Source organism: Deltaproteobacteria bacterium, assembly GCA_016874755.1.
GTDB lineage: Bacteria > Desulfobacterota > Binatia > UBA9968 > UBA9968 > DP-20.
Window position 1 is genome coordinate 57672 of sequence record VGTH01000013.1, and the last position, 57030, is coordinate 114701.

Genomic DNA, 57030 nt, shown 5'->3' on the forward strand with positions numbered 1-57030 from the left:
GCCGTCCCAACCGCGCTCTCGGCAACGTCGTTCCTTTGGAATTGCTCGACACAGACATTGGCGTGCGTCAGGTCGAAGAAATCCTCGGGCGTATTGAACACGGCCTCATCAGCTAGTGCAAGTCTGGCGCATCACATCGAGAAAGTACCGCCAGTTCGATGGTGAAGGCGCGCGGCTGTTTAGCGCACGCTGGCATGTTCCAGGCACTGCCATCGTGTACACATCAATGTCGCTTTCACTCGCAGCCTTAGAAGTGTTTGTCCATTTCGACACGGATGTGTCTCCGACAGGTCTAGTCGCCATTCCGGCGGAGATTCCCGAGAAGGTGAAAGTCGAGCACATCGATATCTCGCGCTTACCCAAAAACTGGCGCGCTCATCCCCCGCCACAGGCTTTGAAGCCCATAGGTTCCTTATGGGCTGCCAGAGGCTCATCAGTTGCTCTCTCCGTGCCTTCAGCACTCATTCCATCGGAGCGCAACTACTTACTCAACCCGAAACACAGGGATTTCCAACTGATCCAAATCGGCAAACCCTTGCCCTTTCGCTTCGATTCTCGCATGTGGAAAAATTAGGCACCAAAAATGGCCTCGTTAATCGCACCTTACGGCTCCTGGAAATCACCCATCACCTCCGACCTCGTCGCCAGCAGTGAGATCGGCCTGGAGCAAGTGCGCTTCGGCGGTGAGAATATCTATTGGATCGAGCGCCGCGCGCACGAAGGCGGGCGCAAAGTTATTGTCCAACGCTCTCCTGGCGGTACAACGACCGACATCACTCCTCTTGGATTCAACGCGCGCACGCGCGTGCACGAGTACGGCGGCGGTGACTACGCGGTGTCTAATGGCACAGTAGTTTTTTCAAATTTCAGCGATCAACGGCTTTATATTCACAGAAGCGGGGCCACGCCGGAACCGTTGACGCCAGCAGGCAAATGCCGTTACGCAGACGGTCCGATCGACGCAAAAAGAAACTCTCTCATCTGCGTCCGCGAAGACCACAGCGATGACGGCGAAGCTGTCAACACCATCGTTCGGGTTAGTCTGAACGGCGAAGATGCCGGCACCGTGATCGTTTCGGGAAACGATTTTTATTCTTCACCGCGACTGAGTCCCGACGGTTTGCAACTCGCCTGGTTCACTTGGAATCATCCTAACATGCCGTGGGACGGCACCGAGCTTTGGCTCGGAAAACTAGACGACGCCGGCAATGTCGTCGAACGAACACAAATTGCCGGGGGCATTCGTGAATCGATCTTTCAGCCCGAATGGTCGCCTAATGGCACGCTCTATTTCATCTCGGATAAAAGCGGTTGGTGGAATCTTTATCGCTGGCGTGACGGTCGCGTTGAAGCGCTATGCCCGATGGAAGCCGAGTTTGGCCAACCTCACTGGACCTTTGGCACGAGTCTCTACGGCTTCGCTTCTCCAAGCGAGATCATCTGCACCTATGCCAAGAACGGACGCGACTACCTCGCGACGTTGAATAACGATAACGGCAAGCTAACCAACATTGATCTACCCTTCTCGGTAATCTCGCAGGTCCGCGTCAGCGGCAATCGAGTTTTGTTTATCGGCGCGTCCGCAACCAAAGCGAGCGCGATCGTTTCTCTGGATTTATCGACGAAACAGACGACCATCTTGCGCCGCTCGCGAGAAAATTCGGTCGACGCCGGCTACATCTCCGCAGCCCAAGCCATCGAATTTACCACGGAAGGCGGCCTAACGGCACACGCCTACTTCTATCCGCCAAAGAATCGCCACTACACCGCGCCAGCCGACGATAAACCACCCCTCGTCGTCATCAGCCACGGTGGTCCAACTTCCTCCAGCTCAGCGTCTTTGAAGTATTCCATCCAATATTGGACCAGCCGTGGCGTCGCCGTGCTCGACGTGAACTATGGCGGCAGCTCGGGTTACGGCCGCGCCTACCGCGAGCGGTTGAACGGCAAGTGGGGTATCGTCGACGTCGACGACTGCGCCAACGGCGCGCGCTATCTCGCCGAGCGAGGTTTAGTCGATGGCAATCGCATGGCCATCCGCGGCGGCAGCGCCGGCGGCTACACGACGCTCTGTGCATTGACGTTTCGGGACGCATTCAAAGCCGGCGCGAGCCTGTACGGCATCAGCGACCTGGAAGCGCTTGCGAAAGACACGCATAAGTTCGAATCACGCTACTTGGACAATCTCATCGGTCCCTACCCCGCGCGCCGCGATCTCTATATGGAGCGCTCGCCGATCCATTTCACCGACCAATTGAACTGCCCGATGATCATCTTTCAAGGTCTGGAAGACAAAGTCGTCCCGCCCAATCAAGCCGAGAAAATGGTCGAAGCGGTACGCGCTAAGAAATTGCCCGTCGCCTATCTCACCTTCGAAGGCGAACAACACGGCTTTCGCAAAGCCGAGAACATCAAACGTGTGCTAGAAGCAGAGCTCTACTTCTATTCGAAAGTGTTCGGATTCGAGCTGGCGGAACCGGTCGAGGTCGTCGAGATTGAGAATCTGTAAAGTTTGCGATGTACGAGCACGCCAGACACGAACCGCTCGTCGAGCAACAGTGGGACGAGAGTCGAGCGCGTGACGCTATCGAACAAATAGTTCGCGACGCCGACGCACGCTTCCATTCGCATCGTCTTTGGCCCGCCCACCCGCTAGACCGACCACACGCCGATCGCCCGTTCAAAATGCTTTACTTCGGCGCCGCAGGCGTCATCTGGGCGCTGGATTATCTACACCGGGTTGGTGCGACAAATGCGACAAGAGACTACTCAAGCACGCTCGCTCAACTAGCCACGGAGAACCGAGCCGACTTGAATCTTTCCGAGCCAGACGCGTTCTCCTACTTGATGGGCGATGTCGGAATTCAGCTTATGCAGTGGCGTCTAAGATCGAGCGACGACCTCGCGGACGCGATCTTTCGCTCGATCGAATTGAACGTCGCGAATCCAGCCAGAGAGTTCATGTGGGGCACGCCGGGCACCATGTTGGCCGCACTGTTCATGCATGGCTTCACCGGCCAAGATCGCTGGAAAGAACTCTACGTTAAGAACGTCGGACAACTCCTCAGTGAGCTGGTCAAAGTACAGGGCATCGACTGCTACACTTGGACGCAGGACCTTTACGGCCAAACCAGCCTCTACCTTGGCGCCGTTCACGGCTTCGCAGCGAATATTTTCTCGATCATCAAAGGCCGCGAGCTGCTCGATGCGGAAACGGTTTCGCTCGTAGCACAATTGGCCGCCGACACGCTTGCGCGAACCGCAACTGCTGACGACACTTGCGCCAATTGGCCGCCTGACGTACGCGGTGGCGGACTTCTTGTGCAGCACTGCCACGGCGCTCCCGGCATGATCACCTGTCTTGCCGCAGTGCCGGCTGGCACCAATCAGGATTTTGATCGATTGCTTACCAACGGCGGCGAGCTCATTTGGAAAGCGAGCCCGTTATCCAAAGGTTCGAACCTCTGCCACGGCACCGCTGGCAACGGTTACGCGTTTCTCAAACTCCATCAACGCACGGGCGAATCATTTTGGCTCGCACGCGCCCGCGCGTTCGCGATGCACGCGATCGGGCAGTGGGAGCGTCATACCAGACAGTACGGACACATGAGATATTCCTTGTGGACGGGTGATCTGGGTTTGGCTGTTTATTTGTGGGACTGCATTCACGGAAATGCGAGCTTTCCGACAATGGATGTTTTCTAGAATCACATGCCCTCACCCCTACCCTCTCCCATCGGAATGGGCGAGGGGGTCTGAAACTCGGTGAACAAGTCCGAGTCCTCTCGGCTGCGAAAGCGGGAAAGGGCGGAGGGTGAGGGCAAGAATCTATTGTCGGTCCAAGCTGAAGTGCGATTCCCAATGGTACTAACACCACCAGAATCCATCGTCACCACACGGCTCATTCTACGCAAGCCTCGCCTATCCGACGCCGACTACATCTTCGACAACTACGCGGGAAGGGATTTTGCGGCGCTACATCATTCACCCGAATGCTTCGCCTGAGCCTCGTGAGGTTCTTGTCTACGCCAGCCACCAATCTTCCAGAAGAGACCGCACTTTGATCGACTGGCTCGGATATCTTGTCTTGGCCGCGACCGCCTTTTGCGCTTCGTCGATCGGGGCCATTGCCGGCTCGGGCAGCACGGCGATCCTGTTGCCTGTGCTCTCGGTCTTTGTCGGAGTGCGCGAAGCGCTGCCGATCTTGACGATCGCCAACCTCGCCTCAAATCTGGGTCGCGTCTGGTTCAACCGCAAGGAAATTTCGCTCCCGGTGGTTGGCTGGTTTTCCCTTGGCTCAATCCCGCTCGCGCTGGCAGGGAGCTGGCTTTTCGTCGTAACGCCTCCGGTCGTATTGATGCGTATCTTGGGCGGATTTCTGCTCGTGATCGTGATCTGGCACCGTCTCAGGCCGCTCCCGCCAAAATTCGAATCCGCCAAACTGTTTGCTCCGCTAGGCGCCGTGTTCGGCCTCTTGAACGGACTGCTCGAAGGCGTCGGCCCGTTGATGGCGCCGTTTTTTCTCGCCTTTGGATTGATACGAGGCTCTTATATCGGCACCGACGCATTGGCTACAACTGTAATGCAAATCGCCAAGCTCGGCGTCCTCGGCGGCGCCAACGTCATTGGCGAAACGACGCTGCTTATCGGACTAATCCTTGTGCCGTTTATGCTCGCCGGCGCGTTTGCCGGTAAGAAGGTTCTCGACCGCGTGTCAGAGAGACTGTTCGTCACAATCATTGACGTCACCCTGCTCATCGCTGCCGTGAATTTCTTGTTCGTCAGATGATACTTTGCGGACGGAGCCGACAAACTGATAGACTGTAGTCCAAATGACGATTAACGCCGTCATATTTGACCTCTTCGGCACCATCGTCGACGGCTTCGCCGCAGCGTCCGCCGGCTACCAGGAACAATTTGCCGCAGCTCTCGGCATTCCGAACGACGAACTTTCACAACGCTGGCGCCAGCTCACCGACCGGCGCACGTTAGGTGAATTCCAAACCGTTGAGGAAAGCATCGAACAGGTGTGTGGCCTGCTTGGCGCAACGATAACGGCGGAACAGATGATGAAGGCCGTTGAAGTCCGTCTAAGACTGACCCGCGCCGCGTTAACACCAAAGGCGGATGCGATCGGCACGTTCAAGAACTTAAGGGCGAACGGCCTCAAGATCGGCCTGCTCAGCAACTGCTCGATAGAGATCCCCATCGTGTGGCCGGAGACGGTGTTCGCCGCTTGGTTCGACTCGACCGTTTTTTCAGCCCGCGAGCGGATCAAGAAACCCGCCCGGGAGATTTATCATATCGCGTGCAATCGTCTGGACGTCGCCCCTGGAGATTGCCTCTACGTCGCCGACGGCGAAAACTTTGAGCTTGCGGCGGCAAAAGAAGTCGGCATGCAGCCGGTGCTGATCAAGTCATCCGAATCGCACAGCGAAGTGCGCCGCGAGGCGCGGGAGTGGCAGGGGCCGGTCATTTCTACGTTGGCACAGGTGATTGGGTACACGAACTCTCACAAGGTTTAGCCCATGGGTATGACGACAGCGGTCAGGAAAAGAGCGCAGCGCTTAGAAGCGGACGTTAAATCCGTAGACCGCAACATTCGGTTCATCACTCCCGAGTTTTTGAAGACGTTCACTTTGGAGTAACTGGCGCGCCCATTTCAATGATCGAACAGTTGCGCTCGCCATCAAATCTCGACTGGCTCCGTTTGCGCCAGGCACTCTGGCCGCATTGCTCGGGCGCCGAACATGAAACCGAAATGGCTCGCTTTGTCGCGGAACCCGAGAGATACGCCCAGTTCATTTTCTACACAGACAATCGGCAAGCCGTTGGTTTCGTCGAGGCGTCGATTCGATCCGATTATGTAAACGGAACCGAATCCTCACCCGTAGCGTTCTTAGAGGGCCTGTACGTCGTCCCGAAGCACCGGTCTCAAGGCGTGGCTAGACGCCTGGTTGGAACTGTTGCCGAGTGGGCTAAATCGCGCGGATGTTCAGAACTAGCCTCCGATGTACTCTTCGACAACGAAGTGAGCCATGCCGTCCACAAGGCGCTCGGTTTCGAGGAAACCGAGCGGGTAGTCTTCTATCGGAAACACCTCAGTTAAAACGATGTGAATGTAAAACTCTAAACAGCAACTAAGCCTGGCCCAAACTCAACACTGCGGCGATGACTGAGAATACAATTGTTCTCGATGCCATGGGTGTGATCTATGCATCGTCCGACGACGTAGCGGAGCTCCTGGTTCCATTTGTCATCAAGGCCGGCGGCATTAAAGACCTTGAAGAAATTGCACGTCAGTATACCTTGGCGAGTCTTGGTAAACAGGATGCCGAGATGCCGTCCTATGCGTCATGCGAGTGTTCACTCGGCTCAATGAGCAAAGTCGCAAACGCTGGGCCGAACTTATCTCGGACTACGGTTCCACCCGCGATGTCATGGCAGTAACTGCTCGTCCGCGGGGCGGTGACGATTCGGAGCTTATCCTGACTTCTATTGTAAGCGGTGTGCGAACAGAAACCGCTCTCATCCGTATGCAGAACCACGGCAACTGGTCGAGTTTTTGGAACGTCAATGAATTCTAAGGACACCAATCACAACAGATCCATATTTTTCGACCTCGACGGCACGCTGACCGATCCGCGCGAGGGGATCGTGCGTTGCATCGCGCACGCACTGGAGCAGCTCGGTCGGAAGAGTCCAGCAGAACACGTATTGGAGCGCTACATCGGCCCGCCGCTATACGAGAGCTTCGCCGCGCTCCTCGACACCAAAGAACTTGGCCTTGTCAACCGTGCGGTGGAGCTATACCGGGAGCGATTCGCACTGAAAGGAATGTACGAGAACACGTTATATTCTGGCATCATCGATGCCCTGAATGATTTACAGCAGCAAAAGGCGCAGCTGTACGTCGTGACATCCAAACCGACGGTTTTCGCCGTGCCGATCGTCGAGCATTTCGGATTGCAGCAATTCTTCCAGCAAGTCTATGGCAGCGAGCTTGACGGCACACGGGTCAACAAGACGGAATTAATCTCGTGGGTACTCGAGAAAGAGAGGATTCCCCCGAGCAACGCCGTCATGGTCGGCGACCGGGAGCACGACATCAAAGGTGCGCTCGCAAACGGCGTCCGGCCGATTGGCGTGCTGTGGGGTTACGGCTCGCGGGAAGAACTGCTACGGGCCGGAGCGGTGAAACTGGTGACAACTCCAGTTTCACTCGCAATGCACATCGCGTAACTTTTCTTTCGTCAGGCTGCAGTGATCTTGTGGATCAAATCTCCCAATGTTCGCACCGCATGTTCAATCTTCTCCGACCAAGGCTGGCCACAACCTATTATGACAAAATTCTTGTAGCGCTGCTTAGCAGAGAAAATCGGACCGGGGGCGATGCTGATCTTGGCCTGGCGCGCTCTGCGATGAAGATCGAGTGAATCCACCAAGCGCGGCAGCTCGACCCGGAGAACATAACCTCCTTGGGGCCGAGTCACTTTGGTTCCCGCGGGAAAGTAGCGGCCAATCGCATGGCTCATCTGCTGCACTTGCGTCATCAAGGCACGACGAAGTTTTCTCAAATAGCGATCGTAGCCGCCGCTCCGTAAAAATTCAGCAACCGCCATCTGCGGCGCGCAATTCCACGACCAAAGAAAGATTCATTCCCGTAGAACCGTGGACAGGCACCGAATGGAACGGCAACCGAGAGCTAAAGATGCCCAAGGTCGATGAAACCTATCGGCATCGAAACGCCACCTATCACATCAAGGGGCCGATCGAATGGAAGCACTTGGCGACAGGTGAACTCGTCACCGCATATGAACGGATCAATCCCGGTGCGGACGGCGTCAAGCATCAGATCTTCACCATCAACGAAGACAAGAACGGCCTGGGCCGGCTCTTCGACGGCCGGCCGCATCGCGACACCAGGACATCCTCGGGCGGGCTAAAGTTTCCCCTCGGTCTTTGGCGTGAGGGGGAGACGCGAACGTTCCATTACAGAGTCTGGGATTCATCCAAAGAAACCGGACGGACCGAGACTCTCACGATCCAAAAGATCGATTTCGTCTATCAAAACGATCCCCAATGCTTGGAGTTTGGCTGGTCCGTGAGTGAACAAATTCGCAGCAAAACAGTGACCCATGAGCGGCAAACCTATACTTATTGCCCCGGCAAAAGCATGATCAATCAAATTCGCCACTGAGACGGATGATCAGCAACCAGCAGCACATTATTTGGGACTGGAACGGGTAGCGCACCGCTATCACTCGCATCGGCGGCTGGAACAGAGCGGCAGACCGGTTATCGACTCCCTAAGCGAACAGCTTCTCGAAACACAAATCATTTCTGCTTTTTCTACGCTTTAATTCCCGACGCGACTAGCGCCGGCATTGGCAAATGCACGACATCGCCTTTTTGGTATTTCGCCAATTCCGCACGCATGGCGTTGCGGATTTTATCGAGCACTACTGGCTTTTGCGCGCGCAGTAGTCCAGCTGTGCGCACCGTGCAGTCTTTCATGACAGCAAATAAGCCGTCGCCTGCGGGTAAGCGCCAGGTCTGTTTAACCTTCGTCACCGTCGGCGATTAAAACCCAGCCGCTAACAAGCCGGTCTTGCATTCTTCTGGGTCGCTGTAGAAAAAGAAAGGCGGCCCCTCGGGGAGTTCAACGCGCGGCTCGCCGAACTGTTCCACCGCGCGCAGCACGATGCCAAACCCGATAGTTTCCTCAGGCGGGCACCAGACAGAAAACGCGAAACGACCGCCGCCGCGCACCACGCGATGTGCCTCCGCCAACGCTTTCTCGGGTTGGCCCAGGTGAAGTATACCGAAATTCATCACCGCTGCGTCGAACAAACCATTGCCGAAAGGCAAATCTTCAGCGTCGCCCTCGCGACAATCTACGCCCGCATGTAACTTCTGCGCCTGCTCTATCATGGCCGCCGAAAAATCCACGCCCGCTACCAGCGCTTGACGCTTTGCGGCGGCGGCTGCGACGTAACCTGGACCGCTGGCAATGTCGAGCAATTTCATGCCCTTCTTCAATTTCACCGCGTCTAACAATGGTTCGATAGCTTGAGACGTCAAGCTGCCGAAGGCAGCGTGGTAGCCCGCAGGAATTTCCTCCCAACCATGATGTTCAAAAGCCCGAAACTGTTTTTCCGGTTCAAGAATCATAAAGCGCGTTTCTTTACTCACTTTCTAACTTGACGGTTTCAACCAGTTAAGCACAGGTGTTGACCGATTTCGAATCGGCTTGACGCTTGCGTGGGTTTTCTCTAACACTACCCCGAAACGGGGGAGTGAATATTCATTCTCCACGCGCAAGCGTAATCTCATGGATCGTATCACTCTTGATTTTTTCGGCTCGCAGCACACCGGTCGCAGCAAGATCGATTTCAAATTGCCGTCGGCCTTTCTGTTTTACGACGACACCATATTCGCTGCGCGCCGTTTCGAGCGAGACATAGCCGGAGCGCACGTCTGCTAAAACTTTCTTCGGATCGCGCTCCAACGGATTCCAAAATCCGCCGCCGCCGCCGACTTCAACCAAGAAACCCTCACCCGCATCGAGCATGACGATGCCCGGCGTCTTACCGGTCTTCATGGTTTCCGTCGAACCATCATTCCGCACCACCGTGAAGCGATTGGCCAGCGCCGGCTTGCCACCGTGCAAGCCCCACGGCGGACAGAGCGCTCGCTCCATCGCCGACAGCACGCTGCCGCGCGAGATCAAGCGCACCTCTTGAGCCACGCCCAGGCCGCCGCGAAATTTTCCTGGCCCGCCCGAGTCTTGGCGTAGTGTACGATGCACCACGAAGATCGGCGCTTTGCCTTCGCCGGCTTCCACCGGCGTATTGTGTGTGTCGCCGTCGTTGATACAAAACGTCGCGTTCTGGCCATCGCGATCGTGCAGCGCGCCCCAACCACCGCCGGAAAGCAGTGGCGGGAAATGAAACGACCGGCCAGTTTTCGGATCGAGACCAAAGGTACGCATGGCGGCAAGATCAGCATGATGCCCCGCCAGCACGTTGTCGGGGCAAGCCTGTGACAGTGCTTTGAAGATCGTGTCCGCTACCGTCATTGGCACAGTCATCCAAGTGCGCACCGGCGCGGGCTTCATGGCGCTGACAACTCTGCCAGGCGGAAGAATAATCTTCAGAGGTTGAAACGAACCTTCGTTAATCGGTAACAACAACGGCGTCGTTAGAAATTTAAACGCCACTTCCGACGCCGAGCGTCCCGCCGTCGCGCCGGAATTGTACGGCCCCGCGACCTGAGGACTCACACCGCTCAAGTCGACGGTCATTTCCTCGCCCCGCACCTCGACGCGGACTTTGATCGGGATATGCTTGCCGATATTGACGCCGTCGTCGTCCATGAACGACTCGGCTTCGTAGCTGCCATCGGGAATCTTTGCCACCGCCGCGCGCGCGAGCTTCTCGCTTTGATCGAAGATCAGTTTGATGCTCTCTTTGAAGGTCTCGGCGCCGTAGCGCTCGATCAAGTGCGTCACGCGCCGCTCGCCGGTGCGGATCGCCGCGATCTGGGCGCGGAAGTCGCCCATGGCGAGATGGGGCAGCCGGCAGTTGTTGCCAATAATCGCGGTGATCTCTTGGTCCTGCTCACCGCCTTTGAATATTTTCACGAAGGGCATCTGCAACCCTTCGGAGAAAAGATCGCGCGTCACCGCGCCGAGGACGCCGCCGACGTCCTGCCAGTGGCCCATGGACGACGAGAACGCGATGAGCTCGCCGTCGTGAAAGATCGGCAGCGAGAAAATCATATGGTTCAAATGGCTGCCCATCACCTGCGGATCGTTGGTGAGCAGAATATCGCCGGGGTGAATATTCTCTTTGCCCCAGTGCCTGAGCTTAGCCTTGATGGCGTCAGACAAGCCGCGAATGAACATCGGCAGGCCGAGGCCTATCGAAATCGTGTTGCCGTCGGCGTCGAACAGCCCGACGGTGAAATCCTCCGCCTCGTAGATGATCATGTTATAGGCGGTGCGCATGAGATTGGACTTCATCTCATCAGTGATCGCCACCACCGAGCTGCGAATCACCTCCGCGGTGAACGGGTCCACCGCGCTACGCGCGGGATTAGAAATTCCAGATTCCATATTCCAGATTTTCCTTCCCCACTCCGGCTAATTTGGAATCTGTAATTTGGAATTTGCAATGGCGGCGCGTCGCAAACCGTTTGTCGCCGCCATATCCAACTCAAAGCGCCGTCCTACTTGCGTGATTGCCACGCCGTAATCGCGCCGCGCCGCATCGACCGACACGTACCCAGAGCGCACGTCAGCTAAGACCTGTTCCGCCGCACGCTCTCTGGGATTCCAAAATCCACCGCCGCCGCCGGTCTCGATGGTAAAGCTGTCGCCGTTGTCGATCTCCGTCGGGTGAATCTTGCCGGTTTCAAAGGTTTTGACCGAGCCGTCTTTGTGCGTGATAAAAATTTGATTCGCCAGCGCGTCCTTACCATCGTGCAATCCCCATGGCGCGCAAAGTGTGCGCTCGACGTGGGCATGAATCGTCGCGCGCCGGCGCATGCGCACTTCGTTCGACACGCCGAGGCCGCCGCGAAACTTGCCCGGCCCGCCGGAGTCCTGGCGCAGCGAGCGGTGCTCGACGATGATCGGGTTCTTCGCTTCAGTGGCTTCCACCGGCGCGTTGTGGGTGTCGCCGTCGTTTAAGCACACCGTCGCGTTCTTGCCGTCTTCGTCGTGCTTGGCGCCCCAGCCGCCGCCGGGGTGGCCGATGTGCGACCAGAAAAAGCGCCCGGTTTCAGGATCAAAGCCATGCGGGTTCACCGTGCAGAGATCGGCATAGTGCCCAGCCATCGTGCGCTCCGGGCAGGCTGGCGCGAGCGCTCGAAAGAGTGTGTCACACACGGTCATCGGCACGGTCATCCACACCCGCACCGGCGCCGGTTTCACCGCGCTGATCACCCGTCCCAGCGGAAGAATGATCTTCAGAGGGCGAAAGGAGCCATCGTTGATGGGCATCAGCGTCGGCGAGGTGATGCACTTGAAGACTACTTCCGCAGCCGACCGCCCCGCGGTGACACCGGAATTGTAATAGCCCGACACCTGCGGGCTCACGTTGCTGAGATCGATGGTCATCTGGTCGCCTTGGACCTCGACACGGACGCGAATCGGAATATGCTTAAGGTGATTGACGCCGTCGTCGTCCATGAACGACTCGGCTTCATAGACACCGTCGGGAATCTGCCGCACCGCGGCGCGGGCGAGCTTTTCGCTCTGGTCGTAAATCAGTTGAATACTGTCTTTGAACGCCTGATTGCCGTAGCGCTTCAAAATATTCATGACACGCCGCTCACCGGTGCGGATCGACGCGAGCTGCGCGCGCATGTCGCCCATGGCGCGCTCCGGCACGCGCACATTGGCTTTGATGATCGCGGTGATCTCAGGGTTCTCCACGCCCTCGCGGAAATGCTTCACGAACGGCATCTGCAAGCCCTCGGAAAAAATATCCCGCGTCACGCCGCCCAACTGACCGCCGATGTCCTGCCAATGCGCCATCGACGACGAGAACGCCACCAGCTCGCCGTCGTTGAAGATCGGCAGCGTGTAGATCATGTGATTTAAGTGGCTACCCATGATGTAGCTGTCGTTGGTGAGGAGGATATCGCCGGGCTTGATATTGTCCTTGCCCCAATGGGCGACTTTCGATTTGATCGCGTCCGACAACCCACGCACGAACATCGGCAAGCCAAGGCCGATGGAGATCGTATTACCGTCGGCATCGAACAGCCCGACGGTGAAATCCTCCGCCTCGTAGATAATCGTATGATACGCCGTACGCATCAGATTGGTCTTCATCTCTTGGGTGATGGCGACCAGTGCGCTGCGGATGACTTCCGCCGTGAAGGCGTCGACCGCGCTAGCGGCCGGATTCGAGATTCCAGATTTCATATTCCAAATTCCAGATTAGTTACTTCGTATTGCAGAGCTGCACGCCAGGTCAGATGCCAATCCGATATTCCATGACGACAATCTGGAATATGAAATTTGGCATCTGAGATTCGTCATTGGGCGTTGCCAAGCGCAATGATGAGATACCCAAACTCATTCACGGTCACTCTATCTCCCGGCTCCACAACCGTCGTCGAAGCCACCTCTTCAATAATTGCGGGACCTTGAATGACGTTGCCGGCCAGCAACTTCGCGCGATCGAAAACCGGTGCGCTGACTGCGCCGGTGCCTTCGAAAATTACTTTGCGCTCACCGCGCCGCGAATCCTGTGGAGGCGTAGCATCACCATTCGCAATGCGCGGTAACTCCGGCTTGTTCAACCGGCCAATGGCCGAGACGCGCAGGCTGACGATATCGGCCGATTCTTCCGGTGCGCTGTGGCTATAGCGTAAATCATGGGCTTCGTCGAAGCGGCGCTTCACTTCGGCGCGCGCATCCTCACTGCCGACATTCGCTGGCATGCTTACCGCCACGGCGTGCTCTTGGCCGACGTAGCGCATGTCCGCCGCGCGCTCGAAGGCAATGCGGTCGACAGGAATGCCGGAGTCGAGCAGCGCTTTGCGTCCTTCGTCTTCAAGGGATTTGAATTGCGCCTCCAGCTCGCTCATCGCGAGATCGTCCATGCGCTCGAACAGCGTCTGCACATAGTCGCGGCGCAAATCCGCCATGAGCATGCCCAGCGCGGAAAAATGGCCCGGCGCATTGGGAACAATGATTTTGCCGATGGATAATTCTTTTGCCACCGATGCCGAGTGCAGCGGCCCGCCGCCGCCATAGGCGACCAACGTGAAATCGCGCGGATCGAGGCCGCGCTCCAGCGTCACATGGCGCACGGCATTGGCCATTGCCGAAGTGGCCACTTGCAACATGCCGGACGCCGCGCGTTCCAAAGTCACATTCAATGGTTTCGCCAGACGATCGTTCAGCGCTCGTTCCGCAGCACCGCGATCCAAGCGCATCTCCCCGCCGAGAAACATCTCCGGCGAAAGACGCCCAAGTATCACATTGGCATCCGTCACCGTTGGCTCAGTGCCACCGCACCCATAGCTCGCCGGGCCCGGCTCCGCGCCAGCGCTCTTCGGTCCAACATGTAGGCCGCCGCCTTCGTCAAGATACGCAATGCTACCACCACCGGTGCCGACTTCGACGATGTCCAGCACTGGAATACGGATCGCCAAACCTTCGTTGTAGCCGCCGATGAAATAATCCGGTGACAAGCTCGGCTCACCGCGCCGAATCACGCACGCCTTGGCCGTCGTGCCGCCCATGTCGAAGGCGATAGCCGCTTCGAGATCGAGTACCTCGCAGAGCGCCATGGTGCCGACGACGCCGCCCGCCGGCCCCGACTCCATCATTTGAATGCACTGGCGGCGCGCCAGCTCGACCTCGGACAGACCACCGTTGGACTGCATAATCATCAAGTTACCAGCGAATTTCTTATCATGCAGCCGCCGTTCCAAGTCGCCCAAATACTGGCTCACCTTGGGCCCGACGTAAGCGTTAGCCGCTACCGTCGACGTGCGCTCGTACTCACGATATTCACGCGACAATTCATGGGACACGCTAACAAATAATTTGGGATTGGCTTCCAGCAAGATCTCGCGCATGCGCAGCTCATGCTGCGGTGCGCGATAAGAGTGAAGAAACAAAACCGCGACGGCCTCGAACTCTTCTTCTTTGAGAATCCGCGCCACCTCGCGCGCTTCAGCATCATCAAACGGCGTGCGCACCGAGCCATCGGCAAGCATCCGCTCGGCAACTTCGAAGATATCTTCCCGCGGCACCAGCGGCCGGTGCTTGCGGAAGCGCGGATTGAACGACTCCGGTCGATTGATCCGACCGATTTCGTAAACGTCGCGAAACCCTTTGGTCGTCACAAGCGCGGTCTTGGCACCCTTGCGCTCGATCACCGCGTTGATGACCACTGTCGACCCGTGAATCAGTGTCGTTGTCTCGGGGAAACGAACCGATCCTTTGATCAATCCATCCAACACGCCACGCGCCAACTCCGCCGGCGTCGACAAAGTCTTTGCAAGGGACACGCCACCCTGGCGCTCATCGAAGACGACTACGTCTGTGAATGTACCACCGATGTCGACTGCAACTCGCATTTCTTCGCTCCGCTTAGAATTACAAATTCCACATTACAGATTCCAAATTGCTTCGCGTCGAAGAATTTCTCGCTTAAACGGAGGATCTTGAATCTGAAATTTGGAATCGCGCGCCAACGGGCGCGCTACCCGCATCGATGATTCGCCAGAAATTCCCCGAGCCACTTGTTCCACACCAGATCGATCTCGTGCAACGCTGCGGCATAGCCTTCGGCACCGCCTTGCACCAACGCAGCAACCCGGAGATCGACTTCCGCCAAGTGCGGATCGGCGCAGAAATTATCACGCACGACGACCAAACCCTCGTTCGAGAGCGACGTTATGACCTTGTCAAGCTCTTCGTTGCTGATATTCGAGCGACGCAGCAAAGCCATTAACTCGCTCATGAAACAAGCTTTCCCATTGCGGCCACGCAACGCTTTCAAAACAATAACTTTGATATCGACAGCAGTCGAGCTCGAACTCTTGCTCATAGCTTAATCTGGAATTTGAAATCTGGAATTTGAAATCCCAACCGCCGTCACGGCACTTTGTACCCCAACTCCTTTGCCACCTCGCGCGCAATTCGGTCGTCGGCAATCTCTTCGAACGTAACCTTACGATCAGTGAACTGACCCGCGGCTTGCAGCGACTTGATGATCAAATCCATCCCCTCGCGCGTCGGCACGCCGCTGCCACTGACAGTTTGCTTCAAAGCTTCGAACGTGTCTTCGGCGGCTTCTTTATCGACCTGCAAGTATTTCAGGATCAACGCCGTGGTCCTTTCCTTGGAACGTAGGATTTCCTGTTTCGCAAGCTGCATGCCGCGCAGCACACGCTTGACCTCGTCGGGGCGATTACGAATCGTCGAGAGCATGGTGGTCAAGCCGCCGAGCGGCATCTTCACGCGGGAACCGACGTCGAGCACTTCGCGAAACTTCTTTCGTTTAGCGTAAAAATCGAACGGTGGATTGAAGATTGCCGCATCCACGGTTCCGGACTCCAAAGCCGGCAACTGCTGCGGCCCGCCCAAAACCACATAGGCGAAGTTCTTAGGGTTCTCACCAGCCCCTTCAAGGGCGATCTGTAGCGCAACGTGGGAGGTGCCACCCAATCCGGTGATGCCGATCTTCTTGCCGCGCAGGTCGCGCAGGTTCTGAATCTCGGGCCGCGCCATCAGCGAATAAATCAATTGATCCGAAGCGAACCAGACGCCGCGCGACTGCATGCCGCGCAGCGTCGCGCTCACCGACGCGGGACCCACGCCGGAAAAATATTGAATCTCGTTCGCCATCAGCGCCATGTTGCCGACCTGCGAGCGGATCTGCACAATCTCGACGTGCAAGCCCTGCTCTTCGAAGATCTTCCATTGAATGCCGCCGTAAAGTGCTACGCAGCAAATGCCGCCGCTCGGATAGGCAATGCGCACGCGGGTTAGCTTCTCCTGGGCTCCCGCTGGCGCAAGCGCCGCCCCAATCAACCACCCTGCCAGCACAATTGCGAGTTTTAGACTCATCGCCAAATCTCCGCGCCCATTTCGGACTCTGAACATTTTCAATTTTCCATTGTCCATTTTTCAATTTTTGTATCTTTTGCCCATTTCGTCAAAAAATCTCTCGTTCTCTAACTTCTGCAGCAAGCTCAGGTCGACAAATTGCTCGGGTTTGGCCGTCTTGCCCTGCGGCATCTGCGCTGCCGACATGTCGACCAGGTTCTGAATGCCTTTCATGGTCGGATAGGGTTTTCTCGGCGTGCGCTTCAAATAATGCTGGTAGGAATATTCGAGCACTTCCACATCGTTGGTTCGCATGTATTTAGCAAGGCTCTTGATCGTCGCGTCGATGCGCCCGGCGCCCATCGCCACCAACCGTTCGGGCCCTGTCCCTGTCGGCACAAGTGTGACGTCTTTCGGATCGATGTTAACGCGCTTGAATAAAATCAACGCCGCGTTGTGCGTCGCCGAGCCAAAACCGCTGATGCCGAAGCGCTTGCCTTTTACCTGCTCGATGCGGGTCATCGTACCGAGCCGGGCCTGCACCGTCTGGTCGCAGGCGTTCGCCACTGAGGCGACGAGAACAATATCGTGGCCCTGCAAACCAGCAATGATCACGTTGCCAACGGTTACAATCGGCGGATCGCCAGCAGTCAGTGCCTGGATCGACAAAGTTCGCGGTGCGGCGTAATTGACGCACCCTTCCCGCTTTCACGGTTTCCTCACATCGTCTTCAGGTATTCAATCAACGCGTCTTTGTCTTTAGCCGGCAAGTCAGTACCAAACTCGTGGCCTTGGTTGCTGCTGGCGCGCTCGTTGACGTCGAATTTGGTACCGACCCTTTTCGCCTCGTCGCCCTCGACAACAAAGCCGACGTTAACCAAATCGTAGACGTCATGGCCGCGATAAAAAACCTTGGGTCTCTCGTTCACCGGCTTTAGTAGATCGCGCAGGGTTGGCACCGAGCCATTATGCAAATAGGGCGCACGCAGCCAAATGCCGTCAAGGAAGGCAGCGATGTAACCGCTCGGCTCGTTCTCCACCAAACCCTTGCGCTCGATGCCGAAGCTGCGAACAACTTTGTTCGACTCGATGGCTGCCTGCTTACTCCAAGTAGCCAACCGTTCTTTGTCGGTGCCAACTTCAGCGATCGGTATCCGTGTGCCGGTGCGCTCGCTGCGATGGCAGCGCCCACAGTTGTTGTCAAAGACAGCTTTACCAGCGTCTGCGAGCGGCTGATTTATCGGGAAAGGATACTTAGGCGCCTGCAGCCCGCCCAGATATTCGACTAGCCAATCGACCTCCTTTAGAAACGCCGTGCGATCTTTGGGCGCCGCTCCGAGTAGTCCCAATGCGGAATCGATGATAACCGAATAGGCATCGTGGCTGTCACCGGCAAGATTCATCAAATGGCCCTTCTCGGGCACATACTTTTTCAGATTCCACACTGACGGCATGTCCGTCGGGCCAATACTGTTGTCCATCGGCTGGTTGAGCATGAAATATTTTGTCAAGTTCATCGCATCGTCGCGGCCGCGGCCCCAGAGCGGAAATTCTTTGTGATAGACCCACTTGAACTGCGCCTCCCGCTCCAGCAGCCGCTTCTTGGTGATTGGAATCAGAATGAAGCGATAGATCAGCCGGTCGATGAACGGCAATTTGTAGACCAGATCGATCTCGCTCAAAATGTCTTTCGCGTTGAAACGCGGGTCCTTGGCGCAATCGACGATAAAACGAAAGAAGGCCTGCAGATTCAGCGTGTGATTGGGCCCAGCGACGACAAAAGTAGGATTCTCGTTTAGACCCCTACGATAGCTCGCCGTATGGCAGGCCGCACAATTGTTGGCCACGCGGGGAAAGCCGATGACTTTTTTGGTAAAGCCGATGGGCATCTCTTGCCCTTGCTCCCAGTTAACCCCGAGCGCGGCATAGCCGCCCGGGCCCGGGAGTTTTTCCGGGAACATACGCGGCAAAACAAACCAGATCCAATAGGGAATGCCGGCGTCGTTTTCCGCACCAATGGAACCGTACTTAAACCGCATCTCGGGCGACGCGGTCACCCAATCGGGCTGTGGCTCTTCGCGGAAAAACTTGTGCCAACCGAAGAGCGCACCGACGGCCACCAAGATTAACAAAAACGCCAAGTAATATTTCCAACGCGATCGCTTCCCCGCCATCGTTGCTCCCAAGTATGTCCAAGCACCCGCTAGAACGTTTTCAAATACTCCACCAAGGCCTCTTTCTCCGCGGCCAATAGCTCGGTCCCGTAGGCCTTTCCCTCGTGTCCCCGATTCGAATTGCCCGGTTGAGCGGTATCGTAGAGAAAATACTTTCGGTTCGCCTCGGCACTCACGTTAGAAACGAAGCCGAGATTCTTTTGATCGTAAACATCATAGCCGCGGTAAAACGTCTTGGGGCGTTTCGCGCTGGGCTCCAACAGGTCACGGACCGTTGGCACCGAGCCGTTGTGCAGATAGGGGGCGCGCAGCCACAGCCCGTCCAACGGGCTATTGGCGTAGCCGAAGGTTTTACGAAAGTGACTGAAGCGTTCATCGCCGTAACCGGCAAAGATGAGATTTTGATTGACTGCGACTTCGTAGGTGTAGGAGTCCAAACGACGCTCATCGGTGCCAATTTCAGCGATCGGCACTACTTTACCGACATACTCACCGCGGAAGTCTTTGCCATCGGCGCCATGACAACCGGCGCAATATTTTTTGTAAATCGGCGCACCCTGATCGGCCAAAGCTTTGTCGATTTTGAAAGGAAAGGGGTCGGCCGGCAAATTGCGCAGCCAATCGGCAACTCGCTTTAAACTTTGGCGATCCCCGGTGGGCGGGGTGATCCCAGTGCCCATGGCAGCACTCCGATTGCGTTCTTCCAACGAGACGTTGTTGCCGTCCCAGTGGAGATTCATTTTCATGCTTTCCCGCTGACCTTGATTCCAAATAGATGGGAAATCCGTCGTCCCGATGGTTTCTTTGGGCGACAGTTGCTCGGGAGGAAAATTGAAATAAGCCTTGAGGGGATTGAAGGTATCCACCCGTCCCGGGCCCCATTCTGGCTGCTGCTTGATAAAATCTAAGCGATCGCGCAGCGTCAGAATACGCTCCCGCATGTAGTAGATCCCGTAGAAGCGCAGCACCAACCGATCGAGCAGCGGCAACCGGCCAACCCCCTCTCGTTTTCGAATGACGTCGATTTGGCGCAAAATATCCTGCGGCGTGAAACGGCGGTCTTCACCAGTGGCGAAGAGAAAGCGCATGAAGCCGCGAAAATCGAAAGTGTTGGCGGGCATGGCGGCATAGACCCTCGGCTCACTTTGTGCGGTCTCACGCACGGTACCGGCATGGCAGAAAGCGCAGTTGAGCCAAACCACATCGAAACCGAGATAGCGCCGCTGCGACATGCCGACCGGGAGCTCCTTGCCCTTCTCAAAAACAAAGCCCACCGACTGCCAACCCTCTTGACGGTTGGGCAATTTGTCCTTGAACAGCTCCGGTAGCGCGCGCCAGATCCAATAGGGAATACCGAATTCATGCTCGCTGCCCAGAGAGCCGTATTTGAAATGCTCGCGGTCGTCGGCATATTGCACCGGTACATCGGCAGCAAACCGACCGAGCGAGTAGGCAGCGGCGATGGTTGCTAGAATCGCCAGGCCCACCGACAGAAGGCCTAAGCGGTAGAGAAAACGTTGCAGTCGCGACATCAGGTTGTGCCTCCGTCATGGCAGCAAGTTGTCAAGTCGACGGTGAGGAAATGATTTGCCGCCACAACCCTCGTGGCGGGCATGCTAAAATTTCAAGGCGAAATCGATCAACCGTTTCTTGTCCCAATAGACTTTGCCGAGATAAGGCTTCGGCTCGATCTCGCGCATTTCATCGCGAATCCACTGCGCGATCACCGAGGTGTCCGAGTAGTCGAGAACAATGCATTCCTTGTTATCGAGCCAGCTTGGCGCCTTGTAGACTTTGGCGATAATCGCGTTGAGACCAAAAGGCAGGATGCGATTTTTCAGTTGCCCCTTTTGCGCGTCGAAGACCTTCCCCTGCCATGCAAAGTGGCTGACGAATCTTGCAAGGTCGGCAGAATAGTTGGTACCGGGAGCGATGATCGCCGTGCCCTCGCCTTCGCCGCTAGGGATATTGCCCGCGCTACTTTTGCTGAAGAGTTCGTCGAGCTCAGCTTGGGAGAGCGTGAGGAGCTTCGCAACATCATAAGCCATGGTTCATTCCTCCTTGGTTGAGAGAGCAGATCCATCTGAACCGCGACTGCACGACCGATGATGCGTCTGTCATTGCACACCTGCTCGTCGCGCGTCAAGCAACAAGGCGACTAACGGCGTACCACCCTAATACCTGCCTTCGTTAATGCAAACAGCCTTTCCTCGCTCGTTGCACCCCTCACCCCTGCATGTTAAAAACGCTCTTAAATTCGGAGGATTTGAATGGATTTTCAGCAACTGGCGGAGAAAGCGCTCAAGGGAATCTTGCCGGAGCGCAACGAATTGCGCGAGGTTTTAAACGCGCCGGACGAGCAGCTACCCGAGATTCTGAGCGCGGCGTTCAAGGTGCGGCATCATTATTACGGCAAGCGCGTGCAGATTCACGTTTTGCAGAACGCCAAGAGCGGGCTGTGCCCGGAGGATTGTCACTATTGCTCGCAGTCTTCAGTCTCCGCTGCGCCGGTCGAAAAATATACCTTCATGTCCAAAGACAAACTGGTCGAAGCGGCGCGCAACGCCAAGGCGGCCGGTGCGGTGCGTTTTTGCATCGTCAACAGCGGCCGCGGGCCGACTAACAAGGAAATAGACGAGATCACCGACGCGGTACGCGAGATTCGCACTGAGACCGGCATGAACATTTGTTGTTCGCTCGGTTTGATGAACGACGACAAAACCCAGAAGCTTGCCGAGGCCGGCGTCGGCCGGGTCAACCACAATTTGAACACCAGCCGCGAGCATCACGCCGACGTTGTCACCACCCACACCTATGACGACCGGGTATCGACGATTGAAAGCGTCAAGCGCGCCGGCATCGGCACTTGCTCTGGTGGCATTATTGGCATGGGCGAAAGCGACGACGACATCATCAATCTCGCCATGACACTTCGGGCCATGGGCATCGACTCCATACCGGTTAATTTTCTAAACTCGATTCCGAAAACCCCCTTTGCGAAATTGCAGGAACTAACGCCGCAGCGCTGCTTGAAAACACTCTGCCTATTTCGTTTCGTCAATCCGAACAAAGAGATTCGCGTTGCCGGCGGTCGCGAAGTCAATTTGCGTTCGCTGCAGCCGTTGAGCCTCTATCCGGCCAACTCGATCTTCGTCAATGGCTATTTGACTACGCCCGGTCAAGACGCCACCGATGCGCATCAGATGATCCGCGATCTGGGCTTTGAGCTCGATCAGCCGGCGGCGATCTAGTCTGTTGTTCGAGTTTCGCGTTTTGGGTTTCGGGTTTTCAAACCTGCCGCGTGTTTTGCTCGGAAACTATTGAGGCAAGCATGAGCAAACGACTTCTATCTTTTACATTGGTGTTCGCCGCAGCCACTGTTTTCGCCGCTTCAGCCGACATGCCGAAGCGCAAACCCGGGTTGTGGGAAATCAAGGTCGCCACGGGTGCCAAACAAAGCCACACCATGGAGCAATGCATCGACGAAAAAACTGACGATCTGATCAACAGCAGCATGGGCGGTCCCAGCAAACCGGATTGCAGCAAGATCGAAATGCGCCGCGATGGCGACAAATGGGTCAGCGAAGCGGTCTGCAAGATGGGCGGCAGCACGATGACAACCAAGGGCGTGTTTACCGGCAAGTACGATTCCGCCTACCGAGGCGACCTGAAAACAACTTACAATCCGCCGCTGCACGGCATGCGCGAGTCGGCGACGACCATCGACGCCAAATGGCTCGGCGCTTGCAAAGCCGGCCAAAAGCCCGGCGACATTTCCATGCCCGGCATGCCGAACATCAATATCAACGAGATGATGAAGCAGATGCCGAAAGGACGTTAAGCAGGCTCCCCCAAGGTTTGCAAAGTCCGGGTGAATCCCTTAACCTCCGGTCGCAACTCGCTAACGACCCACGTAACCAGGAGGGTTTATGAGGCCGATTCACGCTATTTCGCAGACTGTCATCGCAGCTTTCCTGCTGGCCACGACGCCGGCTTTCGTTGACGCACAAAGCACGCCGCCCCCAGCGCCGCGCGGCGATAAGCCCGCGCCCCACATGATCGAGCAGCCGACCACGGTGCCCGGGCGACCGGACATTCCCAACGCCGAAGTCGCCAAAGCTCTGCGCGGCGTGCCCTCGCCGCCGTTTCCAACCCCCGCCGACAAGCTGCAGCTTAACCAACTGAAGATGCCCAAAGGGTTCAAGATCGACGTTTATCTGAGCGGCATCCCCAACGCGCGCTCGCTGCGGCTGGGCGACAAAGGCACGGTGTTTGTCAGCAATCGCCAGCTCGACAAGGTCTACGCGATCGTCGAGCGCCATGGCAAGCGCGAAGCTAAAATCATCGCCGCTGGGCTCGACCGACCCAACGGCCTCGCCTTTCATCGCGGCACGCTCTACATCGGCGAAGGTACGAAAATTTCCAAGCTGGAAAACATCGAAGACAAAATCGACAACCCGGGCAAGCCCGTGGTGATATACGACGATCTGCCGAATCATCAATCGCACGGCTGGAAATTCATCGCCGTCGGCCCGGACAACAAGCTCTACATCAACATCGGCGCGCCTTGTAACATTTGCCTGCCACCCGAGGAAAATGCGCAAATCCGCCGCATCAATCTCGACGGCAGCGGCGCCGAAGTGTTCGCCCGCGGCGTGCGTAACTCCGTTGGCTTTGACTGGCACCCGGTTACTAAAGACATGTATTTCACCGACAACGGCCGTGATTGGCTATCGGAAGATCTGCCCGAAGATGAGCTGAACCGCGTCACCAAAGTCGGCCAGCACTTTGGCTTTCCCTATTGTCACCAGGGCAACTTCACCGACCGCGAGATGGGCTGGGGCCGCTCCTGTGACGAGTTCACGCCGCCCGTGGCGCTACTCGGCCCGCATAGCGCCGCGCTCGGCATGCGCTTTTACACCGGATCGATGTTTCCCGCCGAATATCGCAATGCCGCGTTCATCGCGCGCCACGGCTCGTGGAACCGCACCAGGAAAGTCGGCGGCGACATCGTGGTCGCCAAGTTGAACGTCGACGGCAGCGTGAAATCAGTGCAGCCGTTCATCACCGGCTTTCTCCAAAACAACGAATACTGGGGCCGGCCGGTGGACGTCCAGTTCATGAAAGATGGATCCATGCTGATCTCGGACGACTATGCCGGCGCGGTGTATCGCGTGACCTACACTGGCATGCGCACGGCAAGCCGGTAATACTTTAACGATCAAGACTGGCAATGCCGTTGCGGGGAACTTACGAAAGCGCCGGAGTTGCCCCCTTTGAAAATGGGGGATTGAGGGGGATTTTCTCTCTGTGCGCTTAAGAAAATCCCCCCCACCCCCCTTTTCCAAAGGGGGGTTACGGCTAATCGCCCTGTCGGCACTTCCTCTAATTTTCCCTCTTGCCGTCGAAAAATTCGCTTCCGCTGCCACCATCGAAGATCAACTCGCGCCGTGCACAGCCTGCCATGGCGCAAACGGCACATCGCTGCTACCGGAAACCCCTTCGCTTGGCGGCCAGCCGGCTTTTTATCTGTCAGTTCAGCTATTGATGTACCGCGAGCGCATGCGCGTGCACGAGCCAATGAACGAGATGTTGAAAGGCACTAGCGACGATCATTTGCAGCGCATGGCCGATGCGCTCTCGAAGCTGCCGGCACCACGGCCGCTAGCAGAGGCACCCGACGTTGGACGAAGCACAAAAGCGCGCGCGCTGATCGCACAGCACCGCTGCAACTTCTGCCACAATCAAGATTTCTCCGGTGAAAAAAACGCGCCGCGCCTCGCTGGCCAGCGCGAAGACTATCTCGTCAAGGCTTTGCGCGAGTACAAGAACAACAGCCGGCGCGCCTACGACACCTCGATGGCCGACGTGATGTCGGAGCTCAGCGACAGCGACATCCAAGATCTCGGGCATTATCTGGCGCGATTGCGCTAAGGGGAAGCGGGCGCGTCCATCGCACCCCTACGCTCACATCCGCGGGCAACCAACCGGCCGCCCGTGCTATTTTGCGTTCTTTGCGTTCTCTGCGGTTAAACTACCCGAACATTATTTCCATAGGCTGATCAGCGCCACGCCGCCGACGATCATCAATGCGCTGATGACGATGCGCGGCGTGACCCGCTCGACGTCGCGCAGAAACAACCAGGTCAGCAGCAAAGAGAATAGCGGCCCGGTGCTGCTGACCGGAATCACCGCCGACACTTTGCCAAGGTCGAGCGCATAGTAGATGCAGGTCATGCCGAGGCTGATCGTGATGCCGGCGGCGACAAACCACCAGAAGCATTGCCGGTTCACTTTCCAGGTCTCCTGGGTTTTCTCGACGTACCCCATGACGATCAACGAGATGACGAGCGATGAAGTCGCGGTGACCGCCGCGGCCAAGAACGGATGGGCCACCGAGGCCAAGCCAAATTTGCGCACCACCTGTGAGGCGCCTGCTAACGCCGAAGCGCCGATCGGATACCAGAGAAACATCGCCGAACCCAGGAGTTTCATCGAGCCAGTGCGCCAGGAGAGCAGTGTAATGCCGGCGATGATCATCAACGTGGCGACGACAATCGGCAGCGTCACCTGCTCGCCGAGAAAAATAATCGCCAAAATCGCGCTGAACAACGGCGTGCTGGCGCGGATCGGGTCGGTAATCGCCACGCCCAACGTATTGATGCCCTTATAGGTGAGTAAACGGGTCAACCCTGGCTGGAATAATCCAACAAGCATGAAGATCCAAGTCGTCGCTAACGCAATCTGTGCGATCGGCACGATGATCAACGCCATTGTCCAGAGGAAAACAATATTGATCAGCAATCCGAAGATCACCCCAGTTGCCGGATTGGAATGGGGCAATGCCTTTTTGGTAAAGACATTGTGCAAGGCGAACAGAAAGGCGTTCGCCAGGGCGAACAGCTCCGGTGGAATAGAACTCATCGCGCCGGATGTTCGGCAAGAATCACATCCGCCGCCTTCTCGCCGATCATGTAGACAGCACTGACGATGAAAAACCCCGGGATGCGCGGAAACACCGATGCGTCTACGACCCGCAGGCCTTGCGTGCCATGGACGCGAAAGTCGCTGGTGAGCACGCCGCCGGTTTCACGCGCGCCGATCGGACAGGTGCAAGAAGCGTGGTGCCCCCAAGCGTTGTTGCGCACGAAGTCACGCAGTTCTTCATCGCTGCGAACTCGTTCACCCGGCAACTCTTCTTGAACAATCGCGCCTTGGTTTTTTAGATCGGCCGTCATACCGCGGACAAACTTGATGCCTTCCACGACCGCATCGAGATCCTCGCCGGCGCGGTCGCTACCTTCATCAAAGTAGCGAAAGTTGATGTCGGGCGGATCCCGTGGATCGGCCGAGCGCAAAGTAACGTTCCCGGCGTTGTTCTTGGTATGCGCTTTCAGAACGATCCAGCTCAAGTAGTTCTTGTGCCGTCGCGGTGTTTTTGATTCAGAGCGTGTTCGCCGCGCTGCTCGGCTGCGCCCTCGGCGCAGCCCTCGGCGTCGGGCTGCAAGTCGTCGTTCCGCTGGCGTTTAAAGACCTCTTGCCGGTGCGCCTGTCGACGGCAGTCTTCAGTCCCTATGTTATCAGTTTCGGCATCGTCATGGGCCTGACCACCGCCGTCGCCTTCGCGCTCTTGCCGCTTTTGAGCCTACGAAAAATATCGCCGGCCCTGGCGCTGCGCGCCGCGGTGGAAAACCACCGCAGTCTGCGCGACCCAATAGTGTGGCTTATTTGCGCCGTGATCATATCGCTGATCTTCGCGTTCGCCTATTTAACCACTCACCGCTGGCTCCACGCGCTGTGGTTCACCGCCGGGGTGCTCGCTTCCTTCGCGGTTCTGACTGCGCTCGCCTGGGGGCTGGCTCGGGTGCTGCGCAAAATCGTGCCGCGCACCTGGCCGTTTGCTTGGCGCCAGGGCCTCGCCAACCTGCACCGGCCGAACAATCAAACCGTCGCCGTCATGCTCGCCATCGGCCTGGGAACATTTTTGTTGGCGACGCTCTACAACGCGCGCGCCATGCTGCTCCATCAGGTGGAAGAACGGGGCGTCAAAGGCGACGCCAATCTCGTGCTGTTCGACGTGCAGAGCGATCAACGCAAGGAGCTTGCCGCGTTATTCCAATCCTTCGGGATTCCCCGTTTTGAAGCGGTACCGATTGTGACCACACGCTTGACGGCCATCAAGGGGCGGAGCGTCGAAGAGATCCGCGCCGACAAGATGCAAGTAATTCCGGCCTGGGTCATGCGCCGCGAATACCGCTCGACCTACCGCGACCGGCTTTGGGAGAGCGAAAAACTTATTTCAGGTAAATGGCATGGGCAGGCCACGATCGAACAGCAGCCGATTCCCGTTTCCATCGAAAAAGGTATCGCCGAGACGTTAAAAGTCGGCTTGGGAGATACTCTGCAATTCGACCTTCAAGGCGTGCCGCTCGACACCCAAATCGCGAGCGTTCGCGAAGTCGATTGGCAGCGCATTCAACCCAATTTCTTCGTCGTCTTCCCCGCCGGCGTGCTCGAACAAGCGCCGCAGTTTCACGCCATGGTCACGCGCGCCAACAGCAAAGAACTCTCGGCGAAAATTCAACGCGCCGTAGTCGAGCGCTTTCCCAACGTCTCGGTGATCGATCTGACTTTGGTCTTGGACACACTGGAGTCGATCTTGGGCCGCGTTACAAGCGCGATCCGCTTTGTCGCCCTGTTCACGGTCATGACGGGCATCGCGGTCCTCACCAGCGCCATTTTGAGCCGCCGCTCGCAGCGGCTGCGCGAGAGCATTCTGCTCAAGACCCTGGGCGCGCCGCGCCGCCAAATCGCCACCGTCATCGTCGCCGAGTACCTGTGCCTGAGTTTGATCGCCTGTTTCGCCGGCGCGCTCTTGGCAACGCTAGCAACCTGGGGGCTGAGCTATTTTTTCTTCGGCACCGTGTCCGTCGTCGCGGCGCTTCCGATGGCGGCCATAACGGCCAGCGCCACGGCGATCACCGTTGCCTTGGGCGTGTTCGGCTGCTGGGGGATTTTCCAACGGCCGGCGCTGGAGGCATTGCGGGCAGAGAGCTAGCGACTTGGCAGTGTCTGGGGTTCCGGGTTGCCATGGAAGTAAATAAACTTGCAACAGCTTTCTTTCCGGCTCGCGAACCCGGAACCCGAAACACCGCCGAAAGGCGGCTCAGCGCCACGCCGGCATCACTTCTTTGGCAAACAGCCGCATCGACTTCTTGATTTCTTCATGCGGGATACCGCCATAGTTGAAGGTAACAGTTAACGTGTCGAAGTAGTAATGCTTGGCGGCGTTGTGAATGCCTTGGATCACCTGATCCGGATTGCCGTAATTATTACGGCCGGTGGCGAGCATCATGTCCCAGTCGTACTGCGCCGGCGGCGCCGTCAGGGAGCGACGGCCGATACGCGATATCTCATCGTAGCGCGTCACCGCTGCCATGCCGATTTCTTTGCCGTGCGCGGCGCTTTCGTTCACATGGGTGCGCACGTGAAATTGACAGTGGCGCGCGCTGACGTTTAACCCTGCCTCCTTCAGTCCGGCTTTCCACGCGTCGACGCCGGGCCCCACTTTCTCAGGCGGGTGGGGATGGCCAACCGTCATAATGTTGTAGCCCTGCCGCCCAGCCCAACCCAAACCCGCCATCGAAGTGCCGGCGACCCAGATGGGCGGATGGGGTTGTTGCACGGGCCGGGGATACAACGTCAGCTCTTCGAACTGCCAAAATTTTCCTTTGTGGCTCGCCTTCTCACTGCCCCAGACTTTGAGAATCACTTCGAGCGCTTCCGCAGCTAACTCACGGTCATTCTCGCGCGTCACACCAAAGACACGATAATCCATCTCGGTGTTGCCCGAGCCGATGCCAAACTCAAGCCGGCCACCCGAGATCGCATCGACCATGGCATAGTCTTCCGCCGTGTGCAGCGGATGGCGCAGCGGCAAGATCGCGATGCACGGTCCCAAGCGAATCTTTTTCGTCCGCGCCGCCGCTGTCGAAAGAAGCACCGCGGGATTTGCCACCAAACCCCCATAGCCGAGGAAGTGATGTTCGTTGAACATGAAGCATTCCCAGCCCAATTCTTCGGCCAGCTCGATCTGCTCAAGAATTTGTTGATAGTAGACATCGTAGGGTGGATCGATGTCAGGGAAGTAGGTCGTTAAGATATTTATGTAGAAGCGCACGCGCTCTGTCCTCGGAGTTTTGGGTTTCGAGTTACGAGTTTCGAGTTAAACCCAAAACCCAGAACCCAAAACAGGTTCGACTATTTAACTTTCGTCAACACGTCTTTCGCCATCCACTCCATGCGCTCCAACGTAGCTTTGGAATCGGGTTGGCGCACGTCGAAGATCATCGTGTCGACGCCGGCGTCACGATAGGCGACGATGTCGCCGGCAATGTCGTCGGCGCTGCCCATGAAGCGGCGGCGTCGGTCGGCAATTTTCAATTCCTTGTCGAACAACGAACCTTTGAGGGCGACGCGAAGCGTCTTCGGATCGCGACCGGCCTGGTGCGCGGCTTCGGCCATCACCTGCCAGTCCTTTTTGACATCTTCCGGTTCAAGCGGAATCGTCGGCACGCCGCCGATCGGATGCCAGCCGTCGCCAAGTCTTCCCGCGCGTTTCAACGCCGCCTTGCTATGGCCGCCAATCCAGATCGGAATCCCTGGCTTCTGCACCGGCTTAGGGAGAAAAATCAGATTCGAGAAATTAACGAACTTACCTTTAAATGTCGGCCGCTCAGCACTCCACAATTCGCGAAAGGCTCGAATGTACTCGTCCGTCACTTTGCCGCGCTCGCTGTACTCGGGCGCTTGCAAGTTTTCGAATTCTTCCTTCATCCAGCCGACGCCGGCGCCGACGATGACGCGCCCATTAGAAAGCACATCGAGGCTGGCGAGCATCTTCGCGGTGACGATCGGGCTACGATACGGCAAGATCATGACGCTGGTGATGAAGCGAATTTTCTGCGTCGCGCCGGCGAGAAAGCCCATCGTCATCAGGGTCTCAAGGTGGTAGCCCGTGCCGGGATACTTGCCGTCGACAGTGTAGGGATAGGGCACAGAAATGTTGGTCGGCACGATCACATGATCGGCGACCGTCAAACAATAGAAACCCAAAGCTTCGGCTTGCTGTGCAAAGCGCACTAGCTCGTCGGCCTTGACCGTGGCGCTCGACGCCGGAAGATGAAGTCCAAATTGCATATCGTGCGACCCTACTAGCCGCGTAAATACTCGTTCACCACGAGAGAAGAAAAGAGTCTACTTTCTTTCCGAACTTCGTGCTCTTTGCGTCTTCGTGGTGCAGTCAAAATTGCTCTTGGCTTAAAACGTCGCTTGAATCAACGATGCGCGCAGCCCCTGCTCTAGCATGATCGCCGCGCCGGTGCGAATGGTGCCGTCGCTCAAGACCTCGGCTTTGAGGCCGCTGCGGTGTTCCAATGCTTTGAAAATGCCGGGCAGCTTGGTGACCGCGACAAGATGGCCGCAGGGTTCGAACAACCGGATGCCGCGCATGCGCACGTCACCGACAGTGAACTCGCGGTCCAGCAGCTCGATCAGCGGCACGCCCCGGGTGACGATATTGCGCCGCGTCAGAATGCCGATCTTTGCCACGCCAAGCTCGTTAGCCGCCAGCTCCAAGACCTCGTCTTCGATTAGACTCACCGATTTGTCCGGCCGGTTGACGGCGTTCCACGAGTCGCGAAAAAAGCGGTCCCCTTCCAGCCCGCGATCTTTAAAGGCACGCACGCTCGGCAAGGAAACCATCGGTGCAGCCGACTCCGGCGCGACAAAAATTTCACTAACCCTGCCTTGCCAAGGCTTGCTGGTCGGCACATAGCCGCGCCATAGTTCGCGCGGCATTTCTTCCGGCATCGGTCGTACTTCTTGCGCCATAACGCCTCCTCAAAACGACGCCGGCCACTGATTGCTCAGTGGCCGGTGATTGCGCACATACGGTTTGGGCCCGACTCGCTGTCTATCCAGCCGAGTCCGCGAAGAAACGGTTATCTTCGATCGGCGGCACGGTCTTGTTTTCCGCCGAGTCCGCCAATAACGGCTTGCCATCCGGGCGGATACGCATTTCGACGCCGCCCTGCGGTTGGCCTTTGATGCCAGCGCCAACCCGGATCACGACGAGGTTTTCCTTGCCGGTGTTGTGATAGCGATAATAAGCGCCTTTGGGAATCATCACGCCCTGATATTTCTCCAGCTTCATCTCGTTGCCGTTTTCATCGAAGACGCTCATCTGGCCTTCGAGAACGATGAAGGAATGATCTTCGTCAAGGTGGCTGTGGATCTCGTTTTCACCGCCTTCATAATTAATCTTGGTGTGAATCCACATATTCTCAGTCTCGGCGACAAGCTGAGTGATGCGGCCCTGTTTCATATAAGGCGTTCTCAGCGAGAACTTTTGCGACTTCGGTTTTTCCGTCGGCGCGAGTTTTTTGGCTGCTTGCATGAGTATCTCCTCTCTAGAATTTAATTTCTTTAGGCGTTAACCCCGTCAACCTTTAGATGATAAAGATCGAGCACGTTTTGCCGCACCACTTTGTCGATGATCGGTTTCGGCAAATGACCGAGCTCGTCCGCGATCACCTGGCGCGAATGCGGCCAGGTCGAGGCGGCATGCGGGTAGTCGCTCGACCACATGAAATTGTCTTCGCCGAACCAGTCCATCATGCGGCCGCCCGCCGGGTCGCTAAAAAAGGTCGCGTAGACTTGGTCTTTGATATATTCGCTCGGCAGCTTCTTCATGTACGGCAGCGGCGCCTTGTGGCTGTGGCGGACGTAGTACTTGTCCCACTCGTGGGCATGGAAAGGAATCCACGCCACTTCATTTTCAACGTAAACGATCTTGAGCTTCGGAAATTTGGCCAACGGCCCACCGAAGACGAAATCGAATAGCGTGTTCGCCGCGTCGGTGAGTTTCTGGTTGACGGTCATCCGGTAAGTGTCCAAGCCGTGACGATCGAAACGGCTGTAGTTGAAACCGGTCAAGATGTGCACGTTGACCGGCATGTCGAGCTCCGAGGCCGCTTCCCAGAATGGATTGTAATAGTCACTGGTAAACGGCAAATTTTCCGGCGGCACTTGCCAGATCATGCAGCCAATCATGCCGTTCTTTTTGCAGCGCTCCAGCTCTTTGATGGCGTTGGGGATGTTGTACATCGAGATGTTCGGGATGCCGAATAAACGGCCCGGCGCCCCTTTGCAGTAATCCATCATCCAATCGTTGGCGATCTGAAAGCAGGCCTCTTGCAGCTCGGCGTCTTCCAGACAGAACAAGCGCAACCCAAAGGTTGCATAAAGCACTTCCGCGCTGACGCCGTCAACCGCCATTTCATCCAAACGCGCCTTCGGGTCGTAGCCGCCGGGCTTCTCACCGACTGCGTTGCGCGGGGGAAATTTCGGATACTTGGCGCGCAGGCTCGGGGTCAAGTTTTTGGTCCAAAGGTCTTCCGGCTCCATGATGTGGGAGTCGGAGGAGACGATCTTATCATTACCTAATACCTGTTCCGCGGTACGTTTCACCGCAGCCGGCGTGGTCATAGGGAGGTCCTCCTGTGGATCATTGTTTAATACCCGATTCTTATGCCTTTTTTGCCGGTTTGTCTAGGGAAATACCGGCACCGCGGCGGCGGCGCGGAGCCAACCAGGATGGACATTGATAGTCGCATGGGTTAAACATTTTCGAGACCATGAAAGCAACCAAGAGCATTTTCTGGAGCGTTTTTTTTCCGGCCATGGCATGGTGCGCGCTGCTGTTCGCCGCCGAAGCGCAAAACGCTTTCAACGAGGGCGTCAAGCATCACAAAGCTGGCAAACTCAAAGAAGCCATCGCCGCCTATGACCGAGCGATCAAAGCCGACGCCAAAGCGGCGGCAGCCTATCTCGCCCGCGGCACCGCCTACGCCAAGCTCGGCGAGACGTTTCAGGCGACCAAAGACTACGACGAAGCCTTGCGGCTCAACCCCGATTTGACCGACGCCTACTATTACCGCGCCACTGCCTACGCCTCCGCCAAGCAGTATCAAACCGCCCTCAAAGACTATGATGAAGCGATCAAGCGCAACAACAAATTCATCGAAGCCTACAACAGCCGCGGTTCGGTTTACGCCAAGCTGGCGCAATTTGAAAAAGCGATTGCCGACTTCAACATGGGCATCAAACTGAATCCGAAAGACGCAGACACGTACGATGCCCGTGGTCTGGCGCACCGCCGTTTGGGCAAACAGGAGCTGGCGGTCCAAGACTACAGTGAAGCGATCAAGCTCAACCCAAAGAACCCTGAGACTTATAACAATCGGGCTAACAGCCAGACGCTCCTGGGGAAATTCGATCTCGCGCTGAAGGACTACGATGAAGCGCTCAAGCTCGACGGCAAGAATGCCAAGATCTACGCCAACCGCGGCATGGTCAAGCTGCGCCAGGAAAATCGCGATGGCGCGCAGCAAGATTTCAAGAAAGCCGCCGAGCTCGACCCATCCCTGAAAGACAAGCTCGACTCCATGCTGACAATCGCGGCGACGGTAAAGAAATAATGGCCAAAACCAACGTACGGTTTCTGCCGACCCTTCGCGGTTGGCTCCGCGCTCCCGGCTCACGACTTTGCAGTGCCCTGAGCGCCGTGCTCTTTGCGCTTTCTCCGGCAACCGCCGCGCAAGTCGAAGAGCCGCTCAAAGTAGCCCTCGAATTGCACGATGCCGGCAAGATCAAAGAAGCGATCGTTCTCTATGACAATGTCATCAAGACCTACCCAAAAATGGCGGAAGCCTATTTCAATCGCGGCAACGCTTACTACGATCTTGGCCAAAACGAAGCCGCGGCCAAAGACTACAGCGAAGCGATTCGGTTAAACCCTAAAGATGCCGAGGCTTTTTACAATCGCGGCAACGCTCATCGCCGCCTCAAGCGCGATGCGCTGGCAATCAAAGATTACGACGCGGCGATCAAGCTCGCGCCCGACGACGGGCGCAGCTACGTCAACCGCGCCAGCTTGCACTTCGACGCGCGCCGCTACGAAGACGCGTTCAAGGATTACAGTGAAGCGCTGCGCGTCAACCCCAAAGACGCCGATGCCCGCTACAACCGGGCGAATTGTTTGCTCGCCCTGAATAAAAAAGACGACGCGATCAAAGACTATGACGAAGCGATCCGGCTCGACGGCAAACTGGTCGATGCCTACTACAACCGCGGCATCGCCCACGCCGATTCAAACAAATATGACAATGCCATTCGCGACTTCGATGACACCCTGCGCCTAAACCCAAAGCATGCCGAAGCCTACTACAATCGCGGGCTAGTCAAATCGCGAACCGGCAAGCGCGAAGCCGCCATCGAAGACTATAGCGAAGCGATCCGGCTCAACCCCAAGGACCCCGAAGCGCCGTTTAATCGTGCCCTCGCCTATCTGCAGTTGGAAAAGTTCGACTACGCCGCCCGCGATTTCAGTGAGGTCCTTCGCCTGCAGCCGAACAACGCCGAAGCCTATATCTACCGTGGCGTCATGCGCATCCACCAAGGCAAGGACAAAGACGCCGAAGGCGATTTTCAAAAGGCATTTCAGCTGAACCCTGGGCTCAGAAAAAAAGTGCAACCGGCGATCGACGAAGCGAAGGCTAAAGCTAAAGGAAAATCTTAAAGAGGGTCTCTCCCCTACCAAGCCCATGGCCGACGTCAATATCACCGCCGCGCTGATTGGCGGAGCGATGATTGGTTTCGCTTCCGTCATCTTGCTCGCATTCCACGGCCGTATCGCCGGTGTCTCCGGCATACTCGACGGCATCTTTAGCCACCGCTCGAAACGCGAAAAGCTTTGGCGATTTACATTCGTACTCGGCATCGTCGTCGGTGCCCACCTTTACACCTTTTTGCGTGGCACCCCACCCATGCAGCTGCAGGCCGAACGGATTCCGCTGCTGCTCGCGGGCCTCTTGGTTGGCTTTGGCACCAAGTTGGGCTCGGGTTGCACGTCGGGGCACGGCGTTTGCGGATTGGCGCGCCGCTCGAAGCGTTCTTTAGTCGAGACCCTGACGTTCATGATTGTCGCGATGATTACAGTCTATCTGCGGCGCCATATTTCTTATTAAGCAGGTTATCGTGAGTATTTTTATTGCGGGCGTCTTATTCGGCTTTGGACTGTCACTCGGCAAGATGACCGATCCAACTCGGGTGGTGGCCTTTCTCGACGTGACCGGCCGCTGGGATGCGACTTTACTATTCGTCATGGGCGGCGCCCTCGGGGTCACCCTGCCGCTTTTTCCATTGGTCACGCGTCTGGGACAACCTTTCATTGCCGACCGTTTCTATTTCCCCAGCAATATTCGAGTCGATGGGCGCGTGGTTGCCGGCGCGATCATTTTCGGCGTCGGTTGGGGCGTCGCCGGCTTTTGCCCTGGGCCCGCGCTAGCGTCCCTGAGCACGGGCTCTCCGGCCGTGATCATGTTCGTGGTGATGATGGTTGTCGGCCAGTGGCTGGCCGGCGTTTTAGACCGGCTTTTTTTCCCTTCGAACCGCTGATAACGATTCGCATATTTCCTGCAAGTTCCACTGCCTTGAAATGGCGCGCCCGATAAGCCATTCATGGCCCATGGCCATGAATGTTTCCGTCATCGAGTATCGCCATGGGTGAGACCCGCGTCGATCTCCGCCACTTGCTTGAGGACCTGCGCGACGCCTATCCCGGCTCCATCGAGGAGACCATCCTTACCGAAATTGTCGCCAACTCGCTCGACTCAGGGGCGACGCAGATTCGTTTCGATTGCGATACCGCGCAGCGCACGATGACCGCCATCGACAACGGCTCGGGCATGCAGCGGCGCGACCTGGCGCGCTACCATGACATCGCCTCGAGCACCAAGACCCGCGGCGAAGGCATCGGCTTTGCCGGCGTGGGCATCAAGCTGGGCTTGCTCGTCTGCGAGGAGGTGCTCACGGAAACCCGGCGGGGTGCAAACCATGTGGCCACCACCTGGCACATGGCTTCACGCCACCGCGCGCCATGGAAGTGGACGCCGGCGCCCGGCATGGTCGCCGAGCGCGGCACCGCCGTGCGTTTGACCGTTGATAACGCGCTGTCGCCGCTGCTCGATCCCGGTTTCTTGGAAGGAACGCTGCGCCGCCACTTTCAACCGTTGCTCGATCCAGCTTTCGATCAATCCCTCGCGCCCCACTATCCGAAAGGCATCGCGATCGCGATCAACGGCCGAACACTGGAAAAACAACCCTGGCAAGCGCCGCTACAAGCGCCGTTGGAAATTCGTCTGATGCGCAAGCGCAAGCCTTCGGCTTTTGGCTATTTGCTGCGTGACGATGCGGCTCTGCCGGAGGAGCGGCGCGGTTTGGCGATCAGCACCTACGGCAAAGTGATTCGCCGCGGCTGGGATTGGCTCGGCATGACACCATCGACACCCGAGCGCGTCGGCGGCCTGATCGAAGTGCCCGACCTGGCGGCCTGCTTGACACTGAACAAAGGCGATTTCATCCGCGTCGGCCCGCGTGGCGCGACTTACCTGGGTTTTCGCAAAGCGATTCAAGAAGCGGTGGCGCGCCAGCTCGGCGCCTGGGGCGACGAGCGCGGCAGTGTCGAAGAAGCGCCGCCGAAAGAAGTGCGGCCGCTGCAGCGCGATCTTGCCCAAGTGCTCGAAGATTTGGCGCTGGACTTCCCGTTGCTCGCCTCCCTGGTTGAACAGCGCGCCGGGGGGGCAAAAACGTTTACCGCTCGGCACCGGGGCGAAAATTCTTGACGGCGCGAGTCTAGTTGCCGCGTCTGTTATGGAACAGGCAGAAAGCTACGGCAGCACACCACCACCAAGTGGTGGCAGCACCACCGGTAATTCGGCCCCTCTCCCGCCGGCAAAACAAACGACGTCTTCACTGCAACCCGATGCCAATGGCAATTCGATCATGCTCACCGGCCAGTCCGGACCCCGCCGGCCGGCCCATTACGGGCTCGACATTCAATTTGACGATCGCCCCGACGATCCGGAAATGGGCCGCCTGGTCGAATCGACTGTGTGGATCAACCGCGCCCATCCCGCCTATCGGCGCGCCCTGGCGTCGCGGTCGATCGGGTATCATATTGCGCTCGCCGTGGCGCTGGCACTCGCGCCACTGGCGGTGGAATCGGCCCATGAGCACGGCTTCGTTACGACTTTTTTATCGCGTTGGGGCGAAGCGCTGGACAAACCGAGCGGACGAAAAAAATCGGCCCACTGAAAGAATCACCACGAAGGACACGCAGTCCGGAAAAAATATTTTGCTTGTTTCTTTTCTTACCTTCGTGATCTTCGCGCCTTCGTGGTGAAAATCGAATTTTGCAATTTACCCTTGAAAAAGAGTCCTCCCTATCCGACGCGCGCGCCGGCACTTTGCACACCGCACATGGTGTCATTGAAACGCCGGTTTTCATGCCCGTGGCGACGCAAGCCACCGTCAAAGGCCAGACCGTCGACACGCTGAAGCAAACCGGCAGTCAGATACTGCTCGCCAACACCTATCACTTGTTGCTTCGCCCTGGCCGTGAGGTTTTCGAAAAATTCGGCGGCATTCACCGTTTCATGAACTGGGATGGGCCGGTGCTCACCGACTCGGGAGGCTATCAAATTTTTTCTCTGCCCCACGCGCGCCAGATGGACGAAAGCGGCGCGCGCTTTCGAAGCTACGTGGACGGCAAGACTCACATGCTATCGCCCGAGTCGAGCATCGCCATACAGCAAGCCATGGGCAGCGATATCATGATGGTCCTCGACCAGTGCATCCCCTCCACCGCGTCCCACGCGCACGCGAAAGCGGCAATGGAGCTTACCCGTCGCTGGGCGGAACGTAGTTTGCGCGCGCGCAGCAATCCTGACCAAGCGCTGTTCGGCATAATTCAAGGCGCTTGCCATGCCGATCTGCGCCGACAGAGTGTCGCCGCTTTGCGCCAACTGCCGTTCGATGGCTTGGCCATTGGCGGTCTCGCGGTCGGCGAAACCGCCAGCCAGTGCTATGAGATGACCGAGTTGGTCACTAGCGAATTGCCGAAACAGCTGCCGCGCTATCTCATGGGCGTCGGCACGCCCAGCGATCTGCTCGAATGCGTCCACAGAGGCATCGACATGTTCGACTGCATCATACCATCGCAACTGGCGCAGCGTGGCGTGGCCTTCACTTCGCGCGGCAAGTTGCAGCTGCGCCGCACCGTCTATCGGCTGAGCGACCAATCGCTCGATCACGATTGCCGCTGTCTGACTTGCCGCCACTACTCGCGCGCCTACCTGCATCACCTGATCAAGACTGATGAAGTTCTCGGCTGGCATCTGCTGGGGCAGCACAACCTGACTTTCTATCACCGGCTCATGAGCGACATGCGCGCGAGCATTCTGCGCGGCGACTTCGCCGCATTCTATCGCAGCAAAACCAGCGAGTTACTGCTAACCGATGGCGACCATCCAACGCGCACGCCGCGCAAACCCAAGACCGCAAAAACACCGAGCTTAGGCGATTACGAAATCTACAAATCGCCGCAGGGATTCTTCAGCATCAAGCAAAAAAGCTCCGGCGAAGTCATGCATTCGGTCACCCCGCCAAGCGAAGAAGCAAACACGCTATACATCGAGCAATCGGCGCTGGCGCAGCGCTTAACTGACCCAGGGCTGGTGGATCGGGAGCTGATCATCTGGGACGTCGGACTTGGCGCGGCCACCAATGCGATGGCGGTCGTGCACTGCTTCGAAAATCAGGGCGCGGTTGACGCGCTGCGCGCCGTCAGATTGTTTAGCTTCGAGCAGGATTGCGATCCGCTAAAGCTGGCACTCAAACATTCCGGCAACTTTCCGCACCTTTGGCACAGCGCCCCGGCGGCGCTCCTGGGGCACGGCAGATGGACACACGACAACGGGCAATTACTTTGGGAATTGATCGCCGGCGATTTCTCCGACTCCATAGCGTCAGCAGAACCACCCGATTTGATCTTCTACGATCCGTTTTCTTACAAGAGCGACAACCAGCTGTGGACGGGCACAATCTTCGCCAAAATTTTTCGCCAATGCGCCGGAAAAAATACCGAGCTTTACACCTACTCCGCCTCGACACTTGTACGCGCCGCGCTATTGAGCGCTGGCTTCTTCGTTGCGCAGGGCATCGGCACCGGTCCTAAAACGGAAACCACCGTCGCTTTCAATCGAGCCGACGGCGCTGGGCTCCATCCGCTTAGACCAAGACTATTGGGCCCCGAATGGCTCCAGCGTTGGCACCGCAGCAGCGCCCAAGTTCCTACTGAGTTGGCGGCCGACGCCCGGCGTGAGATTATCGCGCGGATCGAAGGCCATCGACAATTTTCGGCGGGGTGATTGCTTCCTCTTCCTGACATCGTGTAAATGCTACAGGAATCGCTCCCAACTTCGAGGTTCTGATAGGGCGACGGACCCTCGCCCCGAGAGGTTAGTTTCGAAGGAGAAAACGCATTGAAGTATAAGCGCTATCTTGGCCTCGTTCTCGTTGCAATGTTACCGCTCGCCGGTTGCGCAACAACCTACATCAAGCCGTCCACGGTCCACAACCCCGCTCCGGCCGAAAGGCTCTCAGCGTTCGGAAGCTTTGAGCTGCAGCGTGTCGCCCTGAGCGACAGCTATTCCGATCATGAGGCAAACCTGAAAGCGGCGGCGAAGATCCAAGAATACTTCGATACCGACATCACCCCGATCGTCGCGGGCTGGAATCGCAAAGCCCCGCAAAGCCCTTCGGTGCGGACGATAGTTATCGAGCCAAGAATCGAGCACATCAAATTCATCGGCGGCGCGGCGAGATTTTGGGCCGGGCCGCTGGCCGGCAGTTCTGCCGTGCTCATGAAGATCAAATACACCGACAAGGCATCGGGCAAGCTCATCGCCGAGCCGGAGTTTCTTCAGCGCGCCGCCAGCTGGAGCGGCGCCGTCACCGTGGGCGGACAGGACAACGCAATGCTCAGCCGCATCGTCACACTGGTCGCGGATTACACCAAGCGCAACTACGATGCCGCGGTCGGCGGCCCGAGCGGAGCACCGCAAGAGTTGGTCAACGCGACTCGCTGAAGGTGCGCCTGTGCCCGTGAAAATCGTCTAGGCTGCACGCACGACACTACCTGCCGTGGTCGCTACCCGTGCGGCCGCCGCGGCATCGCGCAGAATACCTTTCGGATCCTCGCCGCGCTGCACAGATTGAACCGCCTTGCGCAGCATCGACCGAAACATCACCACGCCTCTGTCCGACGAAACCAGATGTTCCAGGCCGTGCAGCGCGATCGGCCCCTGCCCTTCCACCGCCTCTTTGTCGTCAGGGTGGCGCTGCGTGTACTCATAGCTCACATTCTTGCGGCCGGCCGGGCTTAGCTGTTCGCGGCCGGCAGTTTGGTTGTATCCGCTATCGGGAATCCAACGAATGCTCGCGCCCAGCTGGTGCTCATCGTCAACGGGCACGCACCAGGTGACCGCCTGCACGCGCTCGGTCTTGGGCTCGTCGGTATAGACCAGGTGGATGTTGAGCGGCATGATCATCTCCCAAATCAGTTCCCACCATTGGCCGGTTTCCAACTTGCGGTTGAGCACGAAGCGCATGCCCATTGAAGTTTCCTCATATTTTAATTCGTCGGGTGGAATGCCATAAGCGCGCGAGGGAAATTGCGGCGCGCTATGCAGGGTGTGCAGCCAGAACGTATGCAGCGCATCCATCAAATTTTCTTCCGCTTGCAGCCAGTTGCAATTCACCGGACCGCCGATGCGCGGCCCCATGCGCGCGGTGAGCCTGCCGCCTTGGTTTTGCCAAACATCGTAGATGGGAAACTCGGGCATCTTGTCGAGCGGTCCCATATAGGCGAAGACAAGCCCGCCGTGCTCACGCACCGGATAGGCGGGATGTTGTATCTGTTTGAGAAACGGGTTGTGCGCCGGCTCAAGCGGCATCTCCAGCACGTTGCCTTCAACATCGTAGAGCCAACCGTGGTAGCAGCAGCGCAGACCGCGTTCTTCGACGCGGCCGTATTCGAGCGACGCACCGCGATGGCTGCAGCGAAAAAACAACAAACCGGCGCGCCCTTGACCGTCGCGAAAGGCGATCAAATCTTCGCCGAGGAGGCGCACCATTTTCGGCAGCTCCTGCAAATCACTGGAGAGGCACGCTGGCTGCCAATAGCGGCGCATCAACTCACCGCAGGGCGTGCCCGGACCGACACGCGTCAGCTCGGCAGCCGGTTCAGGAACTTTCAATCCGTAGGCGCTTTTCATCGCTTGGGCCCTCCGTTGTTCAAGCGCTCGATCCTATGCCGATGGGCTAACGGCCTGTCAAGCGAATTTAACAAACCTCGTTGACTTGATACGCCGCAATACACTAAAAAACTTTTACCAATCTAACGGAGGTATACCATGGGACAGATGGTCACGTTCAAACGGCCGGATGGCAGCGACACCAACGGCTACCTGACAACGCCAGCGGGCAATCCTAACGCGCCCGCGGTCGTGGTTATTCAAGAGTGGTGGGGGCTCAACGATCAGATCAAAAGCGTCGGCGACCGCTTCGCCGCGCTCGGCTACCGTACCTTGGTGCCCGACTTGTACAAAGGCAAAGTCGCGCTCGACGTAGCGGAAGCGAAGCACATGATGACCAATCTAAACTTCGGCGATGCCGCGACCCAGGACGTGCGCGGCGCCGTGCAATATTTGAAACAGTCAGGCGGCAAAGTCGGCGTGGTCGGCTTCTGCATGGGCGGCGCGCTTACCGTGCTGTCAGCCATGTATGTGAAAGAAGCCAACGCCTGTTCATCGTGGTACGGCTTTCCGCCGGAACAAGCCGGCGACGTCAAAACCATCACCACGCCGCTGCAGCTCCACTTGGCGGAAAAAGATCAGTCATTTACGCCGGAAGCGGGGCGCGCGCTCGAAGGCAAGCTACGCGAAGGTAAGGTGCCCTTTGAGTCCCATTGGTACGACGCCGGCCACGCCTTCTTCAACGAAAAAGGCCCCAACTACAACGCCGATTGCTCCAAGTCAGCCTGGGAGCGCACCACCGAATTTTTCGCGAAGAATCTAAAGTAAGTTCGCAGCCCGACTGAACGAAGGGCGGGAACTCTTTCCCGCCCTTTTACTCTGTCAGAATCCTATCGCCGCCGATTAGTAGTCGAGGCAGCGGCCATCGCCACCGGCTTGGCTTCTTTAGGTCGGAGCAGCGCGACAAGGGTATCACGCTCTTCTTGGAATCGCTTTAAGTCCTTGCGCGTCAGCACGGGAGTGGGAATGTCAAAGGCGAGAGAATCGATGCGCTCGTCGTTACGTGAGAATTCGAAATGCAAGTGCGGCCCCGTGGCGTATCCGGTTTGACCGACGTAGCCAATCACTTCGCCGGCTTCGACCTTGGTACCCTCGGCAATATGATCCGACGCCAATGACAAATGCGCGTACGCCGACGCGTAGCCGCCGCCGTGCTTGATGCGCACCAGGTTGCCATAGCTGCCCTGCGATCCGACGTACTCGACCACACCGGGACCGATGGCGTGCACCGCAGTTCCCTCCACCGCAACGTAATCGATCGCTTCATGCGGCCGCTCAACGCCGGTCAATGGATCCGGCCGCGCGAGGTCAAAGGTGGAAGAAATTCGTTCGTATTTCACCGGGGAGTCTAGGAACGCGCGGCGTAAGGACACTCCGCGCGAATCATAGTAGCCGCCGCTGCCCAACAAATCGCGAAAATAAAAGGCCGTCATCGGCCGCCGGCCCACGACTAACGCCGCTGCGATAATGCGCCCGCTGACGCGCCTGCCGTCTTCATAGATCCGCTCTTCAAAAGTCACCGCAAATTCGTCGCCGCGCCGGCTCTGGGTGAGCAGATCGGCATCGCGCTCGAAAATTTCGACTAGCTGCAAAATCAACTCCTCCGGCAAACCCGCGGTTCTGACGCTACCCGCGAAGTCCCGCACCACTCTGCCGCGCACGGTGCGGCTCGCCTCAATCTCCTCGATGCGCCGCCGTTCGATGTGCCAACCGTCAGCGATCGCGGTGGCCAGCACGGCGTGCTCCTGTGAAAAAAATTCCAGTGCCCGAACGCGCCTCTCGGCGCCGCCGACCACGAGATCGAATCGTTGAACCGCTGGAGCATCCTTGAAGTTCACCGCCCACCAAATTTTCCCGATCAACTGCTGCGCCAATGAAAGCTCAACCCCGTGGCGCTGCAGCACAGCCATCAAGCCTTCGCTGCGATCGACCTTGATGGCAATGCGCTGCTCACTCGTGCGTGCGAGATTGGCGACGGAAATGTCCTCCGGCAGCAAATTCGCTGGCACGGTGAAACACAATAGCGAAAGACAACTTAAGCTAAGCAGGAGCAGCGCTCTATAGGAAATGCCCTCGGGCTTCGAGCGCGGCTGGCGCGTAGGTTTTCCCGGATTCATGGCGGACACCGACGGACTCACGGTTTTTACAAGACCCGGCCTGTAAGGTCAACCGATTTTGCAAAAAAACTGACCGGCGTTTATTCGCGTCCCGGAGTCGTCACTTGCCGTTTTGGCATTTTTCTTGACAGCCGATCCCCCCTGCACTAACGTCGAGCCCAAAGACGGCTATCAAGGAGGGAATCGCGCATGGACAAACGCTTTGCGGTCATCGATGCTGACGCTCACGTGATTGAGACCGAGCACACCTGGGACTACCTCGACGAATCCGAGCGCAAGTACCGGCCCAAATTATTTTCCACTCCCGAAGACGCCACCCGGCAATACTGGGTGATCGACGATAAAATCGCCGGCTTTCGCTTTCCGACTTTGAACGAGCGCGAGCTCCATGCCTTGGCCGAGCGCGCTGGGCGCAATTTCGAAACGCCGCAGGCGGCGCGCCAACTCGACGACGTCGAGCTCCGCCTCAAGCATATGGACGAGCTGGGTATCGACATTCAGGTGCTGCACAACACTTTCTGGATCGAGCAGATCACGACCCGGCCCAAGGTGGAAGTCGCGCTGTGCCGCAGTTGGAACCGCTGGCTTGCCGATATCTGGAGAAAAAGCCATGGCCGGCTCTTTTACTCTGCTGTGGTGCCGGTGATGGATATCGACGCGGCGGTGGAAGAAGTCAAATTCGCCAAAGACAATGGCGGCGTCGCCGTCTGCATGCGGCCGTTGGAAGGCGAGCGGCACTTGTCCGATCCAAGCTTCTACCCGATTTACCAAACCGCGAGCGATCTCGATCTCTCCATCGCCGTGCACATCGCTAACGGCAACCCGGAGAACGCCGATCTTTATCGCCTGGCGCCGGCGGGCCGCTTCGCGCAGTTCCGTGTGCCCACAGTGACGGCATGCTTCGATGTCATCATGAGCCACATGCATGAAACTTTTCCCAAACTCCGCTGGGGCTTCATCGAGGCGTCATCGCAGTGGGTGCCCTGGCTGGCCCGCGAAGCGGCCATCCGCTATAAAGTTCAAGGCCGGAGTTTTCCGAAAAATGTTTTCGAAGAGCACAATATTTTCGTTACCTGCCAAACCAACGACGACGTGCCCTATGTGATCACCTATGCCGGCGAGAATCGCCTGGTGATCGGCACCGACTACGGCCACACCGATCCATCCAGCGCAGTGACGGCGTTGAATGAATTTCAGCGCATGGAAGGCGTCGACGCGAAGATCAAAGAAAAGATTCTCTGCGACAACGCCAAAACGTTGTACGCATTGAATTAGGATTTAAGAACACCTCGCGCAAAGGCGCAAAGGCCGCAAAGAAAATAATTATCCTTGGCGTCCTTTGCGCCTTTGCGCGAGGCATTCCGAATATTCTTCACCTCAACCTGTCGAAGAACTTTTCCTTCTCCAGCTCACGTAGCAAGCTCAAGTCGATAAAGTTCTCCGGTTTGGCATTGGCCGCCTGGGGCATTTTGCTGTACTCGTCCAGCACCGCTCTGACTTCGTCGAGCGTCGGATAGGGCTTGGGCTGAAAAAAGCGCGCGGCATATTGATAGCCCTCTTCGAGCACGTCGGCGTCGCTGATGCGCATGTATTTCCTGAGCACGTTGATCGCCGTGGCCTTCTGACTGCGAATCGCATGGATGCCCTCGATCTCACCGCGAATAAAGTTAAGCGCCGTGGCGCGGTTGCGCGCGATGAACGATTTGGTCGAGGCAATCGCGACGGCGGGATATTTGTAATCGAGGCTTTCAAAATCTGACAACTCTTTGAAGCCGGTTTTCTTAGCGACCGTCAGCGCCGGTGGTGAGATCGAGCCCCCGGAGATGGCTCCGGCTTTCATCGCCGTTACCAGCTCCGGAATCCCGCCGATCTGCACGATGGTGACGTCTTTCGCCGGATCGAGGCCAAGCTTGCGCAGATAACGGCGAATCACCAGATCGCTCAGCGCGCCGAAGCGGCTGACGCCCAGCCGCTTGCCGCGCAGATCGTCGGCCGTCTTGATATCGGGCGTGACCACCAGGCTCTGCGGAATAAGCGGCACGAGGGTCAATAAATTAACCGTGTCCGCACCCTGCAGCGCGGCTTGGATCGTGCCGTTGCCGCCAAGCTGGATCATCGGCGTCTCACCCGCGATCAGCGCCGCGGTGATCGTCGCGGCGCTGCGGATGAGAACCAAATCGACATCAAGGCCATATTTTTTGAAGTGCCCGCCTTCATAGGCCATCCACGTCGCCAGCGACCAGGAGCTTTCCGCGGAGTAGGCGGCGCGCAGCTTGCTAAGCTGCGCCGACGAATTGCCGCAGAATAGCAGAGAAACCAGCAAGATTGACAGCGAAAAACACCCACGGATACGTAGCATCTTCCCTCCGAAAGCTTAAAACTGTTTTAGGGTTTCTGTCTTCCGACCCTGAACTTTGAACCTGGAACTTTGAACGGCGAGCGCAGCTCGCCTAATACCCCTCTCCCCACCTAATCTCCACCCCAAGTTTCTTCTCCCGGGCGCGCGTGAGAATCAAATCGGCAATCGCCAACTCGGCAATGCCCTGGCCGCCGTTATTTTTAAATACGGTAATGTCCGTCGCGTTCGATCGCCCCTTCCTTTGCGCGCCGACGATTTCGCGGAGCTCAGCCACATCCTCCCATTTCAATAGACCTGCCTGCACTTGATCGTAAATATCGCCCTGCTGGTCTTGGACTGCCAACTCACGCGATGCGATGCCGATAACCGCGGCATGTTTTAGCGTCGCGTCGTCGAGCTCGCGCCGTTTTTGCGCGATCACCCCAGCCTGGACCATGCCCACGTTGCTGCCGACGATCGAAGTCACATGGACGCCCTCGGGAAGTGATACTCCGTCAAACGCCGGCACATTCGTGTTGGTGGCGGCCACGACTATGTCGGCGCGCGGCATGGCTTCGTTGACGGCATTGACCGCTACGATATCGAGCTTTAGCGCTTCAGCCATTTCATTGGCGAACTTCTCGCGGTTCGCTTTCGTCGGACTGAACACATAAACGCGACGCAACCTGCGAATGGCCCGTATCGCCAGCAAATGATTGCGCGCTTGCTTGCCAGAACCAAGCAGCAGCAATTCGCTCGAATCCGGGCGGCTCATCCACTTCGTCCCCACGGCGCTGATCGCACAGGTCATGAGATCCGAAGTCCTCAGCGCCACCCCTTCTTGGGTCAATCCGCGCTGGGTCGAGGAAAGGATCATTGCCACGGGGGCCGCGGTCTTGGTATCGAACAGCACGTCGACGAGTGGACTGCGCGATGGATAGGTCTGGACGCCGCCATTGACGGCGAGAATCTCGCTCTGAATACGCAAGCCGATGGTCTGCCGCGAGGGCAGCGCCGCCGGCATGGTATTTAACCGTGCGTCGCCGAAATGGAGCCGACGCCGCGTCAAATTGATTGCAGCATGCTTGCCCCAGTCGGCAAACGCTTTTTCCACCGCGCCGACGGCTTCGGCCATCGACAGCAGCCCTTCAACTTCTTCGGGGCGGAGAATCAGCATCGGTCGCCTAACGATAAAGCTGTTTCAGAACTCCGTCGCGTTCCAAGCCGCGCAGGATAGTGTCGTCATAAAAGTCTTCCGCGCGAATGCTCTTGACCCTCGGGTCGCTGCCAAGGCTCTCCAACCCCATGCGCATGCCATTCGCTGTTGGGTAGGGCATTTTGGGCAGTCTCTGGGCAGCGTATCGATAGGACTCGTCAACTATCGCGGCATCGTGAATACGCAAACGCTGCGCGATTACTTGTTTGGTAAAGGGCTCGTCGCTTTTGAAGCGGCCGATCGCCTGCACATAGGCTGCCAAGAAACGCCGAACCAGATCCGCCTGACTCAGCAAAGTCCGCTCGGTGACCACGATGCTCGACCCGGGGTACTCAAAACTTGCGTCCGATGCAATGTCAGCGATTTCTCTGAACCCTGCCCGCTTTGCCAGAGAAATCGTCGGATAGGAAATGATGCTGGCCTGTACGGTTCCAGCTTGCAAACCCGCAAAGCTCGCAATCGCATCTCCCAATTGCAGGATCGCCACGTCTTTGTCCGGCACCAAGCCGTGCTTACGCAACAGATAGCGGATACCGAAATCGGTATTGCTACCGTAACGTGAAACGCCGATGCGCTTGCCCTTCAGATCGGCCATGGTTCGGATATCTTTGTGCGCCATCACCGACAGGGCCAACGTATTGAAGCTGACGGCGACGATCTTGATGTCGGCGCCGGCCAAGCGCGCACTGAGTGGCGCCGCCCCACCCACCTGAGCAATCTTGATATCGCCGGCGAGGAGCGCCTGGATCATCTTCGAACCCGCGCCGACGAAAACCAGCTCGACGTCAAGGCCCTGTTGCTGAAAGTAGCCGCCATCTTTGGCAACCCAGACCACCGCTTGATTTCCAGACGGAGAGCTCCAACCGGTGACGACTTTCTGCAACGACTGACTCGACGCCGATCCCGCGCACAACAATAGGATCGCGACGACTCCCAACAATTCGGATGCGTACTTACGACACAAATGGTTCATTGCTTATACAGCTTTTCGATGAAGCCTTCCTTTTGCAGCTGCAAGACCAGGCTTTCATCCACCACGTCCTCGAATTTCAAACTAAACCCCGGTCGCCGCAAGAGCGCTTCTTTGATCTGTATCTCCATGCCTTCGCGGGTCATCAGCGGCACACGCTCATAGATCGGCTCGTTGCCGACGTAGGAGCCTTCCAGAAAACCTTCATCAGTCTGTTTGGCGTACTTGGCCAACAACCGCTTGCTTTCCTCTTTGCGCGTCTTGAAAAAATGGGTGCCTTCGATCAGCGCCATCAGGATGCGCCTGACGGTCTCGCGGTTGCTCACCAGGTAGCTCTTAGTCGTGGTCAAACAAGCGTACGGAAACGGCAGGCTTTTTGGCAATTGGGCGGTGGTGATGATGACGCGGTGGGGAATGCCCTTTGCGAGATGGATCACACCTGGGGGCGAAGGAAAGCCCGCAATGCGCCCGCCGCGAAACGCGGCCACACGCTCGGCGCCGCTGCCGCTCTGCACCATCGCCACATCCTTGTCCGGCTCCAACCCCAATCCCCTGAGCAGCACCCGCGCTGCCACGTCAGACGCGCTACCGATGCGCGCGATACCGATCGCCTTGCCTTTCAAGTCTACCGGTAACTTGATCGATTCTTGGACGACCAATTCATAGGGCAGCGTGTTGATAAAGCTCGCCACCGACACCAGGTTGGCCCCCGCCACCGCCGCGGCAGCGATGGCGCCGCCGGAGCCGTTACCGGCCCGCACTGAACCGCCGATCAGCGCATTCATCACCGTGCTCGAGCTCGGAATGTAAATCGACTCCACGTCGACGCCGTATTTCTGAAACATCTTGCGATCGTGGGCGATATACCAGTTGGCATTGGGCGCCTCCACCGAGCTGTAAGAAATAACCACGCGCTCCTGGGCGTACGCTCGAAAACCCACGAAGGCGAGCGTCACAAGCAAGAACCGCAACCAGCCGAGACGCATCTTCATCGCCACCTCCAGACAAGTCGGTTAAAATCTTACTCTCAAATTTCTCGCCAAGGCGCAAAGCCACCGAGTTGGAAAATTACGTTTTCGAGTTCTCAACATACGCTCATTTTTCCGAGCTTAGCGCCCTCTGCGCTTTTGCGGGAGAACGGCCGAAACTCGATTCCGGCGCGTCGGTTCATGGCGAGGGCATGAACCCCTTGTCCATCCACTCGCTCATGTCGGCGCCAAACCATTCGCTCGGCAATTCTCGCCCCAAACCTTGTTTTTTGCACGCTTCATAGATCAAGGCCCCAGTGGCTGCGAATTGAATGCCGACGCCCGTGTTGCTCTTGTAATAGATGATCTGCCGGTCGTTTTGCCGACCAGCGTGTTTCCCGATTAGGACTTGCCCGAGTTCACAAATCTTATCCCAACCAAGCTTCTCCCCGTCGATCAAATCGAGCAATTCGCGCTGCTGATTGGTGATGGCTGTTTCTTTGTTGTTGAGCACGATCAGATCGGCGCGGGTCATCGTTGTTGCGTCCGCTTCGCTGCGCCGGTGCACCCCATCGGTATTCACGATGGTTGTCACCAACTGACCTGGCTCCAGCCATTCGCCTTTGAAAACCGGTTCGCTGGAATTGGACGCGCACATGACGATATCCGCGCCCCTCACCACCGCTTCAGCGCTGGTCACCGGCTGCACCTCGACGTTCAGCTTCTCGGTCATCTCTTCAGCAAAGCGATCACGGTGCTCTTTGTTGGGGCTGTAGACGCGGACCGCTTCGATACTGCGCACCGCGCAGATTGCTTCCAGATTCGTTCTCGCCTCGTTGCCCGAGCCGAAAATGCCGACGACTTTGGCGTTGGTTCTTGCGAGCGCCCGGTTGGCAATCCCCGTAGTCGCTCCGACGCGGATCGCCGACATGCTGAAGTCGTGGATCAGCGCCAGCGGCTCGCCGGTTTGCAAGCTGAAGAGCAGGACAAATCCCCAGCTGCGCTTGAGCGGCGACGGAAAATCTAGCCGCTTGCTGCCAGCGACCACATGCTCCTGCACAATCGTCGAGTCGTAGCGCAGCGCCGCCACGCCGGCGCTCGGCACGGCACCGGGAATGATGTTCGCCATGTAGCCAGGCTTGTCGACAGCGGGCGGCACCTTGTAACGGGTGCGCGGTTTGTTTACGGCAATGCCGCGCGCCTCTTCAGCAAAGGCCCGCGCCATGGCGTCGATGCAATCGCGCATGTTCAACACCTGGCGCACTTCGGGATCAGTGATGAGCAGCATAAACGCGCTCCGGAGTTCCGCTATCGCAGTGCCTCTTCGACGTAGCTGTTGTCGTAGGTTTGTCTGGGGTCCAACTGCCTCGCCTTGGGATGATCGAGAAACTTGATCGCGTTGGCCATCGCCTTTTCAATGACGCGCAGGCTGGTCGGAAAATAGGGCTGGAAAAACTCAAAGGTATGTTGCAGCGTCGTCTCGTCCTGCACGCGGGTATATTTGCGCAGCGCCTTTTTGCTGACCGCCGCGTCGGTTTTTGATAGCACCAGCCCTTCGTTCATCGCGCGCAGGAAGCCCAGCCAGACGCGCCGGTTGCGCTGGTCTTTCAACCAGGATTCGCGGGCGGCGATAGTCGCGTTGGGAAACAAACCATACTCGGTGTCGGGCGGGCGAAACAGCAATTGAAAGCCGGCCTGTTTCGCACGCAGGCCAAAGGGAAAACCGATCATGGCGGCATCCACCGCGCCGTTCACCAGCGCCATATAGGACTCGCCGACACCGCCGGCTTGAATGAAAGCAACATCGTTCGGTTTTAGCCCACGCGAGTCAAGCATTGAGAGCCCGGCAAAATAAGTCGACGCACCGATACGGCTCACCGCAACTTTTTTGCCTCTTAGCTCGTCGACGGTTTTGATCGGCGGGCGCGCCCAGCCGTCGATGGTGAGGACTTGTAGATAGGAGCCGATGACCATCAGGTCGGTGCCCGCAAGCCGGCTGGAAATAATCCCCGCGCCGCCGGTGAGCCCGATGGGAAACTCCCCCGCCATCATCGCCGCGTTGATCAACGGCGAGCCGCCAAAAAACACCGGCGCGACTTCAAGCCCATGCTTTTGAAACAACCGCTCCTCGACGGCGATGAAAAACGGCAGCGTCGCCGCCGAGATCGGCGAATAGCCAACGGTGAGCTTGTTCAGGTCAGTTTGCGCCGCCTGAAGACGGGTAGCGCACATGAAGACAAGCGCAACTACGAACCCAGTCCTTGGAACCCTGCGATCCATCGGATCACCTCTTGTAGACCTCGCCGCTCACGATAACGCGCACATATGCTCATGAGTCATGTCAACCCGTAGAGCTTACGCGGATTGTCACACAGAATCTTCTCTATCACTTTCGGCGCAACATCTTCCCGCCCACGCATATTCTTGACGAACTCCGGCTCCTTGGAGGGATCGTTGTGGCCGTAGTCCGAGCCGATCACGATGTGCTCCTCGCCAATATAGTTGAGCAAATGCGGCAGCTCTTCGTCGGCTTCGCAGGCGATCCAAAAGCGATATTCGCGGAAAAAGTCCTGCGGATTCTTAGTCTTGAAATCGGGACGGGCCGAGCGGCGCAGGACGTGCCAGATATACGGCACCCAGCTCGCCGCCGCTTCGATGTAACCGAAGCGCAGCTTGGGAAACATTTCGGGAATACGATTGGCGACCAAATCGCGGAACGCCACCACCGGCAGCACCCGGTTGTGCGCAAACGTATGATTACGCTCGACGTCGAAGAGCTGCATCAGATGGCGGCTGCCCGAGCCAGTGTGGATGCAGATCGTCAGGTCGAGCTTCTCCGCAAGGGCGTAGACGGGATGTAGAAATGGATTGTCGAGGGTCAAATTACCTTCCATACCGCGAAAGAACACGCCCACCGCACCCTGCTCTTTGGCCCATTTCATCTCTGCCAGCGACGCCTCGGGATCGCGCAGCGGTAAAATCACCGCCCACTTGAGCCGGTCCGGCGCCTTGGCGCAGGCCTGCGCGACGAAGCGGTTGTAGGCGCGGCAGAGCGCGACATCGAGCTGCGGGTCGTCGGTGAGGTGGACGAGAAACAACGTCGGATAGATCACCTGCACGTCGACACCGATCTTGTCCATGTCGCGCAGCCGCGCCGCCGGATCGGTCAGCTCGCGCACCGCGAGATGAATATCACCGCGGCCCGACTCCTTTTTCTGCGCCGATGGCGTGATCAAGCTAAAGCTCGCCTTGCCGGCCGGCTTGGGAAATATCTCACCGTCGATCAACCAAAAGGCGTTGCGCTCAGCGTACCAAGTGTCGTCAGGAATGCGCGCCAGCACCGGCCGGCGCGGATACATTTCTTTGTCGATGAATTGCCACATCGCCTCCGACTCAGCGATGTGGGTGTCGGCGTCTAAAACTCCGGGCATAAAACTCTCCGTTCAAAGTTCATGGTTCAGCGTCAATGCGGTTCTTCGGTCTCGGACGGGCGCGATGAATCGCGCCCCAACATCCGAATTCCTTTTTGCCCCTTTTGCGCTTTTCGCGGTTAAGCCTCCGATCCTTCACTTCTTGAATTTGTCGATGAATCCGCTTTTGCGGATTTCGTCCAGTACGCTGCCGTCTAACAGCCGCAAGCTCTCTGGCGTTTGGCCTTTCGCTTTGGGATTGTCTTTCGCCACCTGGCCCAGAATGAACTCTATACCCTTCCTGTCTGGCATCACCATCACGCCGTCACCGTATTTGGCGAGATAGTAATCGTAGCCAATACTGGCGTCTTCCTCGCCCACGCGGTTGTATTTTTTATCAGCTGCAGCGCCAACCCTTTGTCGTTCTTCAGCAGAAAATATCCTTCGATGATCGCCTTCATCGCGTTGACGATTTTAGCGCGATTGGCCTCCAGGTAGCCGCGGCGCACTAGAAAACAATTCTGCGGAAACGGCACACCGCTTTCTGCGAGATCGATCAGCGAGTTGAGCTTAAATTGCCTGGCACCGATGGTCGTCAAGGGTTCCGCCAACAAGGTCGCCTGAATCGTATTGTTTGCCAGAGCGGCCAATCGCGTTGCGTTGCCGCCGACCTGGACGATCGTCACGTCTTTTGGATTGACGCCAAGTTTCTCCAAGGCGACCTGAGTGGCGTAGTCCGACGCCGAGCCGAAGCGGCTGATAGCAATGCGCTTGCCTTTCAGATCTTCGGTGCGCTTGATGTCCGGCCTAACCAGCAACTTGTTCGGGATAAAGTTGATCCCGCCCGCAATAATCGTCGTGTCCGCGCCTTGTAAATTGGCGGTGATGCCGAGGGCGCCGGTCGTAAAAACGATCTGTATTTCGTTGGCCAAAAGCGCCTGCATGGCGGGCGTGCCGCTTTCCAGCGCCAGATACTCGCCATCGAGCCCGTACTTTTGAAACAGCTTCCGTTCATAGGCCGCCCACACGACGCCATGAATCGCGGTCGAAAAGCCGCCGCTAGCGACGCGAAACTTTTCCTGGGCGAACGCATTAGCCTGCGCCACAAACGAGATCGCGGTCAGAACCACTGCGATAACAAACTTGATCATTTTCCATGCCTCGCCAATTTCTACGGATGCACCGTTTCCAAAAACCAGTCCGTCGGTATCTCTCGCCCGACGCCTTTTTCTTTAGCCGCCAGATACACCGCGTTGCCCACCGCCGCGAATTGTATGCCCAAGCCGATGTTGTTGATGAAACAAGTCACTTCCTGATCGGAGCCCCGCCCTGGCACTTTGCCGCCGATGACGTCTTTCAGCTCCGGCGAGTCGATCCAATAGGGCGCGGCCTCCTGTTCGGCAACAGATTTTTTGTCACCGCGTAGAAAATCCACTGGGTCGTGGCACCAGACCTTTTCATCGCCGTAGCCGGCGATGTAATTCTCGGGCGCGAAGTTCTTGGCGTGAATCACGATGCGGTTCGCTTTGCGAAACGTCTCATCGCCCAACTCAGAGATCTTGACGCAGGTCGCATGCACACCAGGCTTCATCCACTCCGGCAAAATGACACGGGTGATCGCATTGGTCGCCGCTACGAGAATGTCCGCTCCATTTGCGGCGGCCTCCGCCGAAACCATCGGTTCCACCGGCACGCCGACGAGCGCTTCCATTTCCTTGGCAAACTTCTCCCGATTGGCCTTGGTCGGACTGTAGGCTTGCACGCGCTTGATATCGCGCACACCGCAAAACGCCCGCACATGGGCACGCGCTTGCCAACCGGAGCCGAAGACCGCCAGCACCGACGCATCTTTGCGCACCATGTGTTTACCCGCCAGCGCGCTGGTCACCGCGACGCGCAGCCCTTGAATCACACCGTCGGGAAACATCGCCAGCGGCTCGCCGGTTTCGGCGGAATACAACTGGATCAAGCCGACCCACTTGTTCCCCGGCGCCGCGGGGACTTTGTCTTTGACGACTCTGTTTTCGCGCTGTTCCCATTTGATCACGTCGGAGTTAAGCCGCAGTGCGACGACCTTCGATTCGACCAGGCCGCCCTCCATGGTCTTGAAAGCATAGACGCTTCCTTCATGCACACCGGGCAAGTAAAGATCGCTGCGCGGCCGGTTCACGGCCGTGCCCTGCGCTTGCGACCGGTAGGCTTGCTCCAGAGAGCTCACCGCCAAGTCGACAGTCAGCAAATGGTCGATATCGTCATTACTCAGAATAAGCATTGTGACCACCTTGGAAACGTTATATGAACGGCTATATCAACCGCTGAAAGCGGGTGTCAACGAAGGAATTTCGGAATTTTCTCGCGCAGAGGCGCAGAGGGCGCGGAGCTGGAAAGAGCGTTTCAGCACGAAGACACGAAGGTAACGAAGTTCCGAAAAAAGACATTTACGTGGTAAAGCTCTAAAACATTTTCAATTATCCATTACCCATTATCAATTTTTCCTTCGTGCCCTTCGTGTTTCGTCGTGAAAAAACAAAAAAAGGAACAGCCGCATGATTTTCCTTACCAACGAGCACATCGAGCAGGTCCTCGACATGAAAACCTGCATCGATGCCATGGAAGAAGCTTATCGCGATCTCAACGATCTCAAGGCCGGTTACCGGCCGCGCATTGATTTCTATGTGCCGCAGGAGCCACACTATTATCGCTGGGGTACTATGGAAGGGGCGTCGCGCAAGCTCGGCGTTTTTGCCATTCGGATGAAGTCCGACATGCTCGCCTGGGAAAATCAGGACGGCTTCATGGTTGAAGACAAATATTGCATGGAGCGCGGCCGCTACTGCGGTCTGATCTTTCTCACCAGCACGCGCAACGGCGAGCCGTTGGCGATCATGAACGACGGTTACTTGCAGCACATGCGCGTCGGTGCTTGCGCTGGATTGGGCACGAAATATTTGGCACGCAAGAATGCCAAAGTCATGGCGATGATCGGCTCCGGCGGCATGGCGCGCACTTATGCCGAAGCAATCAAGCATGTGCGCGATCTCGAAGTCGTGCGCGTCTTCAGCCCGACGAAAAAGAACCGCGAAGCCTACGCCGCCGAGATGACACAAAAGCTCGATATCGAATTCATCGCCGTCGACTCGCCGGAAAAAGCGCTCAAAGGTGCCGACATCGTGTCGCTGACCACGGACTCGCTCGTGCCGGTGATCAAAGCCGAGTGGCTTGAACCGGGCACGCACATCAACAACGTGCGCAACAACGAAGCCGGTTCCGATGTGCTCAAGCGCGCCGACGTGCTGGCGCGGCTCGGCACGTCAACATTGTGGGCCGACCGCAACGCTCCAGAAGTCGTTACCGGTAGCGACGGCATGTTCGGCTTCATCGCCGGCAGTCCGGATGAGAAAAAGAAAATCCCCTCATCGCCGCACCAAGAGATCGATAACCCCAGCATCGGCACCGTGCCCGATGTCATGGCTGGCCGCTGGGTGGGCCGCGCCAACGACCAGCAGATCACTTTCCTAAACAACCAAGGCACCCAAGGCTTGCAGTTCGCCGCCGTCGGCGGCACGGCGTACAACTTGGCCAAGGCCAAGGGCCTCGGCCACCCGCTGCCGTTGGAATGGTTCACGCAAAACATTAGAGACTAAGTAAAGTCTTGCGTCTAGGGTCTAGTGTTTAGCGTTTTTCCGGAGACACTAGACTCCAGACGCTAGACGCCAACCGCCAACCGCTCCGGAGGTTTCCATGTCGACTCTTCGTTACGTCGCCTATCTCGCCGATGATCCGGCCAAGCTCGTCGACTTTTATCATCATTTTCTTGGCACCGAAGAGTTGGGCCGCACGTCCGAAGGTGACATCACCATCACCGACGGATTTTACAACATGACATTTTTCAAAAATCGGCCCGCGCTGGGCGAGATGCAGATGAATAACGGGCTGCATCACATTGGCTTACAGGTCGAAGACCTAGAAGCAACAAAAGCGCGCTTTTTGAAGTTCAACCCGCGCGGCATGATCATTCAAGAAGCGAATGACCTACAACATGGCCAACTGCGCCTACACGACCCAGAGTGTCGCCCGGTGACAATCTCGACGACGAGCTTCGGCGTGCCGACAAGCAAAGAAAAAAAATTTCCGCGCATCCGCCACATCGCCTACAACGCCCTCGACCCGGAAGTCATGCTGCAATTTTATTCGCAGGTGCTCGGTCTGCGCGAAGTACCGTCGAGCTACCTGCGCCGCCAACAGGGTCTAGGCAACCGGTTCTGCGGCGACGGCAAGACCAATCTAGCGATCCATCCGTTCTACAGCCCAGTGGAAGGCCACGAAGCGAAGTACGGCATCAATCACGTGGGATTTTTGACGAACACCATGCAGGCAACGATGGCCGAGCTGAGCAGTGTGCTAAAAATCGCGCCGCGCCCGTCGACTCGGCCCTACGCCGAATTCCGCTTCCGCGATCTCGAAGGTAACGCGTTGGACTTGTCGCAGACAAAAGGTTGGGAGGTGGACGTCGACAAGTGGGAAACGGCGGCGTAGCCGATCTTTCGCTAAGTGCTATAATTGACCGCGTAAGGAAGGTTTCTTCGTGACTCTAGAAGACATCGAACAGCTAGTCGCCCGCCTCACGCGCGCGGAAAAGGCCCAACTAATCCAACCGGTGGCCAGAGACCTTGGGAACGAATTCCCCCGGCATTGAAAGCAATCCGGACGTGTGTGTGGGCGAACCCTGTATCGTTCGAACTCGCATTACTGTTTGGCTTCTGGTCCAGGCACAGCGTTTAGGAACAAACGAAGCCGAGCTATTATTTATAAAAAGGTATCCAAGCCTTCGTGCCGCCGATTTAACCCACGCGTGGGCATACGCGAGCGGCACAAAGAAGAGATCGACGAGCAAATACGCGCTAACCAAGCCGCCTAAACCGACCCGGTTAGTAAAACCTGCGACGCTGTTGCTCACCCGACAAAATGAAACCCGCCG

58 protein-coding genes and 2 pseudogenes (2 of these 60 running past the window's edge) are annotated in these 57030 nt (G+C 57.4%); 28 read left to right on the forward strand and 32 right to left on the reverse strand.

Translation table 11 applies throughout. From position 1 onward, the window contains the following. From FJ145_10145 to FJ145_10185, 9 genes are all read left to right on the forward strand, one after another. Positions 1-116 carry the end of a DUF2384 domain-containing protein gene (locus tag FJ145_10145; GenBank protein MBM4261780.1) on the forward strand. Its footprint begins 319 nt before the window's first position, so 116 of the gene's 435 nt are visible here — the last part of the coding sequence; its start codon lies off the left edge, out of view; its stop codon occupies positions 114-116. Further along, entirely contained in the window at positions 116-574 is a 459-nt protein-coding gene (locus FJ145_10150) for an RES domain-containing protein (GenBank protein ID MBM4261781.1), read from the forward strand. Before FJ145_10145 ends, FJ145_10150 begins: the two co-directional genes overlap by 1 nt. A gap of 9 nt (positions 575-583) precedes the next feature. Then, positions 584-2509: a S9 family peptidase gene (locus FJ145_10155; GenBank protein ID MBM4261782.1), complete on the forward strand. Its 1926-nt coding sequence runs from the start codon at positions 584-586 to the stop codon at positions 2507-2509. An 8-nt stretch (positions 2510-2517) separates the two neighbouring features. Then, positions 2518-3705, forward strand: coding sequence for a lanthionine synthetase (locus tag FJ145_10160; protein MBM4261783.1), 1188 nt, complete (start codon positions 2518-2520; stop codon positions 3703-3705). Between the two features lie 259 nt (positions 3706-3964). Then, on the forward strand, positions 3965-4789 hold the full coding sequence (locus FJ145_10165; protein MBM4261784.1) for a sulfite exporter TauE/SafE family protein: 825 nt from the start codon (positions 3965-3967) through the stop codon (positions 4787-4789). A 43-nt stretch (positions 4790-4832) separates the two neighbouring features. Further along, positions 4833-5525, forward strand: a complete 693-nt coding sequence (locus FJ145_10170) for an HAD family hydrolase (protein MBM4261785.1) — start codon at positions 4833-4835, stop codon at positions 5523-5525. Between the two features lie 140 nt (positions 5526-5665). Next, entirely contained in the window at positions 5666-6109 is a 444-nt protein-coding gene (locus FJ145_10175) for a GNAT family N-acetyltransferase (GenBank protein ID MBM4261786.1), read from the forward strand. Between the two features lie 247 nt (positions 6110-6356). Next, the gene (locus tag FJ145_10180) at positions 6357-6587 is read left to right on the forward strand and encodes a hypothetical protein (GenBank protein MBM4261787.1); all 231 of its coding nucleotides are present in this window, start codon (positions 6357-6359) and stop codon (positions 6585-6587) included. After that, on the forward strand, positions 6577-7242 hold the full coding sequence (locus tag FJ145_10185) for an HAD family hydrolase (protein MBM4261788.1): 666 nt from the start codon (positions 6577-6579) through the stop codon (positions 7240-7242). Before FJ145_10180 ends, FJ145_10185 begins: the two co-directional genes overlap by 11 nt. A gap of 11 nt (positions 7243-7253) precedes the next feature. Here FJ145_10185 and FJ145_10190 read toward each other — a convergent pair whose 3' ends face one another. Continuing rightward, positions 7254-7622 carry a hypothetical protein gene (locus FJ145_10190; GenBank protein ID MBM4261789.1) on the reverse strand — a complete coding sequence of 123 codons (369 nt, stop codon included), beginning with the start codon at positions 7620-7622 and terminating at the stop codon, positions 7254-7256. Between the two features lie 89 nt (positions 7623-7711). Here FJ145_10190 and FJ145_10195 point away from each other — a divergent pair, with 89 nt between their 5' ends. Then, on the forward strand, positions 7712-8200 hold the full coding sequence (locus FJ145_10195; GenBank protein ID MBM4261790.1) for a hypothetical protein: 489 nt from the start codon (positions 7712-7714) through the stop codon (positions 8198-8200). A 152-nt stretch (positions 8201-8352) separates the two neighbouring features. On the opposite strand, the gene FJ145_10200 is transcribed toward FJ145_10195, so the two are convergent. The 11 genes from FJ145_10200 to FJ145_10250 all read right to left on the reverse strand — a co-directional run bounded on the left by FJ145_10200 (position 8353) and on the right by FJ145_10250 (position 20804). Beyond that, a complete protein-coding gene (locus tag FJ145_10200; GenBank protein MBM4261791.1) occupies positions 8353-8574 on the reverse strand; it encodes a hypothetical protein in 222 nt (73 codons plus the stop codon). 9 nt (positions 8575-8583) lie between these two features. Next, complete coding sequence (locus FJ145_10205; GenBank protein ID MBM4261792.1) at positions 8584-9174, reverse strand: methyltransferase domain-containing protein; 591 nt, start codon at positions 9172-9174, stop codon at positions 8584-8586. A 133-nt stretch (positions 9175-9307) separates the two neighbouring features. Next, the gene (locus tag FJ145_10210) at positions 9308-11119 is read right to left on the reverse strand and encodes a hydantoinase B/oxoprolinase family protein (protein ID MBM4261793.1); all 1812 of its coding nucleotides are present in this window, start codon (positions 11117-11119) and stop codon (positions 9308-9310) included. A gap of 27 nt (positions 11120-11146) precedes the next feature. Further along, on the reverse strand, positions 11147-12937 hold the full coding sequence (locus FJ145_10215; protein MBM4261794.1) for a hydantoinase B/oxoprolinase family protein: 1791 nt from the start codon (positions 12935-12937) through the stop codon (positions 11147-11149). A 113-nt stretch (positions 12938-13050) separates the two neighbouring features. After that, the gene (locus FJ145_10220; protein MBM4261795.1) at positions 13051-15108 is read right to left on the reverse strand and encodes a hydantoinase/oxoprolinase family protein; all 2058 of its coding nucleotides are present in this window, start codon (positions 15106-15108) and stop codon (positions 13051-13053) included. A 125-nt stretch (positions 15109-15233) separates the two neighbouring features. Next, positions 15234-15581 carry a hypothetical protein gene (locus FJ145_10225; GenBank protein MBM4261796.1) on the reverse strand — a complete coding sequence of 116 codons (348 nt, stop codon included), beginning with the start codon at positions 15579-15581 and terminating at the stop codon, positions 15234-15236. A 47-nt stretch (positions 15582-15628) separates the two neighbouring features. Next, a complete protein-coding gene (locus tag FJ145_10230) occupies positions 15629-16660 on the reverse strand; it encodes an ABC transporter substrate-binding protein (GenBank protein MBM4261797.1) in 1032 nt (343 codons plus the stop codon). A 3-nt stretch (positions 16661-16663) separates the two neighbouring features. Further along, positions 16664-17251 (reverse strand): ABC transporter substrate-binding protein, encoded by a 588-nt coding sequence (locus FJ145_10235; protein MBM4261798.1) that lies wholly within the window; start codon positions 17249-17251, stop codon positions 16664-16666. A 50-nt stretch (positions 17252-17301) separates the two neighbouring features. Then, positions 17302-18756, reverse strand: coding sequence for a hypothetical protein (locus FJ145_10240; protein ID MBM4261799.1), 1455 nt, complete (start codon positions 18754-18756; stop codon positions 17302-17304). 29 nt (positions 18757-18785) lie between these two features. Continuing rightward, on the reverse strand, positions 18786-20288 hold the full coding sequence (locus tag FJ145_10245) for a cytochrome c (GenBank protein MBM4261800.1): 1503 nt from the start codon (positions 20286-20288) through the stop codon (positions 18786-18788). A gap of 84 nt (positions 20289-20372) precedes the next feature. Continuing rightward, a complete protein-coding gene (locus tag FJ145_10250) occupies positions 20373-20804 on the reverse strand; it encodes a hypothetical protein (GenBank protein MBM4261801.1) in 432 nt (143 codons plus the stop codon). 222 nt (positions 20805-21026) lie between these two features. On the opposite strand from FJ145_10250, the gene bioB reads away from it, so the two are divergent. The 4 genes from bioB (at position 21027) to FJ145_10270 (ending at position 24690) form a co-directional block, all read left to right on the forward strand. Further along, the gene (gene bioB / locus FJ145_10255; GenBank protein ID MBM4261802.1) at positions 21027-22007 is read left to right on the forward strand and encodes a biotin synthase BioB; all 981 of its coding nucleotides are present in this window, start codon (positions 21027-21029) and stop codon (positions 22005-22007) included. A gap of 80 nt (positions 22008-22087) precedes the next feature. Then, positions 22088-22597, forward strand: coding sequence for a DUF3617 family protein (locus tag FJ145_10260; protein MBM4261803.1), 510 nt, complete (start codon positions 22088-22090; stop codon positions 22595-22597). An 88-nt stretch (positions 22598-22685) separates the two neighbouring features. Beyond that, positions 22686-23966 (forward strand): sorbosone dehydrogenase family protein, encoded by a 1281-nt coding sequence (locus FJ145_10265; GenBank protein MBM4261804.1) that lies wholly within the window; start codon positions 22686-22688, stop codon positions 23964-23966. 160 nt (positions 23967-24126) lie between these two features. Further along, positions 24127-24690, forward strand: coding sequence for a c-type cytochrome (locus tag FJ145_10270; protein MBM4261805.1), 564 nt, complete (start codon positions 24127-24129; stop codon positions 24688-24690). A gap of 111 nt (positions 24691-24801) precedes the next feature. Here the strand turns inward: FJ145_10270 and FJ145_10275 are convergent, their stop codons facing one another. Together FJ145_10275 and FJ145_10280 are read right to left on the reverse strand one after the other, a co-directional pair. After that, complete coding sequence (locus FJ145_10275) at positions 24802-25680, reverse strand: DMT family transporter (GenBank protein MBM4261806.1); 879 nt, start codon at positions 25678-25680, stop codon at positions 24802-24804. Next, complete coding sequence (locus FJ145_10280; GenBank protein MBM4261807.1) at positions 25677-26243, reverse strand: hypothetical protein; 567 nt, start codon at positions 26241-26243, stop codon at positions 25677-25679. Before FJ145_10280 ends, FJ145_10275 begins: the two co-directional genes overlap by 4 nt. On the opposite strand from FJ145_10280, the gene FJ145_10285 reads away from it, so the two are divergent. After that, entirely contained in the window at positions 26195-27814 is a 1620-nt protein-coding gene (locus FJ145_10285; GenBank protein MBM4261808.1) for an FtsX-like permease family protein, read from the forward strand. The genes FJ145_10280 and FJ145_10285 overlap by 49 nt on opposite strands. Positions 27815-27922: 108 nt before the next feature. On the opposite strand, the gene FJ145_10290 is transcribed toward FJ145_10285, so the two are convergent. From FJ145_10290 to FJ145_10310, 5 genes are all read right to left on the reverse strand, one after another. After that, the gene (locus tag FJ145_10290) at positions 27923-28936 is read right to left on the reverse strand and encodes an LLM class flavin-dependent oxidoreductase (protein ID MBM4261809.1); all 1014 of its coding nucleotides are present in this window, start codon (positions 28934-28936) and stop codon (positions 27923-27925) included. 80 nt (positions 28937-29016) lie between these two features. Continuing rightward, positions 29017-29955 carry an LLM class F420-dependent oxidoreductase gene (locus FJ145_10295; protein MBM4261810.1) on the reverse strand — a complete coding sequence of 313 codons (939 nt, stop codon included), beginning with the start codon at positions 29953-29955 and terminating at the stop codon, positions 29017-29019. A gap of 120 nt (positions 29956-30075) precedes the next feature. Continuing rightward, complete coding sequence (locus tag FJ145_10300) at positions 30076-30648, reverse strand: hypothetical protein (GenBank protein MBM4261811.1); 573 nt, start codon at positions 30646-30648, stop codon at positions 30076-30078. A gap of 82 nt (positions 30649-30730) precedes the next feature. Beyond that, positions 30731-31213 (reverse strand): cupin domain-containing protein, encoded by a 483-nt coding sequence (locus FJ145_10305; GenBank protein MBM4261812.1) that lies wholly within the window; start codon positions 31211-31213, stop codon positions 30731-30733. A 29-nt stretch (positions 31214-31242) separates the two neighbouring features. Continuing rightward, a complete protein-coding gene (locus tag FJ145_10310; protein MBM4261813.1) occupies positions 31243-32304 on the reverse strand; it encodes an amidohydrolase in 1062 nt (353 codons plus the stop codon). Positions 32305-32453: 149 nt separating this feature from the next. Between FJ145_10310 and FJ145_10315 the strand changes: the two genes are divergently transcribed. The 8 genes and pseudogenes from FJ145_10315 (at position 32454) to FJ145_10350 (ending at position 39806) form a co-directional block, all read left to right on the forward strand. Continuing rightward, positions 32454-33296 carry a tetratricopeptide repeat protein gene (locus FJ145_10315; GenBank protein ID MBM4261814.1) on the forward strand — a complete coding sequence of 281 codons (843 nt, stop codon included), beginning with the start codon at positions 32454-32456 and terminating at the stop codon, positions 33294-33296. Then, positions 33296-34396 (forward strand): tetratricopeptide repeat protein, encoded by a 1101-nt coding sequence (locus FJ145_10320; GenBank protein ID MBM4261815.1) that lies wholly within the window; start codon positions 33296-33298, stop codon positions 34394-34396. The genes FJ145_10315 and FJ145_10320 overlap by 1 nt, the downstream gene beginning before the upstream one ends. Positions 34397-34421: 25 nt before the next feature. Next, a complete protein-coding gene (locus FJ145_10325) occupies positions 34422-34844 on the forward strand; it encodes a YeeE/YedE family protein (protein ID MBM4261816.1) in 423 nt (140 codons plus the stop codon). After that, positions 34840-35274: a YeeE/YedE family protein gene (locus FJ145_10330; GenBank protein ID MBM4261817.1), complete on the forward strand. Its 435-nt coding sequence runs from the start codon at positions 34840-34842 to the stop codon at positions 35272-35274. Before FJ145_10325 ends, FJ145_10330 begins: the two co-directional genes overlap by 5 nt. A gap of 80 nt (positions 35275-35354) precedes the next feature. Further along, on the forward strand, positions 35355-36500 hold the full coding sequence (locus tag FJ145_10335; GenBank protein ID MBM4261818.1) for a hypothetical protein: 1146 nt from the start codon (positions 35355-35357) through the stop codon (positions 36498-36500). 28 nt (positions 36501-36528) lie between these two features. Continuing rightward, on the forward strand, positions 36529-36972 hold the full coding sequence (locus FJ145_10340; protein ID MBM4261819.1) for a hypothetical protein: 444 nt from the start codon (positions 36529-36531) through the stop codon (positions 36970-36972). A 104-nt stretch (positions 36973-37076) separates the two neighbouring features. Next, a pseudogene (gene tgt, locus FJ145_10345) lies at positions 37077-39086 on the forward strand (tRNA guanosine(34) transglycosylase Tgt). 114 nt (positions 39087-39200) lie between these two features. After that, complete coding sequence (locus tag FJ145_10350; GenBank protein ID MBM4261820.1) at positions 39201-39806, forward strand: hypothetical protein; 606 nt, start codon at positions 39201-39203, stop codon at positions 39804-39806. A 27-nt stretch (positions 39807-39833) separates the two neighbouring features. On the opposite strand, the gene FJ145_10355 is transcribed toward FJ145_10350, so the two are convergent. Then, positions 39834-40994, reverse strand: a complete 1161-nt coding sequence (locus FJ145_10355) for a Rieske 2Fe-2S domain-containing protein (protein ID MBM4261821.1) — start codon at positions 40992-40994, stop codon at positions 39834-39836. Between the two features lie 138 nt (positions 40995-41132). Between FJ145_10355 and FJ145_10360 the strand changes: the two genes are divergently transcribed. Further along, positions 41133-41801, forward strand: coding sequence for a dienelactone hydrolase family protein (locus FJ145_10360; GenBank protein MBM4261822.1), 669 nt, complete (start codon positions 41133-41135; stop codon positions 41799-41801). Between the two features lie 62 nt (positions 41802-41863). Here the strand turns inward: FJ145_10360 and FJ145_10365 are convergent, their stop codons facing one another. Then, positions 41864-43150, reverse strand: coding sequence for a hypothetical protein (locus tag FJ145_10365; GenBank protein ID MBM4261823.1), 1287 nt, complete (start codon positions 43148-43150; stop codon positions 41864-41866). Positions 43151-43339: 189 nt separating this feature from the next. On the opposite strand from FJ145_10365, the gene FJ145_10370 reads away from it, so the two are divergent. Further along, positions 43340-44425, forward strand: coding sequence for a hypothetical protein (locus FJ145_10370; protein ID MBM4261824.1), 1086 nt, complete (start codon positions 43340-43342; stop codon positions 44423-44425). Between the two features lie 97 nt (positions 44426-44522). On the opposite strand, the gene FJ145_10375 is transcribed toward FJ145_10370, so the two are convergent. The 10 genes from FJ145_10375 to FJ145_10420 form a co-directional block, all read right to left on the reverse strand. Beyond that, complete coding sequence (locus FJ145_10375; GenBank protein MBM4261825.1) at positions 44523-45509, reverse strand: ABC transporter substrate-binding protein; 987 nt, start codon at positions 45507-45509, stop codon at positions 44523-44525. A 91-nt stretch (positions 45510-45600) separates the two neighbouring features. Beyond that, entirely contained in the window at positions 45601-46665 is a 1065-nt protein-coding gene (locus tag FJ145_10380) for an ornithine cyclodeaminase family protein (protein ID MBM4261826.1), read from the reverse strand. A 7-nt stretch (positions 46666-46672) separates the two neighbouring features. Continuing rightward, the gene (locus tag FJ145_10385) at positions 46673-47677 is read right to left on the reverse strand and encodes an ABC transporter substrate-binding protein (protein MBM4261827.1); all 1005 of its coding nucleotides are present in this window, start codon (positions 47675-47677) and stop codon (positions 46673-46675) included. Further along, positions 47674-48666, reverse strand: a complete 993-nt coding sequence (locus FJ145_10390; protein MBM4261828.1) for an ABC transporter substrate-binding protein — start codon at positions 48664-48666, stop codon at positions 47674-47676. The genes FJ145_10385 and FJ145_10390 overlap by 4 nt, the downstream gene beginning before the upstream one ends. Before the next feature lie 175 nt (positions 48667-48841). After that, positions 48842-49930, reverse strand: a complete 1089-nt coding sequence (locus FJ145_10395; GenBank protein ID MBM4261829.1) for an ornithine cyclodeaminase family protein — start codon at positions 49928-49930, stop codon at positions 48842-48844. 20 nt (positions 49931-49950) lie between these two features. Next, entirely contained in the window at positions 49951-50922 is a 972-nt protein-coding gene (locus FJ145_10400) for an ABC transporter substrate-binding protein (protein ID MBM4261830.1), read from the reverse strand. A gap of 56 nt (positions 50923-50978) precedes the next feature. Further along, the gene (locus FJ145_10405) at positions 50979-52073 is read right to left on the reverse strand and encodes an amidohydrolase (GenBank protein MBM4261831.1); all 1095 of its coding nucleotides are present in this window, start codon (positions 52071-52073) and stop codon (positions 50979-50981) included. Between the two features lie 135 nt (positions 52074-52208). Continuing rightward, positions 52209-52433, reverse strand: coding sequence for a hypothetical protein (locus tag FJ145_10410; GenBank protein MBM4261832.1), 225 nt, complete (start codon positions 52431-52433; stop codon positions 52209-52211). Continuing rightward, the gene (locus FJ145_10415) at positions 52370-53203 is read right to left on the reverse strand and encodes an ABC transporter substrate-binding protein (GenBank protein MBM4261833.1); all 834 of its coding nucleotides are present in this window, start codon (positions 53201-53203) and stop codon (positions 52370-52372) included. The genes FJ145_10410 and FJ145_10415 overlap by 64 nt, the downstream gene beginning before the upstream one ends. Positions 53204-53223: 20 nt before the next feature. Next, complete coding sequence (locus FJ145_10420) at positions 53224-54324, reverse strand: ornithine cyclodeaminase family protein (protein ID MBM4261834.1); 1101 nt, start codon at positions 54322-54324, stop codon at positions 53224-53226. Positions 54325-54598: 274 nt separating this feature from the next. Here FJ145_10420 and FJ145_10425 point away from each other — a divergent pair, with 274 nt between their 5' ends. From FJ145_10425 to FJ145_10435, 3 genes and pseudogenes are all read left to right on the forward strand, one after another. Next, entirely contained in the window at positions 54599-55696 is a 1098-nt protein-coding gene (locus FJ145_10425; GenBank protein ID MBM4261835.1) for an ornithine cyclodeaminase family protein, read from the forward strand. Positions 55697-55793: 97 nt separating this feature from the next. Then, on the forward strand, positions 55794-56588 hold the full coding sequence (locus tag FJ145_10430; GenBank protein ID MBM4261836.1) for a VOC family protein: 795 nt from the start codon (positions 55794-55796) through the stop codon (positions 56586-56588). A 49-nt stretch (positions 56589-56637) separates the two neighbouring features. Continuing rightward, positions 56638-56970: pseudogene (locus FJ145_10435) on the forward strand (DUF433 domain-containing protein). A gap of 35 nt (positions 56971-57005) precedes the next feature. On the opposite strand, the gene FJ145_10440 reads toward FJ145_10435, so the two are convergent. Then, on the reverse strand, positions 57006-57030 hold the end of the coding sequence (locus tag FJ145_10440) for a 3-oxoacyl-ACP reductase FabG (protein ID MBM4261837.1). The gene runs 722 nt beyond the window's last position; 25 of the gene's 747 nt are visible here — the last part of the coding sequence; the start codon falls outside the window, past its right edge — the gene reads right to left on this strand; the stop codon is at positions 57006-57008.

What these genes read in the sequence shown, in the direction of transcription:
- FJ145_10155 (MBM4261782.1), top strand. Translation starts at nt 584, where the DNA reads ATGGCCTCGTTAATCGCACCTTACGGCTCCTGGAAATCACCCATCACC.
- FJ145_10160 (MBM4261783.1), top strand. Translation starts at nt 2,518, where the DNA reads ATGTACGAGCACGCCAGACACGAACCGCTCGTCGAGCAACAGTGGGAC.
- FJ145_10170 (MBM4261785.1), top strand. Translation starts at nt 4,833, where the DNA reads ATGACGATTAACGCCGTCATATTTGACCTCTTCGGCACCATCGTCGAC.
- FJ145_10175 (MBM4261786.1), top strand. Translation starts at nt 5,666, where the DNA reads ATGATCGAACAGTTGCGCTCGCCATCAAATCTCGACTGGCTCCGTTTG.
- FJ145_10180 (MBM4261787.1), top strand. Translation starts at nt 6,357, where the DNA reads ATGCGAGTGTTCACTCGGCTCAATGAGCAAAGTCGCAAACGCTGGGCC.
- FJ145_10185 (MBM4261788.1), top strand. Translation starts at nt 6,577, where the DNA reads ATGAATTCTAAGGACACCAATCACAACAGATCCATATTTTTCGACCTC.
- FJ145_10190 (MBM4261789.1), bottom strand. Translation starts at nt 7,622, where the DNA reads ATGGCGGTTGCTGAATTTTTACGGAGCGGCGGCTACGATCGCTATTTG.
- FJ145_10195 (MBM4261790.1), top strand. Translation starts at nt 7,712, where the DNA reads ATGCCCAAGGTCGATGAAACCTATCGGCATCGAAACGCCACCTATCAC.
- FJ145_10205 (MBM4261792.1), bottom strand. Translation starts at nt 9,174, where the DNA reads ATGATTCTTGAACCGGAAAAACAGTTTCGGGCTTTTGAACATCATGGT.
- FJ145_10210 (MBM4261793.1), bottom strand. Translation starts at nt 11,119, where the DNA reads ATGGAATCTGGAATTTCTAATCCCGCGCGTAGCGCGGTGGACCCGTTC.
- FJ145_10215 (MBM4261794.1), bottom strand. Translation starts at nt 12,937, where the DNA reads ATGAAATCTGGAATCTCGAATCCGGCCGCTAGCGCGGTCGACGCCTTC.
- FJ145_10220 (MBM4261795.1), bottom strand. Translation starts at nt 15,108, where the DNA reads ATGCGAGTTGCAGTCGACATCGGTGGTACATTCACAGACGTAGTCGTC.
- FJ145_10225 (MBM4261796.1), bottom strand. Translation starts at nt 15,581, where the DNA reads ATGAGCAAGAGTTCGAGCTCGACTGCTGTCGATATCAAAGTTATTGTT.
- FJ145_10230 (MBM4261797.1), bottom strand. Translation starts at nt 16,660, where the DNA reads ATGGACAATGGAAAATTGAAAATGTTCAGAGTCCGAAATGGGCGCGGA.
- FJ145_10240 (MBM4261799.1), bottom strand. Translation starts at nt 18,756, where the DNA reads ATGGCGGGGAAGCGATCGCGTTGGAAATATTACTTGGCGTTTTTGTTA.
- FJ145_10245 (MBM4261800.1), bottom strand. Translation starts at nt 20,288, where the DNA reads ATGTCGCGACTGCAACGTTTTCTCTACCGCTTAGGCCTTCTGTCGGTG.
- FJ145_10250 (MBM4261801.1), bottom strand. Translation starts at nt 20,804, where the DNA reads ATGGCTTATGATGTTGCGAAGCTCCTCACGCTCTCCCAAGCTGAGCTC.
- bioB (MBM4261802.1), top strand. Translation starts at nt 21,027, where the DNA reads ATGGATTTTCAGCAACTGGCGGAGAAAGCGCTCAAGGGAATCTTGCCG.
- FJ145_10260 (MBM4261803.1), top strand. Translation starts at nt 22,088, where the DNA reads ATGAGCAAACGACTTCTATCTTTTACATTGGTGTTCGCCGCAGCCACT.
- FJ145_10265 (MBM4261804.1), top strand. Translation starts at nt 22,686, where the DNA reads ATGAGGCCGATTCACGCTATTTCGCAGACTGTCATCGCAGCTTTCCTG.
- FJ145_10275 (MBM4261806.1), bottom strand. Translation starts at nt 25,680, where the DNA reads ATGAGTTCTATTCCACCGGAGCTGTTCGCCCTGGCGAACGCCTTTCTG.
- FJ145_10295 (MBM4261810.1), bottom strand. Translation starts at nt 29,955, where the DNA reads ATGCAATTTGGACTTCATCTTCCGGCGTCGAGCGCCACGGTCAAGGCC.
- FJ145_10300 (MBM4261811.1), bottom strand. Translation starts at nt 30,648, where the DNA reads ATGGCGCAAGAAGTACGACCGATGCCGGAAGAAATGCCGCGCGAACTA.
- FJ145_10305 (MBM4261812.1), bottom strand. Translation starts at nt 31,213, where the DNA reads ATGCAAGCAGCCAAAAAACTCGCGCCGACGGAAAAACCGAAGTCGCAA.
- FJ145_10310 (MBM4261813.1), bottom strand. Translation starts at nt 32,304, where the DNA reads ATGACCACGCCGGCTGCGGTGAAACGTACCGCGGAACAGGTATTAGGT.
- FJ145_10315 (MBM4261814.1), top strand. Translation starts at nt 32,454, where the DNA reads ATGAAAGCAACCAAGAGCATTTTCTGGAGCGTTTTTTTTCCGGCCATG.
- FJ145_10320 (MBM4261815.1), top strand. Translation starts at nt 33,296, where the DNA reads ATGGCCAAAACCAACGTACGGTTTCTGCCGACCCTTCGCGGTTGGCTC.
- FJ145_10325 (MBM4261816.1), top strand. Translation starts at nt 34,422, where the DNA reads ATGGCCGACGTCAATATCACCGCCGCGCTGATTGGCGGAGCGATGATT.
- FJ145_10335 (MBM4261818.1), top strand. Translation starts at nt 35,355, where the DNA reads ATGTTTCCGTCATCGAGTATCGCCATGGGTGAGACCCGCGTCGATCTC.
- FJ145_10340 (MBM4261819.1), top strand. Translation starts at nt 36,529, where the DNA reads ATGGAACAGGCAGAAAGCTACGGCAGCACACCACCACCAAGTGGTGGC.
- FJ145_10355 (MBM4261821.1), bottom strand. Translation starts at nt 40,994, where the DNA reads ATGAAAAGCGCCTACGGATTGAAAGTTCCTGAACCGGCTGCCGAGCTG.
- FJ145_10360 (MBM4261822.1), top strand. Translation starts at nt 41,133, where the DNA reads ATGGGACAGATGGTCACGTTCAAACGGCCGGATGGCAGCGACACCAAC.
- FJ145_10365 (MBM4261823.1), bottom strand. Translation starts at nt 43,150, where the DNA reads ATGAATCCGGGAAAACCTACGCGCCAGCCGCGCTCGAAGCCCGAGGGC.
- FJ145_10370 (MBM4261824.1), top strand. Translation starts at nt 43,340, where the DNA reads ATGGACAAACGCTTTGCGGTCATCGATGCTGACGCTCACGTGATTGAG.
- FJ145_10375 (MBM4261825.1), bottom strand. Translation starts at nt 45,509, where the DNA reads ATGCTACGTATCCGTGGGTGTTTTTCGCTGTCAATCTTGCTGGTTTCT.
- FJ145_10380 (MBM4261826.1), bottom strand. Translation starts at nt 46,665, where the DNA reads ATGCTGATTCTCCGCCCCGAAGAAGTTGAAGGGCTGCTGTCGATGGCC.
- FJ145_10385 (MBM4261827.1), bottom strand. Translation starts at nt 47,677, where the DNA reads ATGAACCATTTGTGTCGTAAGTACGCATCCGAATTGTTGGGAGTCGTC.
- FJ145_10390 (MBM4261828.1), bottom strand. Translation starts at nt 48,666, where the DNA reads ATGAAGATGCGTCTCGGCTGGTTGCGGTTCTTGCTTGTGACGCTCGCC.
- FJ145_10395 (MBM4261829.1), bottom strand. Translation starts at nt 49,930, where the DNA reads ATGCTGCTCATCACTGATCCCGAAGTGCGCCAGGTGTTGAACATGCGC.
- FJ145_10400 (MBM4261830.1), bottom strand. Translation starts at nt 50,922, where the DNA reads ATGGATCGCAGGGTTCCAAGGACTGGGTTCGTAGTTGCGCTTGTCTTC.
- FJ145_10405 (MBM4261831.1), bottom strand. Translation starts at nt 52,073, where the DNA reads ATGCCCGGAGTTTTAGACGCCGACACCCACATCGCTGAGTCGGAGGCG.
- FJ145_10415 (MBM4261833.1), bottom strand. Translation starts at nt 53,203, where the DNA reads ATGATCAAGTTTGTTATCGCAGTGGTTCTGACCGCGATCTCGTTTGTG.
- FJ145_10420 (MBM4261834.1), bottom strand. Translation starts at nt 54,324, where the DNA reads ATGCTTATTCTGAGTAATGACGATATCGACCATTTGCTGACTGTCGAC.
- FJ145_10425 (MBM4261835.1), top strand. Translation starts at nt 54,599, where the DNA reads ATGATTTTCCTTACCAACGAGCACATCGAGCAGGTCCTCGACATGAAA.
- FJ145_10430 (MBM4261836.1), top strand. Translation starts at nt 55,794, where the DNA reads ATGTCGACTCTTCGTTACGTCGCCTATCTCGCCGATGATCCGGCCAAG.